Annotated in this window: 47 protein-coding genes and 2 pseudogenes (1 of these 49 running past the window's edge); 25 read left to right on the forward strand and 24 right to left on the reverse strand. The window is 64.6% G+C overall.

From position 1 onward, the window contains the following. Nucleotides 1-189 (reverse strand): annotated as a pseudogene (locus RTQ46_RS08420) (IS1595 family transposase); the annotation flags it as partial. Between the two features lie 93 nt (nucleotides 190-282). Here RTQ46_RS08420 and RTQ46_RS08425 point away from each other — a divergent pair. The 3 genes from RTQ46_RS08425 to RTQ46_RS08435 all read left to right on the forward strand — a co-directional run bounded on the left by RTQ46_RS08425 (nucleotide 283) and on the right by RTQ46_RS08435 (nucleotide 2,093). Then, nucleotides 283-1,140, forward strand: a complete 858-nt coding sequence (locus tag RTQ46_RS08425; RefSeq protein ID WP_312435843.1) for a helix-turn-helix domain-containing protein — start codon at nucleotides 283-285, stop codon at nucleotides 1,138-1,140. 199 nt (nucleotides 1,141-1,339) lie between these two features. Continuing rightward, a complete protein-coding gene (locus tag RTQ46_RS08430; RefSeq protein WP_312435845.1) occupies nucleotides 1,340-1,627 on the forward strand; it encodes a hypothetical protein in 288 nt (95 codons plus the stop codon). Nucleotides 1,628-1,655: 28 nt separating this feature from the next. Next, entirely contained in the window at nucleotides 1,656-2,093 is a 438-nt protein-coding gene (locus tag RTQ46_RS08435) for a MipA/OmpV family protein (RefSeq protein ID WP_312435846.1), read from the forward strand. Nucleotides 2,094-2,104: 11 nt separating this feature from the next. On the opposite strand, the gene RTQ46_RS08440 is transcribed toward RTQ46_RS08435, so the two are convergent. The 3 genes from RTQ46_RS08440 to RTQ46_RS08450 all read right to left on the reverse strand — a co-directional run bounded on the left by RTQ46_RS08440 (nucleotide 2,105) and on the right by RTQ46_RS08450 (nucleotide 4,822). Next, nucleotides 2,105-3,466, reverse strand: a complete 1,362-nt coding sequence (locus RTQ46_RS08440; protein WP_312435848.1) for an ATP-binding protein — start codon at nucleotides 3,464-3,466, stop codon at nucleotides 2,105-2,107. Further along, nucleotides 3,463-4,128 carry a response regulator transcription factor gene (locus RTQ46_RS08445; RefSeq protein WP_312435849.1) on the reverse strand — a complete coding sequence of 222 codons (666 nt, stop codon included), beginning with the start codon at nucleotides 4,126-4,128 and terminating at the stop codon, nucleotides 3,463-3,465. The genes RTQ46_RS08440 and RTQ46_RS08445 overlap by 4 nt, the downstream gene beginning before the upstream one ends. 91 nt (nucleotides 4,129-4,219) lie before the next feature. Beyond that, a complete protein-coding gene (locus RTQ46_RS08450; RefSeq protein ID WP_312435851.1) occupies nucleotides 4,220-4,822 on the reverse strand; it encodes an MSMEG_1061 family FMN-dependent PPOX-type flavoprotein in 603 nt (200 codons plus the stop codon). Between the two features lie 95 nt (nucleotides 4,823-4,917). On the opposite strand from RTQ46_RS08450, the gene RTQ46_RS08455 reads away from it, so the two are divergent. After that, nucleotides 4,918-5,730 carry a helix-turn-helix transcriptional regulator gene (locus RTQ46_RS08455; RefSeq protein WP_312435852.1) on the forward strand — a complete coding sequence of 271 codons (813 nt, stop codon included), beginning with the start codon at nucleotides 4,918-4,920 and terminating at the stop codon, nucleotides 5,728-5,730. Between the two features lie 16 nt (nucleotides 5,731-5,746). Here the strand turns inward: RTQ46_RS08455 and RTQ46_RS08460 are convergent, their stop codons facing one another. Next, nucleotides 5,747-7,432, reverse strand: coding sequence for a methyl-accepting chemotaxis protein (locus RTQ46_RS08460; protein ID WP_312435854.1), 1,686 nt, complete (start codon nucleotides 7,430-7,432; stop codon nucleotides 5,747-5,749). Between the two features lie 226 nt (nucleotides 7,433-7,658). Between RTQ46_RS08460 and RTQ46_RS08465 the strand changes: the two genes are divergently transcribed. From RTQ46_RS08465 to RTQ46_RS08475, 3 genes are all read left to right on the forward strand, one after another. Beyond that, nucleotides 7,659-10,106 carry a DUF3772 domain-containing protein gene (locus tag RTQ46_RS08465; protein WP_409518308.1) on the forward strand — a complete coding sequence of 816 codons (2,448 nt, stop codon included), beginning with the start codon at nucleotides 7,659-7,661 and terminating at the stop codon, nucleotides 10,104-10,106. 147 nt (nucleotides 10,107-10,253) lie between these two features. After that, nucleotides 10,254-11,969: an NAD+ synthase gene (locus RTQ46_RS08470; protein WP_312435857.1), complete on the forward strand. Its 1,716-nt coding sequence runs from the start codon at nucleotides 10,254-10,256 to the stop codon at nucleotides 11,967-11,969. Further along, nucleotides 11,966-13,024, forward strand: coding sequence for a bifunctional nicotinamide-nucleotide adenylyltransferase/Nudix hydroxylase (locus tag RTQ46_RS08475; protein WP_312435858.1), 1,059 nt, complete (start codon nucleotides 11,966-11,968; stop codon nucleotides 13,022-13,024). Before RTQ46_RS08470 ends, RTQ46_RS08475 begins: the two co-directional genes overlap by 4 nt. A 159-nt stretch (nucleotides 13,025-13,183) precedes the next feature. Here RTQ46_RS08475 and RTQ46_RS08480 read toward each other — a convergent pair whose 3' ends face one another. Both RTQ46_RS08480 and RTQ46_RS08485 read right to left on the reverse strand, forming a co-directional pair. After that, nucleotides 13,184-14,191: a hypothetical protein gene (locus RTQ46_RS08480; RefSeq protein WP_312435860.1), complete on the reverse strand. Its 1,008-nt coding sequence runs from the start codon at nucleotides 14,189-14,191 to the stop codon at nucleotides 13,184-13,186. A gap of 148 nt (nucleotides 14,192-14,339) precedes the next feature. Next, nucleotides 14,340-15,251 (reverse strand): LysR family transcriptional regulator, encoded by a 912-nt coding sequence (locus tag RTQ46_RS08485; RefSeq protein ID WP_312435862.1) that lies wholly within the window; start codon nucleotides 15,249-15,251, stop codon nucleotides 14,340-14,342. A 128-nt stretch (nucleotides 15,252-15,379) separates the two neighbouring features. Between RTQ46_RS08485 and RTQ46_RS08490 the strand changes: the two genes are divergently transcribed. The 3 genes from RTQ46_RS08490 to RTQ46_RS08500 all read left to right on the forward strand — a co-directional run bounded on the left by RTQ46_RS08490 (nucleotide 15,380) and on the right by RTQ46_RS08500 (nucleotide 17,468). Beyond that, nucleotides 15,380-16,615, forward strand: a complete 1,236-nt coding sequence (locus RTQ46_RS08490) for an MFS transporter (RefSeq protein ID WP_312435864.1) — start codon at nucleotides 15,380-15,382, stop codon at nucleotides 16,613-16,615. Next, nucleotides 16,612-17,010 carry a DUF4440 domain-containing protein gene (locus tag RTQ46_RS08495; protein WP_312435865.1) on the forward strand — a complete coding sequence of 133 codons (399 nt, stop codon included), beginning with the start codon at nucleotides 16,612-16,614 and terminating at the stop codon, nucleotides 17,008-17,010. Before RTQ46_RS08490 ends, RTQ46_RS08495 begins: the two co-directional genes overlap by 4 nt. Nucleotides 17,011-17,123: 113 nt before the next feature. Then, complete coding sequence (locus RTQ46_RS08500; RefSeq protein WP_312435866.1) at nucleotides 17,124-17,468, forward strand: hypothetical protein; 345 nt, start codon at nucleotides 17,124-17,126, stop codon at nucleotides 17,466-17,468. A gap of 64 nt (nucleotides 17,469-17,532) precedes the next feature. Here RTQ46_RS08500 and RTQ46_RS08505 read toward each other — a convergent pair whose 3' ends face one another. Genes RTQ46_RS08505 through RTQ46_RS08525 form a run of 5 tightly spaced genes read right to left on the reverse strand, consistent with a single transcriptional unit; the run spans nucleotide 17,533 to nucleotide 24,214 of the window. Beyond that, complete coding sequence (locus tag RTQ46_RS08505) at nucleotides 17,533-18,108, reverse strand: DUF1349 domain-containing protein (RefSeq protein ID WP_312435868.1); 576 nt, start codon at nucleotides 18,106-18,108, stop codon at nucleotides 17,533-17,535. 23 nt (nucleotides 18,109-18,131) lie between these two features. After that, nucleotides 18,132-19,526: a TolC family protein gene (locus tag RTQ46_RS08510; protein WP_312435869.1), complete on the reverse strand. Its 1,395-nt coding sequence runs from the start codon at nucleotides 19,524-19,526 to the stop codon at nucleotides 18,132-18,134. After that, entirely contained in the window at nucleotides 19,523-22,618 is a 3,096-nt protein-coding gene (locus RTQ46_RS08515; protein ID WP_312435870.1) for a MexW/MexI family multidrug efflux RND transporter permease subunit, read from the reverse strand. The genes RTQ46_RS08510 and RTQ46_RS08515 overlap by 4 nt, the downstream gene beginning before the upstream one ends. Beyond that, on the reverse strand, nucleotides 22,615-23,694 hold the full coding sequence (locus RTQ46_RS08520) for an efflux RND transporter periplasmic adaptor subunit (RefSeq protein ID WP_312435871.1): 1,080 nt from the start codon (nucleotides 23,692-23,694) through the stop codon (nucleotides 22,615-22,617). Before RTQ46_RS08520 ends, RTQ46_RS08515 begins: the two co-directional genes overlap by 4 nt. A gap of 31 nt (nucleotides 23,695-23,725) precedes the next feature. Then, nucleotides 23,726-24,214, reverse strand: coding sequence for a DUF2165 family protein (locus RTQ46_RS08525; protein ID WP_312435873.1), 489 nt, complete (start codon nucleotides 24,212-24,214; stop codon nucleotides 23,726-23,728). A 120-nt stretch (nucleotides 24,215-24,334) separates the two neighbouring features. On the opposite strand from RTQ46_RS08525, the gene RTQ46_RS08530 reads away from it, so the two are divergent. Continuing rightward, a complete protein-coding gene (locus RTQ46_RS08530; RefSeq protein WP_312435874.1) occupies nucleotides 24,335-25,000 on the forward strand; it encodes a transcriptional regulator in 666 nt (221 codons plus the stop codon). On the opposite strand, the gene RTQ46_RS08535 is transcribed toward RTQ46_RS08530, so the two are convergent. Further along, nucleotides 24,997-26,259: an MFS transporter gene (locus RTQ46_RS08535; RefSeq protein ID WP_312435995.1), complete on the reverse strand. Its 1,263-nt coding sequence runs from the start codon at nucleotides 26,257-26,259 to the stop codon at nucleotides 24,997-24,999. The two genes, RTQ46_RS08530 and RTQ46_RS08535, sit on opposite strands and share 4 nt — an antisense overlap. Before the next feature lie 101 nt (nucleotides 26,260-26,360). Between RTQ46_RS08535 and RTQ46_RS08540 the strand changes: the two genes are divergently transcribed. Together RTQ46_RS08540 and RTQ46_RS08545 are read left to right on the forward strand one after the other, a co-directional pair. Then, a complete protein-coding gene (locus RTQ46_RS08540; protein ID WP_312435875.1) occupies nucleotides 26,361-27,263 on the forward strand; it encodes a LysR substrate-binding domain-containing protein in 903 nt (300 codons plus the stop codon). Nucleotides 27,264-27,463: 200 nt separating this feature from the next. Further along, entirely contained in the window at nucleotides 27,464-30,085 is a 2,622-nt protein-coding gene (locus RTQ46_RS08545; protein WP_312435877.1) for a hypothetical protein, read from the forward strand. An 18-nt stretch (nucleotides 30,086-30,103) separates the two neighbouring features. Here RTQ46_RS08545 and RTQ46_RS08550 read toward each other — a convergent pair whose 3' ends face one another. Next, a complete protein-coding gene (locus RTQ46_RS08550; RefSeq protein WP_312435878.1) occupies nucleotides 30,104-31,150 on the reverse strand; it encodes a class I SAM-dependent methyltransferase in 1,047 nt (348 codons plus the stop codon). A 122-nt stretch (nucleotides 31,151-31,272) separates the two neighbouring features. Here RTQ46_RS08550 and RTQ46_RS08555 point away from each other — a divergent pair, with 122 nt between their 5' ends. Then, on the forward strand, nucleotides 31,273-32,157 hold the full coding sequence (locus RTQ46_RS08555; protein ID WP_312435880.1) for an AraC family transcriptional regulator: 885 nt from the start codon (nucleotides 31,273-31,275) through the stop codon (nucleotides 32,155-32,157). 53 nt (nucleotides 32,158-32,210) lie between these two features. Further along, nucleotides 32,211-32,615 carry a VOC family protein gene (locus RTQ46_RS08560; protein WP_312435881.1) on the forward strand — a complete coding sequence of 135 codons (405 nt, stop codon included), beginning with the start codon at nucleotides 32,211-32,213 and terminating at the stop codon, nucleotides 32,613-32,615. Nucleotides 32,616-32,719: 104 nt separating this feature from the next. On the opposite strand, the gene RTQ46_RS08565 is transcribed toward RTQ46_RS08560, so the two are convergent. Then, nucleotides 32,720-35,611, reverse strand: coding sequence for an insulinase family protein (locus tag RTQ46_RS08565; RefSeq protein ID WP_312435883.1), 2,892 nt, complete (start codon nucleotides 35,609-35,611; stop codon nucleotides 32,720-32,722). 290 nt (nucleotides 35,612-35,901) lie between these two features. Between RTQ46_RS08565 and RTQ46_RS08570 the strand changes: the two genes are divergently transcribed. The 4 genes from RTQ46_RS08570 to RTQ46_RS08585 all read left to right on the forward strand — a co-directional run bounded on the left by RTQ46_RS08570 (nucleotide 35,902) and on the right by RTQ46_RS08585 (nucleotide 39,843). Beyond that, on the forward strand, nucleotides 35,902-37,314 hold the full coding sequence (locus RTQ46_RS08570) for a HAMP domain-containing sensor histidine kinase (protein WP_312435884.1): 1,413 nt from the start codon (nucleotides 35,902-35,904) through the stop codon (nucleotides 37,312-37,314). Next, a complete protein-coding gene (locus tag RTQ46_RS08575; RefSeq protein WP_312435885.1) occupies nucleotides 37,311-37,853 on the forward strand; it encodes a hypothetical protein in 543 nt (180 codons plus the stop codon). Before RTQ46_RS08570 ends, RTQ46_RS08575 begins: the two co-directional genes overlap by 4 nt. Next, complete coding sequence (locus RTQ46_RS08580) at nucleotides 37,850-39,223, forward strand: sigma 54-interacting transcriptional regulator (RefSeq protein WP_312435887.1); 1,374 nt, start codon at nucleotides 37,850-37,852, stop codon at nucleotides 39,221-39,223. The genes RTQ46_RS08575 and RTQ46_RS08580 overlap by 4 nt, the downstream gene beginning before the upstream one ends. A gap of 257 nt (nucleotides 39,224-39,480) precedes the next feature. Next, on the forward strand, nucleotides 39,481-39,843 hold the full coding sequence (locus RTQ46_RS08585; protein ID WP_308923178.1) for a BON domain-containing protein: 363 nt from the start codon (nucleotides 39,481-39,483) through the stop codon (nucleotides 39,841-39,843). Nucleotides 39,844-40,013: 170 nt separating this feature from the next. Here the strand turns inward: RTQ46_RS08585 and RTQ46_RS08590 are convergent, their stop codons facing one another. From RTQ46_RS08590 to RTQ46_RS08620, 7 genes are all read right to left on the reverse strand, one after another. Further along, nucleotides 40,014-41,372, reverse strand: a complete 1,359-nt coding sequence (locus tag RTQ46_RS08590) for an FGGY family carbohydrate kinase (RefSeq protein ID WP_312435888.1) — start codon at nucleotides 41,370-41,372, stop codon at nucleotides 40,014-40,016. An 8-nt stretch (nucleotides 41,373-41,380) separates the two neighbouring features. Further along, nucleotides 41,381-41,695 carry an L-rhamnose mutarotase gene (gene rhaM, locus RTQ46_RS08595; RefSeq protein ID WP_312435889.1) on the reverse strand — a complete coding sequence of 105 codons (315 nt, stop codon included), beginning with the start codon at nucleotides 41,693-41,695 and terminating at the stop codon, nucleotides 41,381-41,383. Between the two features lies 1 nt (nucleotide 41,696). Next, a complete protein-coding gene (locus RTQ46_RS08600; protein ID WP_312435996.1) occupies nucleotides 41,697-42,737 on the reverse strand; it encodes an ABC transporter permease in 1,041 nt (346 codons plus the stop codon). A gap of 5 nt (nucleotides 42,738-42,742) precedes the next feature. Further along, nucleotides 42,743-43,738 (reverse strand): ABC transporter permease, encoded by a 996-nt coding sequence (locus RTQ46_RS08605; protein ID WP_312435890.1) that lies wholly within the window; start codon nucleotides 43,736-43,738, stop codon nucleotides 42,743-42,745. After that, a complete protein-coding gene (locus tag RTQ46_RS08610) occupies nucleotides 43,726-45,276 on the reverse strand; it encodes a sugar ABC transporter ATP-binding protein (RefSeq protein WP_312435891.1) in 1,551 nt (516 codons plus the stop codon). Before RTQ46_RS08610 ends, RTQ46_RS08605 begins: the two co-directional genes overlap by 13 nt. A gap of 134 nt (nucleotides 45,277-45,410) precedes the next feature. Next, complete coding sequence (gene rhaS, locus RTQ46_RS08615; RefSeq protein WP_409518311.1) at nucleotides 45,411-46,409, reverse strand: rhamnose ABC transporter substrate-binding protein; 999 nt, start codon at nucleotides 46,407-46,409, stop codon at nucleotides 45,411-45,413. Nucleotides 46,410-46,482: 73 nt separating this feature from the next. Then, nucleotides 46,483-47,316: a DeoR/GlpR family DNA-binding transcription regulator gene (locus RTQ46_RS08620; protein ID WP_312435892.1), complete on the reverse strand. Its 834-nt coding sequence runs from the start codon at nucleotides 47,314-47,316 to the stop codon at nucleotides 46,483-46,485. 330 nt (nucleotides 47,317-47,646) lie between these two features. Here RTQ46_RS08620 and RTQ46_RS08625 point away from each other — a divergent pair, with 330 nt between their 5' ends. The 4 genes and pseudogenes from RTQ46_RS08625 to RTQ46_RS27115 form a co-directional block, all read left to right on the forward strand. After that, the gene (locus RTQ46_RS08625) at nucleotides 47,647-49,755 is read left to right on the forward strand and encodes a bifunctional rhamnulose-1-phosphate aldolase/short-chain dehydrogenase (RefSeq protein WP_312435894.1); all 2,109 of its coding nucleotides are present in this window, start codon (nucleotides 47,647-47,649) and stop codon (nucleotides 49,753-49,755) included. A 64-nt stretch (nucleotides 49,756-49,819) separates the two neighbouring features. Beyond that, nucleotides 49,820-51,115, forward strand: coding sequence for an L-rhamnose catabolism isomerase (rhaI, locus tag RTQ46_RS08630; RefSeq protein WP_312435896.1), 1,296 nt, complete (start codon nucleotides 49,820-49,822; stop codon nucleotides 51,113-51,115). 97 nt (nucleotides 51,116-51,212) lie between these two features. Then, nucleotides 51,213-52,226 carry a bile acid:sodium symporter family protein gene (locus RTQ46_RS08635; protein WP_312435898.1) on the forward strand — a complete coding sequence of 338 codons (1,014 nt, stop codon included), beginning with the start codon at nucleotides 51,213-51,215 and terminating at the stop codon, nucleotides 52,224-52,226. A gap of 16 nt (nucleotides 52,227-52,242) precedes the next feature. Continuing rightward, nucleotides 52,243-52,320: pseudogene (locus tag RTQ46_RS27115) on the forward strand (pentapeptide repeat-containing protein); the annotation flags it as partial. A 158-nt stretch (nucleotides 52,321-52,478) separates the two neighbouring features. On the opposite strand, the gene RTQ46_RS08640 reads toward RTQ46_RS27115, so the two are convergent. Together RTQ46_RS08640 and RTQ46_RS08645 are read right to left on the reverse strand one after the other, a co-directional pair. Beyond that, on the reverse strand, nucleotides 52,479-53,930 hold the full coding sequence (locus RTQ46_RS08640) for a UdgX family uracil-DNA binding protein (RefSeq protein WP_409518312.1): 1,452 nt from the start codon (nucleotides 53,928-53,930) through the stop codon (nucleotides 52,479-52,481). Next, on the reverse strand, nucleotides 53,927-55,159 hold the full coding sequence (locus RTQ46_RS08645; protein ID WP_312435901.1) for a putative DNA modification/repair radical SAM protein: 1,233 nt from the start codon (nucleotides 55,157-55,159) through the stop codon (nucleotides 53,927-53,929). The genes RTQ46_RS08640 and RTQ46_RS08645 overlap by 4 nt, the downstream gene beginning before the upstream one ends. A gap of 140 nt (nucleotides 55,160-55,299) precedes the next feature. Here RTQ46_RS08645 and modA point away from each other — a divergent pair, with 140 nt between their 5' ends. Continuing rightward, complete coding sequence (gene modA / locus RTQ46_RS08650) at nucleotides 55,300-56,058, forward strand: molybdate ABC transporter substrate-binding protein (RefSeq protein WP_312435903.1); 759 nt, start codon at nucleotides 55,300-55,302, stop codon at nucleotides 56,056-56,058. Nucleotides 56,059-56,072: 14 nt separating this feature from the next. Further along, nucleotides 56,073-56,438, forward strand: the 5' portion of a protein-coding gene (modB, locus tag RTQ46_RS08655; protein WP_312435904.1) for a molybdate ABC transporter permease subunit. 306 nt of this gene lie beyond the right edge of the window; 366 of the gene's 672 nt are visible here — the first part of the coding sequence; it begins with the start codon at nucleotides 56,073-56,075; the stop codon falls past the right edge of the window.

A 56,438-nucleotide genomic window follows, 5' to 3' on the forward strand; every position in this document is an offset into this window, starting at 1 on the left:
ACCGTGCCGGTGGATATGCGTGGCGCCGCAGGAAGGACAATGCAGGCTGGCCTGCATTGTCTGCTCGATCAGGGTGATGGCGGCATCTTGCGCCGCACCGTCCTGCAGCAGGGCGATGCCGGCCAGGCGCTGGCGCTGCGACAACTGCGAGAATTGCGCGATGAAGGTCTGCCACTGGACTGGGTGCATGATCGTCTCCTGAAAGAAGATTTCTGATCAGTTAGACCTCAGCAATGTCAGAATGTTTCAACCTTTTTCGCTGACATAGCCTAGAATTTCCACATGCCCCATCCCGCCGCCACGCGCCTGACGCGTTTGATTGCTCCACCGTATGCGCTGTCGTCCTGCGTGCGCGCGCTGGTCACGCGCAGCACCGTCGAGTCTCCCTTGTGCGATCCGCGCGACCGCTACAATCACTCGCCGGCCACGCCGCTGTGCACGATTGCCTGGTTTGTCGAGGGCGAAGGCGAACTGGTGGTGCCCGGCGGCCAGCCCCCGGCGCCAGCCCCGGTGCGCGCCGTATTTGCCGGCCCGCAGACGCAGCCGACCACCAGCTGGAATCCCGGCCCGGTACGCCTGTTCATGGTGATGTTCTATCCGCAGGCGCTGCAGGCGGTCAGTGGCATCGACATGGCCGCCTGGGTCGACCGCTGGGCGCCGCTGGACGAGGTGCTGGGGCAGCAATGGCAGCCACTGTCCGATGCGATCTTGGGCGCGCCCGATGACGCTGCGCGGCTGGCGCTGCTGGAACAGTTTCTGGCGCCGCGATGGCAGGCGGCACGGCCACGGGGAGCCGGCGCGGCGGCCGGCGATTGGGTGCGCCACCTGGCCTGGCAGGCGGCCGATACGGCAATGGGCCGCAGCGTGCGCAATATCGAGCGGCGCATCAAGGCACGCGCGGGCCAGTCGATGCGCAGCCTGTTGCGGCTGCGGCGCGCCGAGCAGTCGTTTTTCGATGCGCGCGAGCAGGCGCTGGGCGGCGGCGTCAATCTCGCCGATGTGGCCGCGCAGGGCGGCTATGCGGACCAGGCGCATCTGTCGCGCGAGGTACGCGAGATTACCGGGCATAGTCCCGGCAAATTCCTGCGCCTGCTTGATTCCGAGGATGAGAGTTACTGGATTTACCGGATCTGGGTCTAGGCTATCGGCATGGCCAACAATGTTGTCGGATTACGCGCTTGCGCGCTAATCCGACCTACGTCTTGTGAGTCGCGTAGGTCGGGTTAGCCGGCACGGCGTAACCCGACATCACCGTAACCCGACATCACCGCTAACAATTTCTTAATCGCCAACAGGCATGCTGTGTCTCTGTTTCCACCGCCTGAAAGAGACCCACAGCATGACTTATCCGCACACCGTATTTTCCCTGTTGTTCGCATCCAGCCTGTCGCTGGCATGGCCGGCCGCGCAGGCTCAGGTGCCCGCGCCCTCGCAATGGGGACTGGGCCTGGGCGCGGGCCTGGACCGCAAGGCGTATCGCGACTTCGACAACGACGTCCAAGCCTTGCCGCTGCTGCTGTTCGAGAACCGCTATGTCAGCTTTTTCGGCACCACGCTCGACGCAAAGCTGCCATCGAGCGGTCCGCTGTCGTTGCGCCTGCGCGCGCTATGCCAACGATGGCTATGAGGCCAAGGATTCGCCTTTCCTGCGCGGCATGGCCGAGCGCAAGGGGGGCGTGTGGGTTGGTGGCGCGGTGACCTGGCGCGGCAGCGTGATCAATGCCTCGGCCGAAGTGCTGGCCGCCACCGGCGACGCCGAGGGCAAGCGCGTGCGGCTGGAACTGAACCGCCAGTTCCAGGCCGGCGCCGTCACCATCACGCCGCGCGTGGCGGCGCAGTGGCAGGATAAAAAGTTTGTCGATTACTACTATGGCGTGCGGACGTCCGAAGTGCGTGCCGGCCGCGCCGCGTATGCGGGCGATGCGGCCACCAATGTCGAACTGGGACTGCGTTTCGGCTATGCCGTGGCGCCGCGCCACACTGTGTTTGTCGACCTCAGCGCGACGGGCCTGGGCAGCGCCATCAAGGACAGTCCGCTGGTGGACCGTTCGAACCAGGCCGGCATCAAAGCCGGCTATCTGTACAGTTTCTAGCCATGTGGCTATTAAGGCGCAGGAAAGACGACGCGCACGCAAAAGCCGCGTCCATCGAGGCCGGCGCCGGTGACAATGGCCGCGCCGTGCAGGCGGGCGATGCCGGCGACCAGCGACAGGCCGATACCGCTGCCGCGCCCGCGATTGCCCTCGATGCGGTGAAAGCGGTTGAAGATCAGCGCGCGCTCGGCCTCGGGCACGCCGGGGCCGTCGTCGGCGACCTCGAGATATGACTGCCGCGTGGCCATTTCTTCCACTTCCAGCTCGCCACAGGCAATGCGCACGCGCCCGCCGGGCGGCGCGAAGCGCAACGCGTTGTCGATCAGGTTGCGCAGCAGGATGCCGATCTCGTCGATATCGCAGGCGATCTGGCACGGCGCGGCGGCGATGATCAGATTGCGCCCTTGCTGTTCGGCAAACACGTCGAATTCGCGCACCACGTGCACCGCCAGTTCGCTCAGGTCGGCCCGTGCCGCGTGGGCCAGGTGGGTGCCGGCGTCGAGCCGGGCCAGGTCGAGCAATTGCTCCGACAAGCGGGTGCTGCGCTGCGCCACCGCCAGCAGCTTGGTCAGCGCCGCATCCTTCTCGGCCATCGTGCTGGCGCGCAGCGCGACCTGCGCCTGCGCCTGCAGCGCCGACAGCGGCGTGCGCAATTCGTGGGCCGCGTCGTCGATAAAGCGCCGCTCGCCCTGCACTGCCTGGCCCACCTGGTCGAGCAGATGGTTGAACGAATTGACCAGCGGATGCAGCTCGGCCGGCAACTGCTGCAGCGGCAGCGGCGTAAGGTCGAATTTTTCGCGGCGGCGCAGGGCGGCGCCGATGCCGACGACCGGGCGCAGCGCGCGTTGCACGGCCCACGCCATCAGCGCGCCGCCCAGCAGCAGCAACAGCGTGCTGATGCCCAGCACGCTCAGCACCTTGAGCCTGATTTCGGCGTCGATGGTACTACGCAGGTTGCCCACCTGCGCATGGATGGTGCCGCTGCTGTCGGTTACCGAATACACGCGCCATTCCTGGCCATCGATCAGCGTGGTGCTGAAGCCGTCGATGAAGTCCGGCCGCAATGGCGTGAGCGGCGCGTCCGGCGCGCGCACCACCAGGCGCGTGCGTTTGCTCCATACCTGAAAGCTGGTATCGCTGTCGTACGATGGCTTGTCGTCGGGCGGAAACACGGCAGGCTTGACGGCATCGAGCGTGCTGAGGCCAGGTGGCATGGAATGCAGGATCCGGTTGCCGATATTGCGCAGATCATTGTCCCAGGCAAAACCTTCACCGCGCGTGGTATAGGTGACGGCCAGCGCCAGCACCAGCGCCCAGCAGAGGGCGATACAGCTGCCGATGACCAGCAGCATGCGTGCGCGCAGCGACCTCATGAAGCGCTCCCGTCGATCATGTAGCCCTGGCCGTGCACGGTGGTGATCAGGCTGTCGCCGAGCTTGCGCCGCAGCTGGTGGATAAAGACCGCGATGGTATTGCTCTCGATCGCGCTGGCGCCGCCATACACCATTTCGTGCAGGTAATCGCGGGTCACAATATGGCCGGGCCGCTCCAGCAAGGCCAGCAAGGTGCGGTATTCGTGCGCGCTCAGGGCGACGCGCTGGCCGGCGCGCGTGACCACCCGCTTGCCGAGGTCGAGCTGCACCTCGCCGCAGGTCAGTAGCGGCACCACCCTGCCCTGGCTGCGCCGGATCACGGCCCGCATGCGGGCCCACAGTTCATCGAACTGGAACGGCTTGACCAGGTAATCGTCGGCGCCCGCATCGAGCCCGGCGATGCGCTCGCTGAGCTGGCCGCGCGCCGTCAGGATCAGTACCGGCGTCACGTCGTAGCGGGCGCGCATGGTCCGGAGCAGGCTCAGGCCCGATTCGCGCGGCAGGCCCAGGTCGAGCAGCATCACCGCATACTGGCCATCGAGCTGCAGCAGCCGGGCCGAGGCCGCGTCAAAGGCATGATCGATGGTCCAGCCATTCTGGCGCGCGCCGTCGCAGACGGCCTCGGCCAGCATGGCATCGTCTTCCACCAGTAATATGTGCACGGCAAGCTCTCAAAAATCGGGGTCGGGCGGCCATGGTACCGCGCGCCGATTAATGCCCTGTTAATGCTTGGTTAATGCCTGGTTAATGCCGTCAATACAGGTCGCCGCGCACGGCCGTGTAATACCACTCATCGATCGCGCTGGCCGTGCTGATGTCTTCGCCCGTCATGGCCGCCTTGATTTCGCCCAGCGACGGCACATCCTTGCGGTCGAGCATCGATTCCGGCTGCCACAGTTTGGCGCGGTTGATGGCTTTGCCGCAGTGGAACAGCACTTCATCGATCCGTACCACGATGGCGGTCTTCGGCACGCGTTCGCCTTCGGCCAGCGCCAGCAGCAGATCCGGATGGACGGAAATGGCGGCATGCCCATTGATGCGCATAAATACTTCCAGTCCGGGAAAAATGAACAGCATGCCGATGCGGTCATCGCTTTGCAGATTGGTCAGCGAGGCGATGCGGTTGTTGCCGGGCCAGTCGGCAAAGGCGACCGTCTTGTTGTCCAGCGCATGCACGAAACCCGGCGCGCCGCCGCGCGGCGAGGCGTCGAGGCCCTCGGCATTGCCGCTGGCCAGGCAAAAGAAGGTGGCCGCTTTCAGGTAGCTCAGGTGAAACGGCAGCAGATGGTCGAGCACGCCCTTGACGATCATCTCGGAAGGCGGCGCATACAGTTCGGCAAGGTCAACAGTGGTCATGAAATTCTCCTGGAGGTGGCGATTCAACCAGCACCATAGCGCTGAAATCGTGGCGCTGCTAAGCTATGCGTGCCAATCAATAGCTCAATTACGCCATGCCTTCCGCCGCCCCCTTGGAAATCAAACTGCATCATGCCGTCACGATGGCCGATGGCGAGCCGCCCTTGATTGCCGTCATGGGCAAGGAAAGCGTGCCGCGCGAGTCGGCGCCGCACAGCCATCTGCCGGGCCAGTTGCTGGGCCTGTTTTCTGGCCTGCTGACGGTGCGCACCGACGCCGGCGCCTGGACCATTCCCACCACGCACGCCGTCTGGATACCGTCCGCGTGCACGCATGCGGCCAGGTCGCACGGACCGTTCTCGGGCTGGGCCGTGTATGTGGCGCCGGAACGTTGCGCCGAACTGCCGCCGCAGCCTTGCGCGATCGCCGTGTCGGGCTTGCTGCGCGAAGCGGTGCTGCGCGCGGCGCAGTGGGAGGTCGCGCCGCTGGAGCGCGCCCGCGCGCAGGTGGCGCAAGTGCTGCTTGATGAAATCGCGGCGGCGCCTGTCGATCCGCTGGGCCTGCCGCTGCCGCGCGACGCGCGCCTGCTGCGCATCGCCAGCGCCCTGATCGACGACCCGGCCAATGCGCGCACGCTGGATGAATGGGCGCAGTGGGCTAACCTGGCGCCGCGCACGCTGAGCCGCCGCTTTGCCGTGGAGACGGGCATGAGCCTGACGGCGTGGCGCCAGCGCGTGCGGCTGCTGCGTTCGCTGGAACTGCTGGCCGGCGGGCAGTCCGTCACGGCGGTGGCTTTTGATCTGGGCTACGACAACGTGAGCGCCTTTATCGCGCTGTTCCGGCGCACCTTCGGTACCACGCCGGGAAGGTATTTTGCGCCGGGCCTGGCGGCCATCGAAGCGTCCTGAACAGTCAGAGCCGCCATTAAAACTCTTCCCAATCCGACAGCGCCGGCTCGGCCTGCTGCTGCTTCGGCGGAGTCGATGCGTGAGCCGGCGAGGCCGGCGCCGGCTTGGCCACCGGTACGGTGACAGCAGCGGCCGGCCTGGCGGCGGCTGGCTGGTCGCCCAGCCTGAACACGCTGACCACCTGTGCCAGCATGGCTGCCTGTTCGCGCAGGGCGGCGGCTGCTGCGGCAGACTCTTCGACCAGGGCGGCATTTTCCTGGGTGTCGCTATCCATGTCGTTGATGGCGCGGTTGATCAGTTCGATGCCGGCCGTCTGTTCCGCGCTGGCCGAGGTGATCTCTCCCATGATGTCGGTGACGCGGCGCACGCTGTCGACCAGGTCGGTCATCGAGGCGCCGGCCTGGTGCACCAGGGCGCTGCCGCTGGCCACCGAGTCGGTCGAGTCGTCGATCAGGTGCTTGATCTCCTTCGCCGCGGCGGCCGAGCGCTGCGCCAGGTTGCGCACTTCGGTGGCGACCACCGCGAAGCCGCGTCCCTGTTCGCCGGCGCGCGCCGCTTCCACCGCGGCGTTCAGGGCCAGGATATTGGTTTGAAAGGCGATGCCGTCGATCACGCCGATAATGTCGGTGATCTTGCTCGACGACTGGCTGATCTTGTCCATCGTGGCGACCACTTGCGCGATCACGGCGCCGCCGCGCTGGGCCGCATTCGACGCCGTGTCGGCCAGTACATGAGCCTGGCGCGCATTGTCGGCGTTCTGCTTGACGGTCGAGGTGAGTTCCTCCATCGACGAGGCGGTCTCTTCCAGCGAACTGGCTTCGTGTTCCGTGCGCGAGGACAGGTCCTGGCTGCCGGCCGCCACCTGGGCCGAAGCGGCGGCAATGGTGTCGGTACCGGCGCGCACCGTGCCCACCGTACGGGCCAGGCTGTCGTTCATGGTCCTGAGCGCCTGCAGCAGCTGGCCCAGTTCATCGCGCGACTCGACAATGATGGTGCTGCTGAGGTCGCCTGCGGCCACCGTATTGGCCACCTTCAGCGCTTGCGCCACCGGCTTGGTGACCGAATGGGTGATCAGGTACGACAGCAGCGCCGCACACAGCAGGGCCACGGCCGACAGCCCGATCAGGATGGCGCGCGTGGTGACATAGGTGGCGTGGGCGCTGGCGGCGTTGGCATTGGCTTCCTCGCTTTGCAGGGCGATCTGCTGCGCGATCAGCCGTTTGTACCGGTCCAGCATGGCGCGCACCTGGTCATACATATAGGCGCGGGCGGCTTCCAGCGTACTGGTCCTGACCAGTTCCAGCAGCTGGTCCTGGCCTTCGGCGTAACGCACATGCGCCGCGCGCAGTTGCGCCAGCAGCTCGCGTTCGCGCGGCAGCGTGGCGCTGCGCTCCAGCCTGGCCAGGTCGGCGACGGCCGCCTCGCGCGCGGCCAGTACGGCCGTCACCTGCTGTTGCCGGTCGGTCGGATCGGTGGTCAGCATATTGTTGCGCAGGGCAATCGCGATATCGTTGACGTGGTCCGCCAGCGCATTGGCAATCGCAATCTTCGGCATGCTGTCCCTGACGATATGGTCGGTACCCTGGTTGATCTTGCCCAGCATGGCCAGGCCCAGGAAGGAGATGACGATCAGCATGGCGCTGATGGCGCCAAAGCCCAGCGCGAGGCGTTTGCCGATATGGATGTTGGAGATGAACTTCATGGTGGGCTCGATAAGGTCAGGGGAAGGAGCGGCCTTGCATCTGCGACAGATACGTTGCCTCTGGGTACACAATGCTAGTCTTTTTCATATCGCTTATCCATAGGGCAAACGGCGTAGACCAGCGCCGCAATGGCAGGGGAAATCGGGGCTGCAGCCGCAACTGCGCGTTTTAGGGCGGCAATTTCGGCTATATTGTGCCGACCATCTATCCCACTTCCAGGCGCGCATGATTTCTACCCGACCATTCCGATGTTTGTTTCCTCTCCTGCTGGCGCTGTTGCTGGCCTGTTCCCTGGGTGCCAGCCCCGCCTGGGCCCAGGCCGACGTCGACGCGGCCACGGCCGACCAGCGGCTCGACGTGCTGCGCAAGCAGATCACCACCATCCAGAAAACCCTCGACGGCGACGCCGACGTGCCGGACGCTGCGCTGTCGCAGATGAAGGCCGATGCGCTGGCCGCCAGCGCCGAAGCCGACAAGGTGGCGGCCGATATCGAACCGCAGCTGGCCAGCGTGCAGGCGCGCCTGGCCGAGCTCGGTAAACCGGCCGATGGCGCCAAGGACGCGCCCGACGTGGCGGCGCAGCGCAACCAGCTCGACCGCAGCAGCAGCGCGCTCGATGCGCAGGTCAAGCTGGCGCGCCTGCTGTCGGTCGAAGCGACGCAGGCCTCCGAGCAGGCCACCACCGTGCGCCGCTCGCAGCTGCAGGCGCGCCTGGGCGAGCGCACCTCGTCGATCCTGGCCGGCGCCTTCTGGAAGCAGCTGCACGCCGAATGGCCGCAAACGCATTTGCGCCTGCAGAACCTGGGGAATGAACTGGTCAATGCGGCGCGCACCACGCCGGGGTCCGTCTGGGCCATCATCTTTGTCGGCATCGTGCTGGTGCTGGCGGCCAGCATCTGGATCTCGCGCCATCTGCTGATGCTGACCTCCACGCGTGTGCCGCATGGCCGCCTGCGCCGTTCGCTGCATGCGCTGGCCGTGCTGGTGCTGGCAACTGCCACGCCGGGCCTGGTGGCCGAACTGCTGGCCTTTGGCCTGCGCTGGAGCGGAGCACTGTCCGACAAGACGGGCGTCTTTTTGAGCAGCCTGATCGGCATCATCTGTTTCGCCGGCTTTACAGCCGGCCTCGGCCACGCGCTGCTGTCGCCGAACCGCACCTCGTGGCGCCTGCTGCCCTTGTCGGACGCTCTGGCCGCGCGCATGGGCCGCTACCCGACCGTGTTCGCCTTCGTGATGGTGCTGGTATGGGCCGCCGAGCGCGTCTCGATCGTGATCAACACGGGCCTGTCGACGGCGGTGGCGATCAACTGCATCGTCGCGCTGGTGCTGAGCATTACGGTGGCCTATGGCCTGCTGCGCGCCGAGCGCTGCTGGCGCCAGGTGCGCGCCGCCGATCCGGCGTCGCCCACCACGCCGCTGTGGCTGCGCTGCGTGGTGGTCATCATGTGGCTGGCGCTGGCGGCAAGCCTGGTCAGCCTGCTGGTCGGCTATGTGGCCTTCGGCAGTTTCGTGACCAAGCAGATTACCTGGATCATGGTAGTGGTCTGCACCACCTATCTGCTGACAGTGCTGGTCGATGATGTGTGCATGCTGCTGGCGTCGACCCCGCCGCCACCCGATTCGGCCAATCCTGTCCTGGCCACGCCGAAAGCGCGCGACCAGGCAGCCGTGCTGCTGTCGGGCCTGGGCCGCGCGCTGATCGTGCTGCTGATGCTGATGCTGCTGCTCGCACCGTTTGGCGAAGGCCCGGCCGAACTGTTCCAGCGCCTGGGCAAGCTGCAGGACGGCCTGTCGATCGGCGAAGTGGCGATCCGCCCCGGCTCCGTGATCCAGGCGCTGCTGGTGCTGCTGGTGGGTTACATCGGCGTGGGCTTTTTCAAGCGCTGGCTGCAGAACAGCTACCTGCCAACCACCAACCTCGACTCCGGCATGCAGGTGTCGTTCCTGACCCTGTTCGGCTATATCGGCGGCGTCGCCGCCGTGGCGCTGGCGCTGTCGGCGGCCGGCATCGGCCTGGAACGCATCGCATGGGTGGCGTCGGCCTTGTCGGTCGGTATCGGTTTTGGCTTGCAGGCGGTAGTGCAGAACTTCGTGTCGGGCCTGATTCTGCTGGCCGAGCGCCCGGTCAAGGTCGGCGACTGGGTCTCGCTGGGCGGCGTGGAAGGCGATATCCGCCGCATCAATGTGCGCGCCACGGAAATCCAGATGGGCGACCGCTCGACGGTGATCGTGCCGAACTCGGAATTCATTACCAAGACGGTGCGCAACGTGACCCACGCCAGCCCGCTGGGCCTGGTGCAGATCAAGTTGCCGCTGCCGCTGGGCACGGACGCGGAAGCGGCGCGCGCGCTGATCCTGTCGGCCTTTGTCGACAACCACGACGTGCTCGACACGCCGGCGCCGAACGTGCAGCTCGATGGCATCGATAACGGCAACCTGATGTTCAACGCCACCGGCTTCGCCTCGTCGCCGCGCCTGACTTATGGCATCCGCAGCGCGCTGCTGTTCGAGCTGCTCAAGCGCCTGGATGCGGCCGAAATCTCGATCTCCAAGCCGAGTACCATGGTGCTGAGCACGATACCGGCGCAACCCGAGACGCCGGCCATCTCGGCGGCCGTGCCGGGCGCCACGCCGGCGCCACCGCCACCGTCCACTCCACCACTGACGAGTTGATCGTCCCGCTGCCCCTGAAAGGTTTCACGTGAAACATTTTCAGGGGCAGCATTCCCTTGCACGATTGCATCAGTACCATTTGCCGATTTTCAGGCAGGATAGCGTTTTATGTGCTTAATCATGCGCTTCTGACTGAAGGGAAACACCATGCTCTCGCTTGCCATCGCCCAGCTCAACCTGACCATCGGCGACTTCGACGCCAATACCGCCGCCGTCATCGATCATATGGGTCGCGCCAGCGACCAGGGCGCGCAGATGGTGGTGTTTTCCGAGCTGACCCTGAGTGCCTATTACCCGGGCGACCTGTTCGAAGACGCCGCCTTTTTGCGCGACATGGACGCGGCGCTGGACACCGTGCTGCAGGCCTCCACGCGCTGGCCCGGGCTGGTCACGGTGCTGGGCACGGCGCGTCCGAACCACGGCCATGGCAAGCCGCTGCACAACGCGCTGCTGGCGATCCAGAACGGGCAGATCGTCGCCGAATACTACAAGCAGCTGCTGCCCACCTACGGCATCTTCGACGAAGGCCGCCACTTCGAGGCGGGACCGCCCGTCGCCTGCACGCTGGACGTGGCCGGCCACAAGGTCGGCTTCATGATCTGCGAGGATGGCTGGAACGACGAGGGCAAGGCGTATGCCGTCAATCCGTTTGCCTCGCTGCAGGCGGCCAGGCCGGAACTGGTGGTCAGCATCAACGCCAGCCCGTCGGACATCGGCAAGCGCGCGCTGCGCCACGCCGTGTTCGGCGCCGCCTGCCGCCGCCTGGAGCTGCCGCTGCTGTTCGTCAACCAGGTCGGCGGCCACGACCAGCTGGTGTTCGACGGCGCTTCATTCGCCATTTCGCCGCAGGCCGGGCTGCAGTTCGAGGCGCAGCGTTTCGTGGCGGACTTCCAGCTGCTGCGCTTCGAGGCCGGTCGCTTCAGCCGGCCCGATGGCCAGCCGTTCCCGGTGCCGGACGCCGAAGGTATCCCGGCCGTCGAATTTGCGCGCCGCCAGATCGTGCTGGGTCTCGCCGACTATGCGCGCCGCTGCAGTTTCAGGAAAGTGGTGGTGGGCTGCTCGGGCGGCATCGACTCGGCCCTGACGCTGGCGCTGGCGGTCGAGGCGCTCGGTGCCGAGAATGTGATCGGCATTACCATGCCGTCCGTATTTTCCAGCGCCGGCTCCGTCACCGATTCGATCGCCCTGTGCGAGAACCTGGGCATCACGCTGCTGACGCACCCGATCCGCGACATCGTGGCGCAGTATGAAAGCGGTTACGCGCAGGCGTTCGACGGCAAGCTGGCCGGCCTGCCGCTGGAAAACCTGCAGGCGCGCGTGCGCGGCACCATCCTGATGGAATACTCGAACGCGTTTGGCGCGCTGCTGCTCACCACCGGCAACAAGAGCGAAATCTCGGTCGGCTATTGCACCCTGTACGGCGACACCAACGGCGGCCTGGGATTGATTGGCGACCTGTACAAGACCGAAGTGTTCGCCCTGTCGCGCCATGTAAATGCCAGCGCCGGGCGCGAGCTGATTCCGGTCGCCGTGCTCGACAAGCCGCCGTCGGCCGAACTGGCGCCGGGCCAGCGCGACACCGACAGCCTGCCGCCGTACCCTGTGCTCGATGAAATCCTCAAGTGGCATATCGAGGGCAACCGCCTGCCGGCGCCGGAAAGCGCGCAGGCGCTGGCGTTTGTCGAGCAGCTGCGCGAGAGCGAGGACGGCCGCCGGCTGGTCAAGCGCATCCTCGGCATGGTCGCCCGCAACGAATACAAGCGGCGCCAGGCGGCGCCGATCATCCGCGTGCGGTCACGCGCTTTTGGCAGCGGCCGCCAATTGCCGATCGCCGCCCACTACCCTACCGGAGACGCAGCATGAGTACAGCAGCACCCGTTTTTTCCCTGGATTGCGCGGTCCTGATCGGCCGCTTCCAGCCGTTTCACAGCGGCCATGCCGGCCTGCTGCAGGCTGCATTGGCCAGCGCCGCGCAGGTGGTGCTGGTGCTCGGTTCCGCCTTCCATGCGCGCAGCCCGAAAAACCCGTTTACCTGGCAGGAGCGCGCCGCCATGATCGCCGCCAGCCTGCCCGAGGCGCAGCGCGAGCGCGTGCACTATGTGCCGGTGCGCGATTATTACGATGATGGCCTGTGGGCCGACGGCGTGCGCCGCGCGGTGGCCAGTGCCGTTCCCGGCGTCTCGCGCGTGGGCCTGGTGGCCTGCTTCAAGGACGCCACCAGCTATTACCTGCACCACTTCCCGCAATGGCAGATGCTGAACCAGGAGATCGATTCGAACGCGCCGATCGGCGCCACGGCGATCCGCCAGGTGCTGTTCGAGGCGGAAGACGTCGATGTCTCGCTGGCCGCGCTGGCGCAATTGTTGCCGCAAGCCGTGGCGCAGTATCTGAAAGCGTGGACCATGCTGCCGTGGTATGGCCCGCTGGTGCAGGAACACCGCGCCATCGAAGCGTATAAAACGCGCTGGCGCACGGCGCCGTATGCGCCGATCTTCAGCACCGTCGACGCACTGGTGCAGACGGGCGGCCATGTGCTGCTGATCAAACGCGGGGGTTATCCGGGCAAGGACCTGTGGGCGCTGCCGGGCGGCTTCCTGGAGCCGCGCGAACGCCTGCTGCAGGGCGCGATCAGGGAACTGGCGGAAGAGACGCAGCTGGGCGTGCTGGCGCCGACTCTGGAAGAGGCGCTGGTCGGCGTGGCCGTGTTCGACCATCCCGACCGCAGCCAGCGCGGGCGCACCATTACGCACGCCCACCATTTCAATCTGCAGACCAGCCAGCTGCCGGAAGTCTCGGCCGCCGACGATGCGTCACTGGCGCAGTGGCTGCCGCTGGACTCATTGCCGGCGATGGAAGAGCAGTTCTTCGAGGATCATTTTCATATCCTGAATCACTTTTTGAAGCTGACGCGCGAATAGCGTCTGGATGGGCAGCCAACACTGTTGTCGGATTACGCGCGGCGTTGCCGCGCCAATCCGATCTACGGTGCCTTGGCGCCGATGCGGGTTGGGGGCGGGTAGGTCGGGTTAGCGCAAAGCGCGTAACCCGACACCACCACCATCGCCAACCAACACCTGTTACGACGTCAGGCGATTCCAGCCATGGCGCACGGCATCCTTGAAGTTGTCCCAGGCCGACTGCGGATAGGTATGCTCCCAGTTGCTGCGCAGGTCAGGTTCCACGTCATCCCATGCACGGCCGCGATAGGTGTCGCTGCCGGCCATCGAGCGGCCATAGCGGTAGGCCGGATCGTAGTCCTCGAAGCGCCCGCCGGTCGACAGGTACGTGGAATCCCAGTGGCTGCGGTAGTACTGCTCGTCGTCGACGATATCGTTCGACAGCGTATCGACGCGCGGGTAGGTGCGCACGTTGCGCGTGCCGCCCAGGCTGGTTGCGCCGCCCGGCTGGATAAAGTCCGGGGTATCGAGCGATGGATCGCGCGCAAGCTGCTGCGAGCCGCTCAGCGGATTGCCTTGCGACTGGCCCAGGGTGCCGCCGCTGAGGTTACCAACAGGCACGGCCGGATTGATGCCCAGTTCCGCGCCCGCGCCCAGCGGCGTGGTCTGCTGCGACAGGCTGCCCGACTGCGATTGCAGGCTGGCGGCGCTGCTGCCACCGAGGTTGCTGGTGGCGCTGCCGGTGCTGCCCGTGCTGCCGACGTAGCCGGTGCCCGTGGTGCTGTCCTCGCGGCTCCAGCCGCCGGCGCGCCACTGCTCGCTGTGCTCTTCGATGTTCAAGGGGCCAAAGTCTTCCACGATATCGCTGGCGCGGTCGATCTCGGCATCGCTGGCGCTTTCCAGCGTCAGCACCACATGGCCGCGCGACACGGCTTCCGCGTACACATAGCGGTCTTCATGGCTGCCGAACAGGTCGGCAAAGAAATTCTTGATACTGGCGACAAAGCCGTCGTCGTCGCGCCCTGTCGTGTTGGCCACGGTGGAGGTCGCCGATGGGGCGCCGCTGTAGTCGCTGGAGGTATCGTTGAGGCGGATGCGCTCGCTGCCGAAGCCCGAGGCGATCAGTTTTTGCCGGGCGCTTTCAGCCGATGCGCGGTTGTCGAATACTGCTGCCAAAGTTTGTGCCATGATGATCTCCGATCGGTAAGGGATTGAGGTTGGTGCATCATTCGCTGTAGCCGCAGGCTGCCTTTGGTAAAGACAGTGATTGCAGTCATGGCATTAGTCTAGGACGAAAAACGCACGAGGGTCGTTCCTTTGCCGTGCGGAAATGGTTTCACGTGGCAGAGATGGAGACACCCACGAAGTCGCGCAGGAAATCGATAAACGCGCGCACTTTTTCAGCAATATGCTGGGTGTTCGGATACACGGCATACACGCCCTGTTCGGGGAACACCAAGTGCGGCAGCAGATGGCGCAGGCGCCCTGCCCGCACCTCCGACTCCACCTGCCATTGCGGCAGCAGCGCCACGCCGCAGCCGCCCAGCGCAAAACCGAGCAGTGCCGAGGCCGAATCCGATTCGATCATGGCATCCTGTTCAGCCGCAAATGCGATTTCTCCGTCTGGTGTCTGTACCTGCCAGCGCAGCGGCGTGGCCAGCCGGCCGTGCGCCAGCCAGCGCGCGCGTTGCAAGTCCTCCAGCGTGGCGATGCCCTTGGCCGGCAGGCTGGCCAGGTAGGCGGGCGAGGCGACGGGCCAGATCGCATAATGTTCCACCAGCGCCGCGCGGTAGCTCGAATCGTTCAGCTGCCCCATGCGGATCGCCAGATCATAGCGGCCCGAGATCAGGTCTTCGTGCGAGGACGACGACGAATGCTGGATCTGCAGTTGCGGATGCACGCCGGCAAACGCGATCAGCGCCGGAATCACGGTGCGCTGGCCGTATTCGACCGTGGTGGTAATGCGCAAGGTGCCGCGCAGTCCCTGGTGGCCCTGGCGCGCCGTTTCGATCGCGCCGTGGGCCTCGCCCAGCACGCGCTGGCAGTCCTCGTAAAAACGCCGCCCCACGTCCGTCAGCGCCAGGCTGCGGGTGCTGCGCGTGAGCAGCGATACCCCCAGTTCCGCCTCCAGCTGCTTCAGGTTGAAGCTGATGACCGCCTTGCTCTGCCCCAGCACGGCGGCCGCGCCGGTCAGCGAGCCGGCATCGACGATGGCGATAAAAATCCCGAGGCGGTCAAGACTGATCATGGATAAAAGTGTGGAAACATGCGGGTTTCAAAGGAATGTCAAAATATTTTTGACAGTGTAATCGCAGCTGGCTTCTTATGCAAATCGCGCCCAAGCCCCAAGATCGCGCTTTGCCATTCGGGAGCACCATGGACTACCGCAAACAGGTCGCCGCGATTTACCTGCTGGGCTTTTTCATCGACCTGGTCAACATGTTCATCACCAGCGTGGCCTACCCGGACCTCGGCCGCGCACTGCATGCTTCGGTGGCGCAGCTGGGCTGGATCAGCACCGCCTACATCGCCGGCCTGACCATCGTGATCCCCTGCAGCGCCTGGCTTGCTGCTTATTATGGCAGCAAAACCGTCTTTATAGCGTCTTTGCTAACTTTTTTATTTGCAAGTATTGGTGCCGGGCAGACAGATTCTATCGGCGCCCTGATCGCCTGGCGGGCCCTGCAGGGCTTGGGCGGCGGACTGCTGATTCCGCTGGGGCAAAGCATGACCTACCGCCTGTACCGCCCTGCCGAGCGCCCTGGCCTGTCGTCCGTCATCATGCTGGTGGGACTGCTGGCGCCGGCGCTGTCGCCGGCCTTGGGGGGCGTGATCGTCGACAGCCTGTCGTGGCGCTGGATTTTTTACCTGAACGTGCCGCTGGCAGCGCTGGCGCTGCTCTTGGCCGCCTGCTGGCTGCATCCCGATCCGCCGCGTGAACCGCTGCGCCAGTCCCTGCCGCTGCTCAATCTGCGCCTGCTCGCCGAGCCATTGTTGCGCGTGTCGATGCTGGTGTACCTGCTGGTGCCGGGCGTGTTCATGGGTGTCAGCCTGCTGGCCATTCTGTTTCTGCAGGGCGTGCTGGGCATGACGGCATCGGCTAGCGGCGCACTGATGCTGCCGTGGGCGCTGGCCTCGTTTGGCGCGATTGCCCTGACGGGAAAAAGCTACCGCCGCGCGGGGCCGCGGCCGCTGTTTTTCGCCGGCGCGCTGCTGCAGGCAGCCGGCATCCTGACGCTGGCATGGGTCGATGCCGCAGGCCAGATGGTGCTGCTGGCGGCAGCCTACGCCCTGATGGGTTTTGGCGGTGGCTTGTGCAGCAGCACGGCGCAAAGCACGGCCTTTTTGCGCACGCCGGACAGCGATTTGAGCCAGGCCAGCGCCGTCTGGAATATCAACCGGCAGCTCGGTTTCTGCCTCGGCGCCGTGCTGGCCAGCGCGTTGCTCGACATGCTGCTGGCCGCGCACGGCGTCAGCGCGGAAGACGCGCGTGCGATGCCGGCGTTTCACCTGTGTTTTGCGCTGGCGGCAGCGCTGGTGGTGCTGCCGCTGGCGCTGTGCCTGCGCATCGATAACCGCGCTGTTCTACATTTACTGGAGAAGACGAAATGACTGCATCGAATCGCTATTTTGACGACATATTCTCGACCCATGTGCTGATCCGCGATTGGCTTTCCGGGACCGCAAATGGGGCAGAAAAATGTGCCGCGTTGCTGGCGCGTTTTCCCCCCGGTTTTTCAATGATAACGCCGTCCGGAACGCGGCTCGATAGCGCCGGCCTGGCAGCGTTTTTTAGCAGTGCGGCGGGCAGCCGGCCGGGCTTGCAGATGCATATTACCGACCTGATACTGCTGCAGGAAGGCAGCGCTGGCGCGGTGGTGGGCTATCGCGAAATCCATTCGCAGCCGGGCCTGGAAACGACCGAACGCTGGTCGACGGTGGTGTATGAAAATGCGCCCGATGGACGACTGCTGTGGCGCCATCTGCATGAAACCTGGGTGGCGTGAAGCGATGCACGCGCGGTGTTTTCCTACAGCAGCGCAAGACGTGCGCCGGGTACGCTGCAGCGCTCTTCGGCCTAAGATCACCTCTTTTAGCGTCCCTTACCAGGAGATCAGCCATGAGCGAGACCATCAAACCCGAATCGGACCAGGCCCGCAACAGCCGCATGGACAAGACCGACCCCGACAAGGCTGCCGGCGACCCGTATGCGAACCAGGGCGGCGGCAAGATTGCCAGCGGCACGGCCAACAGCGGCCATTGGGCCAATGACGTGATCACGCGCGAAAGCGGACCGACCGCGATCGAGCAGGAAAACATGCACACCCTGGGCCAGCCCGACAGCCACGCCAACGTCAAGGGTTCGGGCCAGCAGCCGCAGAGCGAAGCGGGCAAGCTGTTGGATGACCGGCCAGGTCGCAATGAGTCGAAAGATATTCATCGCTCGTTGAATGTGCATGAGTAGGTCGGCGTAGGTCGGATTAGCGCGGCGCACCCGCGCGTAATCCGACAATATTGTTGGCGTAGTTTCAGCTCAAATCATGCAGGTCCTTGACGACGGCTGGCCCCACCGTCAACTGCGAAAACGCCACTTCCAGCCCACCGCGTTCCGGCGTGCAGCACATCGGCCCGACCAGATAGCGCGCAGCCACCGGAAACGGCGCCAGCCGCAGCAACGGCCACACTTTGCCATCGACCGAATACTGCACCCGGATCACGCCCTCGCTGACCGTCACGCGCAGCCAGAAGCCTTGCGGCATGGCCGGCGCGCTGCTGACGGCCCAGTCGGAATGGTCCACGGTCAGCACGGTGCTCAGCCACAGCTGGCCGTCGGAAAATTCGACGCCGCATTTGATCCAGTTTTCCTCGTCGATGCGCACCATGATGCCTGCCTGGTCGTACAGCGCCGTGAAGCTGCCGGCGACGTGGATTTGCGCCGTAAAATCGCCATCAACCGGCACGCCAAGCAAGTGGCCGCTGTCGCGGATAAAACCATAGCGCGTCTTGCGCCAGAAGTCCGTTCCCGCATCGCTGGTAACGCGCAGTGTTTCATCGTGAATCTCGAATTTTTCCGGCTGGTTCAACCAGCTCGCCTGTGCCAACATCGTGTCTCCTCCTTCTTGATAAATCATTGCATGGAGACGCCCCATCCCAGCGCCTTGTACAGCGCGATCGCATCGAGATAGGACGCCGTTTCCGACTGCAGCGCCTCGCGCCGGATGTCATGCAGCGCGCGCTGGTTTTCCAGCACCGCCTGGTAGCTGCCGGCGCCCGCCTGGAAGCGCGTGGTGGCGATAGCAAGTGCCGCGCTGCCGTGGCGTGCCGATTGTAGCAAGGACGCCAGCCGCGCTTGATTTTCCGCCAGCTGCGTGACGGCGTTTTCCACCTCTTCCTGCGCCAGCAACAGCGCCTGTTCGTAGCCGGCCAGCGCGCCTTGCGCGGCCGCCTGCGTGCCGCGCACGCGGGCCCTGGCGCTGCCGAGCCGGAAGGCCGGATGGCTGATGGTAGGCGCCACCTCGAAGGCGCGGGCGCCGCCGTCCAACACGCTGCTGCCGCGCAGCGCAACAAAGCCGATAAAGCCGCCGAGACTGACCCTCGGATACAGCTCGGCGGTGGCGGCGCCCACGTCTTCGCTGGAGGCCGCCAGCAGGCGCTCGGCGCGCACCACGTCGGGCCGCTGTTTGATCAGCTGATTGACGTCGCCCAGCGGCAGCTGGCCGGCCAGCGGCGCCGCAGCGGGTAGCGTCGTCGCCAGCGCCATCGCGCCCGGCGCTTGCCCAGTCAGTACATCAAGCCGGTACTGCGCCTGGCGCAGATTCGCCTGCAGCGGCGGCAGCGCCGCCTCGCTGCGCGCGAGGTTGGCCAGCGCATTCTGCCGCTCTTCCGGCAGGCCGCTGCCGGCTGCCACGCGCGCGTCGGTCAATGCCACCGTATCGCGCCAGCTTTGTACCTGCGCCTGCGTCAACAGCAGGTTTTGCTGATGGCCCAGCGCTTCGTAATAATTGCGCGCCACCTCGGCGGCGATGATCAGGCGCGCCTGCTGCAGCTCCGCCTGCGCGGCGTCGGCACGGGCCTGCGCCGAGCGGCTCAGATGGGCCAGCCGTCCGAACAGGTCGAGTTCCCATTGCGCATCGAAACCGATGCGCGTGCTGGCAGTCGTACTGCGCGTACCGGGCGTCGTTTGCTGCACGCTGCGCTGCCAGCCGGCCTGGCCGGTGACGGCGGGAAGCTGGTCGATTCTGCGTTCGTCGAACACGGCGCGCGCGGCCAGCAGACTGGCCTGCGCCTGCGCGATATCGAGGTTGTGCGCCAGCGCGCTGGCAATCAATTGCGACAGGCGCGCATCGTCGAAAAAGGTCCACCACTGCGCAGGCATGGCGGTGGCGTCTTTGGGCGAAAATTGCGCCTGCTGCGGGCTGGCCAGGACGATGTCGGGTGTCTGTGGCGTGACGTAGGCGGGACTGACGGCGCAGCCGGCTAGCAGCAACGCAAGCATCGAAAAAACGTGGCGAGTCGGCTTCATGGTTGTCCTTGTCGGGTAGTGGCCAGCGCCAGCGCCTGCGCGCGTGGCGAGGCATGGCTGGCGGCGTGGTTGCGCGCTAAAAACGAGTAGACGGTGGGCAGCACGAACAGGGTAAACAAGGTGCCGATCAGCATGCCCGAAACGATCACCACGCCCAGGCCAAAACGGCTGTTGGCGCCCGCGCCGGAAGCGAACAGCAGCGGTACCAGTCCCACCACCATGGCGGCTGTTGTCATCAGGATCGGACGCAGACGGATCTGCGCCGCTTTGGCAATTGCGGACACGCGATCGAGCTGCTGGTGCGCCTGCAATTCATTGGCAAACTCCACCATCAGAATGCCATGCTTGCTGATCAAGCCGATCAGGGTCACCAGGCCGATCTGCGTGTAGATATTGATGGTGGCCCAGCCCAGCGCCAGCGGAACCAGCGCGCCGCAGATCGACAGCGGCACGGTGATCAGGATGATCAGCGGGTCCTTCAGGCTTTCGTACTGGGCGGCCAGCACCAGGTAGATCACGATCACGGCCGCCAGGAACGCCATCAGCAGCGCATTGCCTTCGCTGGCGAACTGGCGCGCGTCGGATTGCCAGTCGTAGCTGAAGCCCGGCGGCAGCGATCTGGCCACGCCATCCAGAAAAGCCACCGCATCGCCAAGCGTCACGCCCGGCGCCGGCACGCCCTGGAAAGTGGCGGCATTCTGCTGGTTGAACTGCGTCAGTTTATTCGGTTCGATCTGCTCCGACACCGTCACCACGCTCGACAGCGGCAGCAGGGTGCCGTCGTCGGCGCGCACGTACTGCCGCGTCAGCGCCTGCGCCGTCAGGCGCTGCTCGCGCGGGCTTTGCGCGATCACGTCGTAGGCGCGGCCATCCATGCTGAAGCGGTTCAGGTAATTCTCGCCCACCAGCACCGCCAGCGACTCGCCGATATCCTGCATGGCGATGCCCAGGCTGTTGGCCTTGGAACGGTCCACGCGCACTTTCACCACCGGGTTGTTGTAATCGAGATCGCTGTCGACCACGGCAAACAGGCCGCTGTCACGGGCGCGCTGCTTGATGTCTTCCATGGTGCGAAACAAGGTGGCGTAATCCTGCGCGCTGCGCAGCACCAGCTGCACCGGCAGGCCGCCGCTGGAGCCCGGCAACGGCGCCATCTGGAACGCAAAGATGCTGGTGCCTTCGACGTCGCCGACGGCCTGCTGCAGTTCGGCCTGGATCACGGCCGCATTGCGCGCGCGCTCGCCCCAGGGCGTGAGGTTGATGCCGCCGATGCTCGACGCCGGGCCGTCGCTGCCGTTGATGATCCAGGTCGATGCCGTCTCCGGCGTGCGGCGGTAAATGTCTTCGAGTTTATCGGCGAAGCGCTCGACATAATCGAGGTTGGCATGCTGCGGCGCCTTGATGGCGGTCAACACGCTGGCTTGGTCTTCCGACGGCGCCAGTTCGCGCTGCGGCAGCAGGTACAGAAACGGCAGGCTGATCATCACTGCCAGCGCAAAGCCGCCACTGAGCCAGCGGCGCCGCAGCGACCACGCCAGCAGGCGTGCGTAGCGGCTGGTGAGGCCGCCAAAAAAATGTTCGGCGGCGCGCGCCATGCGCCCTTCCGACGTTTTTGGCTGCAGCAGGAAGGAACTCATCACGGGCGACAGGGTCAATGCCACCACGCCCGACACCACTACCGCGCCGGCCAGCGTCAGCGCGAACTCCTTGAACAGCGCACCGGTCAGGCCGCCCATCATGCCGATCGGCGCATACACGGCCGCCAGCGTGATCGTCATCGCGATCACGGGGCCGGCCACCTCGCGCGCGCCGACCAGCGCTGCCGCCACCGGCGACTTGCCTTCCTCGATATGGCGGTGCACGTTTTCCACCACCACGATGGCGTCATCGACCACCAGTCCCACGGCCAGCACCATTGCCAGTAAAGTCAGCAGATTGATGCTGAAGCCGAACGCCAGCATCAGCGCGGCTGCGCCCAGCATCGACAGCGGAATCGTCACCACCGGGATCAGCACCGAGCGCAGGGAACCCATGCACAGATAAATCACCAGCACCACGATCAGCAGGGCTTCGAACAGTGTGTGCGCCACTTCAGCGATCGAGGCCTCGATAAAGCGCGCCGTCTCGAACGCCAGCTCCACTTTGACGCCCGGCGGCAGGGTTTTCTGTATCGCGGGCAGCAGTTGTTTGATGCCCGCGACGATCACCAGCGGATTGCCGCCCGGCGTCGGGAACAGCCCCAGGTGCACGGCCGGCACGCCGTCCATGCTGGCGCTGGTCTCGCTGGCGGCCGCGCCCAGTTCCACCGTGCCGACGTCCTTCAGGCGTATCAGCGCGCCATCGTCCTTGCCATTGGCAATCACCATCTCGCGAAACTGCGCCACGCTGGTCAGATCGGTATTGACGCTGATGTTCGAGACGACAAATTGTCCCTTCACTTTGCCGGGCGCCGCCTGGTAATTATTGCGCCGCACGGCGCTCGCCACGTCGGACGCCGTCAGGCCGCGCGCCGCCAGTTTCGCCGGATCGATCCACAGCCGCATCGCCAGCTGCTGGCCGCCGAAGGTCTCGACCTTGGCCACGCCGTCGATGGTGGCAAACATCGGCTGCACCACGCGCGCCAGGTAGTCGGTCAGCTGCGCGGCCGATACCGTGTCGCTGGCAAAGCCGACATAGGCGACGGCCGTGGAGTCGCCGGCCGAGCGCTCGATCACCGGGTCGAACGCGCCTTCGGGCAGCTTGTAGCGCACCTGGTTGACCTTGGCCATGACCTCGGTCAGCGCCTGGGTCGAATCGCGATTGAGTTCCATGCGCACGGTGACCAGGCTGCTGCCCTGCACCGACGACGAGGTGAGATAGTCGATGCCTTCCACCGACGACACGGCCTGCGCGATCGGCTGCGTGACGAAGCCCTGCATCAGGTCGGCCGAGGCGCCCGGATAGGTGGTGGCGATGGTGATGGTCGAGGTTTCCAGCATCGGATACTGGCGGATCGGCAGCTGCTTGATGGCCAGCACGCCCAGCATCACCAGCAGGCTGCTGATTACCAGCGCCAGCACGGGGCGGCGCACGAACAGGTCGGTAAAGTTCATCGCGCGCTCTCCTGTTCCAGCGTATTGGCGACCGCCTGCACCGCCATGCCGTCGGCCAGTTTCAGCTGGCCCGAGGCGACCACCTGCTGGCCGGCGGACAGGCCCTTGACGATTTCCACGCGCCCGCCGGCCCGCTCGCCCAGCGTGACGGCCACGCGTCTGACGGTCAACGGTTTGCCCTGCTGCGCGACGAAGACCGTGTCGCCATAGCTGTTGTAGGTCACCGCCGTTTCCGGCACCGTCAGTTGCTGTTGGCTGCTCTCGCGCGCCACGCGCACATTGGCGTACATGCCAGGTTTCAGCGTGCCATCGCGGTTGGCCAGCGTGGCCTGCACCTGCACCATGCGCGCGCGTGAAATCAGCGGGTCGATGGCGTTGATGGTGGCCTTGAATGGCTGGTCCGGATACGCATCGACCAGCACCGTCACCGCCTGCCCCGGCGCCAGCCTGGCGCTGCTCTGTTCATCGAGCGCAAAGTTCACCAGCAGGGACTTCGTGTCGACCAGGCTGGCCACCGTATCGGCGGCATTCAGGTATTGGCCCGCATGCACGCGGCGGATGCCGAGCTGGCCGGAGAACGGCGCGCGGATGGTTTTTTGCGCGATCAGCGCTTCGGTCTGGCGCACTTCGCCAAGGGCCGCATCGCGCGCGGCCACTGCGGCATCAAGCTGCTCCTGCGTGGCCGCTTTTTCAACTATCAGCTGGCGCGTGCGCTGGTAGCTGGTCTCGGCGTTTCTCAGCTGGGCGCGCAGGCGCAGCAGGCTGGCCTGTTCCGGCGCGTCGTTGAGCTGCACCAGTACCTCGCCCGCTTTCACCTGCTGGCCCGAGGCAAAACGGATCTGCGTGACGCGCCCGCCCGTCTCGGCCGCCACCTGCACCTGGCGCGCCGCTTCGAGTTCGCCCACGCCGGTGAAAAATCGCTGCGGGGTACCTGCCAGCACCGGCACCAGCGCCACCTTGGCCGGTGGGTAGGGCGCCGTTTCGGCCGCATGGGAATCGAGGCGCGGGTACGTGAAGATGCCCGCCACCGCGAGCGTAATGGCCAGCGCACCAGCGCCGGCAAGCTTGATTTTCATGATGAAGTCTTTCGATGGAGACGCGGCGGCGTTACAGCCAGCGCGCGTTGAAAAGGAAGAACAGGGCGAGCGTCCACAGCAGCAGCACCAGGTGCGTGGTCTGCAGGCCTTCCTGGGCGATCCAGTAGCCGAACCACAGGCCGCCCAGATGCATCAGCAGCAGGAAGGCGGCCATCGCGCACAGGGCCAGGTTCAGCCACGGCAGCGCGTCGCCGATTGCACCGCCGCCGACGACGAACAGGGCCACGCCGGACCAGGCGGCAATGGCGCCACCGAGCTGTAGCACCAGCACCACCACCAGCGCCAGCCGGTGCACGGCCAGCGATGTCAGCGCGCGGCGCAGCAGGGGCGTCTCGATGGTCGGATCCTGGCGCAGCGGGTCCATGCGCATGGTGTTGCCGATGGCCCAGACCGAACCGTGAAAGGCCTGCAGGTTGTTGATGGCGGCGATGCTCAGCCAGGAAGCCAGGCCGGTGGCCAGGATCAGTTGAAACAGCCAGATGGCGTGATGGAGCTGCATGGTAAGTCCGTCCAAGGTGTCTTGCCGGCATGCAGGCGTGGAAGTTCTCGACAGCGCCGCGCTATCGGCCTATTATGCAAGCAATCGGTTGTATAACTGGCCCCATCATAGTTGAGCAAAATGAATTACACAAGTAAACGTTTGGATAATGGCGACGGCGCCGCCCCGCAAACGACGGAGCGCATCCTCTATTTCATCAAGACCAAGGGTCCGGTTTCCACGGCATCGCTGGCCAAAACGCTGGCAATGACGGGTGAAGCGGCGCGCCAGCAGGTGCAAAAGCTGGTGACGGCGGGCCTGATCGAAGGACGGATGGAGGCGCAAAGCGGGGCCGGGCGGCCGCGCCAGAACTGGGTGCTGACGGAGGCGGGCCACGCGCGCTTTCCCGACACGCACGCGCAGCTGACCATCAAGCTGATCGGCTCGGTGCGCCAGCTGTTTGGCGAGGAGGGACTGGATAAACTGATCGCGCAGCGCGAGGAAGAAAGCCGCAGTGCCTATGCGCTGGCCTGCCCGGCGCCGGACCTGCCGACGCGGCTGGCGCAGCTGGCGGCGATCCGCGATGAAGAGGGCTATATGGCCAGGGTCGAGGCTGACGGCGAAGACTGGCTGCTGATCGAAGACCACTGCCCGATCTGCGCTGCGGCGCGCACCTGCCAGGGCTTTTGCCGCTCCGAGCTGCAGCTGTTCCAGGAAGTGGTGGGCCCCACGGCCAGCGTCGTGCGCGAGCAGCATCTGCTGAGCAATGCGATGCGCTGCGTGTACCGCATCACCCCGCTTCCTTAAGTCCGGGACGGCCCGGGAAACAGCGGCCAGGCCGCCAGCGCCACCAGCCCCGCCACCGCCCACACCCAGGCCCAGCTGCTGGCCGCCAGCAAGTGCGGCAGCAGCACCGGCGTGGCAAACAATCCCGCATACACGGCCGTGTTGGCCATGCCCAGCGCCGTGCCCGCGCTGGCGGCGCCGGCCAGCGTGGCCAGTTCCGTATAGGCCACGCCGTGCCAGGCCGAGACGCAGATGCCGGCGGCAATCACGGCGGCCATCAGCAGCCAGCCCGGTGCCGCGCATCCCGCCACGCACGCAAGCAGCAGGAACGAGGCCAGCGCCACCAGCACCGAGCCGCGCAGGTAGGCGGGACGGTTGGCGTGGCGGTCCGTATGGCGCCCGCTCCAGATGCGCATCACCATCGCCCCCAGCTGCAGCACCACCATCACCGAGGTGATCTGCGCCAGGCCCAATTGTCCGTGGTCATGCAGGAACACGGTGGCGTAGCTGAGGATGGCAAACTGCGGCACGCACAGCACGCCGATGCCGGCCACCATGCGCCACACCTGGCGATTGCGCAGTGGCGAAGCCGCCTTGCTGTCAGACACCCCCGTGGACGCGTTGTGCGGCCCCCTGGCGGCCTCGCCAGTGAAAACCGGTTCATGCATCCAGCGCCACGTAAAAAACGCCGCCACGGCGCAGAAAAAGCCCAGCACGCCAAACACGGGCACGAAGCCGTAACGGGCGGCCAGTGTCGGCAGCAGTAGCGCACCGAGTCCGCCGCCCAGCGGCACGGCCGTCTGGCGGATGCTCATGGCAAAGCCCCGCTCGCCGGGACCGAACCAGCGCATCACGGCGCGGCCGCTGGCGCCGTTCACGCTGCCGCCCAATACGCCCACCAGCGCCAGTCCTGCCGCCAATGAAAACAGCGACGGCACGGCCCCGCCCTGCGGCGTAATCCACAGCATCAGGGTAAGCAGCGCCAGCAGGGTGCCCAGCAAGCCGGTCAGCAGCACGGGCCGGTCGCCCCAGCGGTCGGTCGCCATGCCCCATGGCAGTTCAGATAACGCCACGCCCAGGCCCATGGCGCCCAGCGCCACCCCCAGTTCGGTATTGCTCAGCTGATAGCCGCTCCTGAGCCAGATGGCGGTGGTCGGCATGCCGTTGGCGCAGGCAGAAAAAGTGGCGTTGGCGGCCACGCCGACGGCCAGTACCTTCCAGCGATGGGCGGGGGACAAGGACGGGACGGCGGTGGCAATGGCAGGACTGGTAGCGTTCATGATCGAGTAAAAGCTGTGGTTGACCATGCCAGTGTTGCGCAGTACGATGGTTCTGAATATCAGATAATTTTCATCTTATTGTTTTATAAAACCGGACGGTCATGAACAGGCTTAATTTTGACATCGCCTTTTTGCGCAGTTATGTGGCCGGCATCGAGCTGGGCAGCTTTGCGCGCGCGGCCGATAAAGTCGGCCGTTCCACCTCGGCCGTCAGCGCGCAGCTGAAAAAACTCGAAGAGCAGGCCGGCATGCCGCTGTTTCGCAAGTCGGGCCGCGGGCTGGCGCTGACGGACGCGGGCGACGTGCTGCTGGCCTATGCGCGCCGCATGGTCGAGCTGAACGACGAGGCCGCTGTGGCCCTGCGCGGGGTGGAGCTGGAGGGCTGGATCAAACTGGGTCTGCAGGAGGATTTTGGCGAAGTGCTGCTGCCGGCCGTGCTGGGGCGCTTTTCGCGCGCCCATCCCAAGGTGCGCATCGAGGCGCATGTGGCGCACAATTCGGAACTGATGGAACGCCTGGCGATGGAGCAGATGGACCTGGCGTTGCTGTGGGGTTGCAGTGGCATGCAGGACCTGGTCACCTGGCCCGCGCAGCGGCGTACCCTGATCGCCCAGCCGACCATGCGCTGGATCGCTTCGGCCAGCGTGCCATGGCAGCCGCAGGCGGGCGAGCCGCTGCCGCTGATCGCGTTCGATCGCCCATGTTTGTTCCAGCGCTGCGCCACCGACGCGCTCGACCGCGCCGGCATCGCCTGGCGCATCGCATTTACCAGTCCCAGCCTGGGTGGCCTGTGGGCGGCAGCTGCGGCTGGCCTGGGCGTGACCGTGCGCACCGGCTACGGCTTGCCGGCTTCCGTCTGCGCGCTCGATGCCGAGGAGTCGGGCCTGCCCGCGCTGCCGTCGCTGTCGCTGGAATTGCTGCGCGGCGCGCAGACGCCGAGGCCGCCGGTCGAGCGGCTGGCGCTGCTGCTGATCGAGTCGTTGCAAGGGCCTGCGGACAGTTAGCCTGTCTGTCCCGTGTACGGAGGCCTCATCTGACAGGCCCATGATTTTTTCTGTGTTGTCACAGGCGCAGGAGCGCAGGTGGCCGGGAGAGGGAGCATGGATTGGTCCAATAACAAAAAATCAATATGCTAAGATTTTTTGGTGTTTAGCCATCTGGCAACGGCCTTTCTTGCCCTCACTCTTACCTGGAGTTTCTGCTGATGAACAACCTTTCTCAAGTGACCAATCATTACCGCCTTGCCGGCGGCCCGCAGGTGCTGCAGTCGGTTGCGGGCGCGGCCGCAACGCTGACGCTGCAGATGCCCGATAACGGCGTGAACGCGGGTAGCGTGAAAGTGCATAACGGCGATGGCTTGAGCAATACCGCAGTACATGTCGCCTTGCTGCCGCAGACCCTGCGCTTCCTGGCGGCGAGTTCGTCTGTTACCTTGCCTGCCATTGATCTGATGGGTCCGGCCTGGACCTTGGGCGTGCTGGTGAAGATACTCGATGAAGCACCGGGAACGAAGCCGCCATTGCGCCTGCTCGCTGTGGCGAACGCGGCGGGCAAGCCATTGTGGCTGGGGTATGAAGGCCCGTCGTTTGCCAATCCCGGCTGTATCCGCCTGGTCATGCCCAAGCCTGCGGTGGCGGGACAGGATGCCGGCGTGATCGCTGCGCGCCAGGGCGCGACATCACCCTACTCCGCTTTCGCCAGTACGGGACGCTGGGTCTGGGTCTTCTTGCGCAAGAATCCTGCCGCCGGCAGCGAGCAAATTCTTTCTGTCAGCAATGGCCAGGAAACCAGCGCGCAGTTGCAGGCGGACTCGATCTCGATACTGTGGGCGCCACTGGTTGACACCCCTCCTGCGCACCGCTTGCCGACCGTGTATGGCGGCAGTATCCCGGCGATGGCGAGCGGCGCGTATGCGGGCATGAATGGCAGCATCCTGATCGGGCCGGATGCCGACAACGCGGGCGGCTTTGATATCGCAAAAGTCTTTTTCACCAGCAAAGCGCTTGATCCGCGCCAGTTGGCCTTCATGGCGGCGGGGCAGTATTTCAGCAGCGCCGGCGCGGTAGCCGACGCCAGCCAAGACCTGTACTACCATCTCAATGGGAATGCGGCGCAATCGCTGCGCGACCTGGTGCGCGATGCGCCCGCGCTGGCGACGACAGCGGCCGGCCTGACACCTGCAGCCGAGCTGAGCCCGATGAACTGCTATGTGGGCGAGACGGGCGCGAACGGCATCGGCATCACGTATGACAGCGCGCGCGCTGTCAACGTCACACTGCTGCCGCAGGCGCAAGTCGTGCGCACGATCCCGGCCCCTTCCGCGATTGCCGTCAGCCGTCCATTGAGCAAGGATAATTTCGGCATTCACTATATCCGCTGGCCTTACGATCCGTCGGTCAACCCTGCCAAGCCTGGTTATTTCAATTCCCCCAATCCATCGCGCTGGCATGCGGAATACGATGGCCGCATGGGCTGGGTGCGTGCTTTCGATCCGAATCCGCATGGCCGCATCTTCGATGGCGACTTCATGGCGGCCGGCGTCACGGCCAGTGCAGGCAGCCGCCCGGCCAGCCAGTATGGCCGCATCACGAACCAGAATTTTTATACAGGGATGCTGCGGCCCGATGGCACGCATGATTTTTCCAAGCTGCACCTGCTGTTCGACAGCGCACGCGCCAAAGGCGTGCGCGTGCTGCTCAACATGAGCCTGAACAGCATGACTTACGTCGAATCGAAAGAGGGCCAGGCGGGCCGGTTCGTGGAACAGGGTTTGTCCACGGGTGAATTTCTGTCGACAAATTCCACCGCCTATTACACGCGTATCAAGACATTGCTGAGCGGTGTGCTCGATATCGCCGCCATGTATGGCAATACACTGGGCGCGCTGGAAATGGCCAATGAAGCGAGTCCTGATTATTTTGCTTCCACTAATATTCCGAACAGCTATTTCGCGGCCCAGGATTACTATGCCTCGCCCGCTGCCACCTATGCCGGCGGCTTTCTGAGCAACCTGGCAGTCCTGTGTCGCCTGGCCAGGGACCTGACTGCGGAGAAGGGCTTGAATGTGCTCGTGTGCAGTCCACCGTTTCAAGGAGGCGAGTCGGCGCTGGCCGCCGCCTTCCTGGGGGCCAGTGCCAGCCATCCTGTGACGGTCGGCAACCGTGGCGATGGTGCTGGCAAGACGGGCAAGGATTACATTGATGTGCTGGCGCATCACAACTACGGCTCGTTTTCCCGCCGTGGCGGCCCGGGAGCCCCACCCGACAACAAGACGATCAATATGACACTGCTGGATCAGGCTGGCTATGGCAATCCCGGCTCCGATGTGGCCTATCCGAACAACACCATCTTTGGCGACCTGAGCCTGACTGGCAGCCGCGTCAAGCTGGCCGCAGCCAAAGCGGGCTGGTCAGGTCCTGTCTGGAATACCGAGTTCAACATGACGGGCAGCACCGACAGTAGCAGTTGGGGACCTGCGAACATGACGGCGGCCGGCACCGAGCGCTGCTACCGGCAGATGCTGGTCGCCTCGCTGGCGGCGGGCTACGACAAGTGTTTTATCTATGCTGCCGATCACGCTTCGCTGGGCACGTATGCCCATGCAGGCCAGATTCCTGCAGGAGAATATCCTGATGCCTGGTTCAAGGATCTGCAGCAGCCAGCACCCAACAGCGCCGTGATCGCTTCGGTGATCGATGAACTGACCGGTGGCGACACATGCGTGGTGGGACTGACGGGTATCCATGGCCATCCGTTTTACTGCGCAGGCGATGCCGGGCTGAAAATCGCCTCGCCTGAAAGCGACGGCATCTTCGTCGGGCAGTAGGCGCCAGGCTGCGCCAGTTCAGCCTGCCTTGCGCGCGATCAGCACCTGTACCGGCGCCATTGGAAAATCGCTGGCCTGGTACTGCTCGATCTGGACCAAGCCGGCGCTGCGCAGCTGGCCCGCCAGTTCGCCCTGGCGCGTAACCAGGCGCCCCAGCATGCGCATCGGCAAGTAATAGGGCAGCACGCGCGAGGCGTCGTCGGGCGTGGGCGCAATCTCCGCCTGCACGCAGACCAGCACGCCACCGGGCCTCAGTGCCGCGTGCATCTTGCGCAGCACCGCTGGCAGGTCGGCAACGAAGTGCAGCACGGACGAGCACCAGACCAGATCGTACTCGCCGCCGAGTTCGTCGCTGTCGAGGTCGCCACCCAGGGTGCCAAGCCGGCCGGACAGGCCTGCGTGGGCAATATTGGCGCTGGCGACGGCCACCGTTTCGGGCCAGTCGAATACGGTGCCTTGCAGCCCCGCATGCGCTTGCGCCAGCGCGATCGCCACCCAGCCGGGGCCGCCACCGAGATCGAGCAGGCGCAGCCTGGCATCGGGCGAGCTGAACGGGGCAATGCGCTGCATGACCGACAGCGCTGCGCGCATGGTAACGGCGCGCTGTTCCTGGCCGATCTGCTGCCGGGCCGCCAACGCCCAGTTGACGCCGCTTGCGGTCTGGTACGGCGTGGGGTGGCCACCGTCGTGCATCAGGGTGTTCAATTGCGTGCCAAAATCGCGCAGTGCATGCAGCCGGTACAGCCAGGCGTCGCCGCAAAAACTGGACGAACTGCGGCAAAAATAGTGCAGGGCCGTGGCGCTGCAGCGCCAGGCGCTGACGGCATCACCGGCCTCGGTACGGTCCAGCAGCCGCATGCTCCACAGCAGTTCCAGCAACAGCGCCGTATGCGGTACGTCCAGCTCCAGCGCGCCCGCCAGTTGGGCGGCCGTCTGCGGCGTTTCCAGCGCGTCGAATAGTCCCAGTTCCAGCATGGCAGCCAGGGCGTCGCCCTGCACTGGCGCGATGGCCAGATCCCAATATGGTTGCAGCGCATGCTCGTCATGAAAGGCATGGAAGTTCATGGTGATTTCCTGTCAAGTAGTGGTGTCATGAACGCCATTTTATGCAACAATGAGAATAATTATCATTTGCATTTGTATGCAATCCGGCGCATTTCATCTGCATTGCGTTGAAAGGAGCAGGCATGCCGTTACAGGAACGCGAAACACCCGAATGGATGCGCCGCCAGCGCGATGCCGGTGGCGGCGCGGGCCGTTTTGAGCAGACCACGCTGGACCAGGGTTTGCTGCTGGTGCATTCCGATTTTCACCCGCGCCAGGCGCTGGTCGAGCAGGTAGTGCGCAGCGGCGAAGCCGGTGGGCTGGTGATTACCATGGGACTGCAGGGCAGATCGGGCTATGTCGGGCAGGACGGCGCGCAGTTGCGCTTCGAGCCGGGCCATACGACCGTATCGGCGTTTCGCCAGGGCAGCGGCGAGCGCCGTTTCGAGGCGGGCCAGCGCGTGGCGCAATTGCGCGTGCTGATCGATGAACACGCGCTGGCGCGCTATGGCCACGCCGATGTGCTGCCGGCGCATGGCGTGCGGCCGCTGGCGTTTGCCTCGACCACGCGCGCCGGTACGCAACTGGCCCAGTCGCTGTGGAAACAGAACGATGCGCTGGCCCTGCATATCGGGGTGTTGAGCCTGCTGGCGGAACAGCTGCGGGCCTTGCAGCCGGCACCGGTCATGGCAATGCGCTGGCGCGACACGGATATCGCGAAAATCGAGCGTGCGCATGCGCTGATGGAGGAGCAACTCGGGCAGGAACTGACGCTGGCTTACCTGTGCGCTCAGGTGGGCCTGAGCCTGTTCAAGTTCAAGCAGGGCTGGCGCCGCCGCTATGACGACAGTCCGTACCGCACGCTGCTGGCGCTGCGCATGCAGCGCGCGAAACTGTTGCTGGAGTCCGGCTGTCAGGTGGCGCAGGCGGGCTGGCAGGTGGGCTATCGCCACCCGGCCAATTTCAGCGCTGCCTTCAGCCGCTATTTTGGCCATGCGCCGAAGACCGTGGGGCGCGCCGGCGTTTGACGGCGGCGGGTAAAATCGGCCGGCACCTTTCCGACTCACTTCAAGGAGATACGATGGCCCGCAATCTGTTTGTCAACCTGCCCGTCAGGGACCTGGACCGTTCCGTGACATTTTTCACGGCCCTGGGCTTCAGTTTCAATGCCCATTTCACCGATGCCACCGCGACCTGCATGATCGTCAGCGAAACCAGTTTCGTGATGCTGTTGACGGAAGAAAAATTCCGCCAGTTCACGCCCAAGCAGCTGTGCGATACGTCGCAGGCGACGGAAGTGCTGGTGTGTATTTCGGCGGAGAGCCGGGCGGAAGTCGACCAGCTGGTGGCGAAAGCGGTAGCCGCCGGCGGCAGCATCTACAAGGATCCGCTCGATTTCGGCTTCATGTACGGCCACAGCTTCCAGGACCCCGATGGGCATCAGTGGGAAGTGATGTTTATGGAACCGGCGGCAATCCCATCATGATGCAGCGCACGTAGGGCCGGTAGGTCGGGTAGGTCGGGTAGGTCGGATTAGCGCGCAAGCGCGTAATCCGACATCATTGTTGGCTCTACCCGACATCATTTGGCTCAGCTCGCCAGCGCCAACAAATCCACCACCTCCAGCCCCGCCAGGTCCTGCGTGGTATTGCCCGCAAACGCGGCGCGGCTCGGCTGGCCGTCTTTCAGCCAGGTGCGCGTGACCGCCTTGATCTGCTCCAGCGTGCAGGTCAGCACGCCGGTGCGGAACTGCTGGCGCACCGCTTCGGTGGTGCCGCGCTGCTGCATGTTCCACGCGGTCAGCGCTTCCGCATACGGCGAGTGCGGCTTGTCCAGGCCTTTGATCACGCAGATGATCGCTTCTTCGACCTGCTCCTGCGAGAATTCGCCGTCGAGGATCTGCGTCAGGGTCACGTCGAAGTCGGCATAGGTGCCGGCCAGGCGCGGATCGCGGTACGAGCTCAGCGTGAACGTGCCGGCGCCGGCCGCATAGCTGGCGCTGCCGCCATAGGCGCCGCCTTTTTCGCGCAGGGCCGTATGCAGCACCTGGTTGGTCATCAGCTCGGCGGCCACGGCCAGCGCCGCCGCATCCGGGCTGTGCACGCCAGGCACGGGCCAGGACACGAAGCAGTGGTTGATCTGGCTGGTCGCATGCAGCGCCGTATTGGCCAGCGCCAGCGGCACCACCGGCGGCGCGTTCACCGCACCCTCTTCGATCGCTTCTTCGGCGGCCGCTACCGCGTCGACGCTTGGCAGGTCCAGCAGGCCGGCCAGTTCCAGGCCGTCCTGCTCCAGGCCGGCGCACAGCACGATCGGCGGCTGCGCGATGATGTGCGCATGCAGGGCGTCGAGCTCGCGTGCGATTTCCTGCAGGCCCTCGGAAGTCTTGCTCAGCTGCTGCAGGCGGCGGTAGAACGGCAGCGCGGCCGGGCCGCCAACGATATCGTCGAAGCGGCGCATCGGCGACAGCGGCGCGGTCGAGGCCAGCATGGCGTAGCGGTTGCCCGATTCGGCCAGGCTGGAGAGTTTGTCCTGCACCAGGCTCTCGATCAGGAAGGCCAGGCGCTCTTCTTCATCGAAGCGCGGCTTGGCGATCCAGGCCGACAGCACGGCCGCGATCGCCTCGTGCTCTTCGCGCAGGCCGCTGGCCGAGAACGACAGTTCCACGCGCATGGTCTGCTGCGGACGGGGAATCGCTTCGAGGCCGATATGGAACGACGGCACCATGCTCTGGCGCCAGGCGCTGGCGTCGTCGAACGACATGTCGCCCACGCCCAATTCCGGCGCCAGGTCCGTGTACAGCCGCAGCCATGGCCACGACGCTTCCGGCAGGTGCGACACGTCGTACAGCACGTTGGCGTAGCTGATGCCGTTCGAGGCGATCGAAAACGCCACCGCGCCGTTGACGGCTTCGGGAATCGCCAGCGCCGGACGCGGATGCGCGCTGACGTCGCTTGGACGGATGCGCGGCAGCACTTCCGAGTTCGACGGCAATTGCTGGTGCGCGTCCAGCGCGGCGGACTCGGCCACGATATGGGCGCGCTGCTCGTCGCTCAGGCTGGCCTGCAGCGCCGCCAGTTTGGCGTCTTCCTGCGCGGCGCGTTCCGTAAAGAAGGCGCTGTCCGGCACCACGCGGGTGGTCAAACGGGTCGGGTTGGCGATCAGGTCGCGCACCAGCTGCTTGAAAAATTCCGGGTCGTCGATCTGCTGTTCCAGCGTTTCCAGGATGGCCGCATTGTCGAACGCATCCATCACGTCGCCGCCATACATGGCCAGCGGCAAGGCGTGCAGCAAGCGGCCCAGGCCGTACGGCATGCGGCCACTGCTGATCTCGCGCTGGCTGTACTTGATGTCGCGCAGCGCCGCATGCAGCACGGTGGCCGGAATGCCCTCTTCCGCGGTTTCTTCCAGCGCAGCCCAGATGCGCGCATGCGCGTCGGCGATCTGTTCTTCCGTCAGGCCTTCCATGCCGATATGGAACACCATCTGGCGCGTGCCGGCGTCGCGGCCGTTCATGTCGGACGGACGGCCGTAACCGGCCGACTCCATCGCGCGCATCACGGGCGCCGACGATTCGCCCAGCAGGCCGGCCGACAGCAGGTGCGCATGATAGAACGCCAGCGGATCGGACGATTCGCCCAGCAGCCAGGCAAACTGCAAGCCGAACTCGTCGTCGCGCGCTTCCTGCGACGGAATTTTCACCACGTTTTCCTGCGGCGCGGTCCAGGCGGGGGCCAGCTGCGGCAGGCGGCGCGGACTAAAGCCGCTCAGTTTCGACAAGACACGCTCGGCCACCTGCTGCTGCACCGCCGACGCTTCGATATTGCCGGCGGTCATGATGACGGCTTGCGACGGATGGTAGTGGCTGGCGTGGAATTCTTTCAGCATTTCGTGCGTCAGGTCGGGAATATCGAGCGGATCGCCGCCCGACTCCACCTGGTACGTGGTGCCTTTCAACAAGGTGCTGGCAATGCCGCTGTCGAGCGCGCGCATCGGGCTGTTGAAGGCGCCCTTCATTTCATTGAAGACGATGCCCTGGTAGACCAGCTTGTCGCCTTCGAACGCGTGGCGCCAGCCTTCCTGGCGGAAGTTCAGGTAATCGAGGTTCGGGAAGAACGCCGCGTCCAGGTACACATCGAGCAGATTGAAGAAATCCTTGCGGTCGGTGCTGGCGAACGGGTACACGGTGCGGTCCGGATAGGTCATCGCATTCATGAAGGTGGCCGTCGAGCGGCGCAGCATCGAGAAGAACGGGTCGCGTACCGGATAGCGGGCCGAGCCGCACAGGGCCAGGTGTTCCAGGATGTGCGCGCGCCCGTCGCTTACTTCAGGCACGGTGGGAAAGGCCACCAGGAACACCATTTCAGCCTGCTCGGTATGCATATGGATATGGCGCATGCCCGATGCGGGCTCGACGTATTGCTCGATGGTGGCCTGCAAGACTGGAATGAAGTTGCTGCTGACTTTTTCAAATGTGCTCATGCGGTATGGGGTCTCTGCTGTGGGTTTGTTGGAACGGCGACGATTCGGTAGGGCTTGCATCATATCTGGGGGCAACACGGCGAAAAGCCAGAGCTGGCCGCCAGCGCGATGGCTGGATCAAGAGTTTTCCTATTGTACTAGGACTATTCGCCGTGCGCCGCCGGCATCCTGGACTGCAGGCAAACCGGCAATCTTGTAATATCGGCCATTTGCCGGAAGACGGCGTCATGCTGCGCCTGCTTGGCGTACCATGCGCCTTTTCCCACGCTCACCGAGCCGAAGGCCGCCCCTTGTTCAGACTTTCCTTTCGCCAGCTGCTGTTTGCCGCTTTTATCCTGACCGCCGGCATCATGGCCGCCACTTCCGTGCAAGCGCTGCTGACGCTGGAACACCTGGCCCAGCTGGGGCGCGACACGGCGGCGCAGGCCATTACCCTGACGGAACAGTCGCAGCGCCTGGCCGAACGCACGCTGGCCATGGAGCGCAGCGCACGCCAGTTCATGGTGCTCGACGACCCCGTGTTTCGCGAGCGCTATGCGGCTGCGCGCGAAGAGGCGGCCGCGGCCTTGACCATGCTGAACCGCGCCACGCCGCATTTTGCGCCGCAGCTGGCCGACGAGTGGACGGCGCAGGCCGAGGCTGCCTGGCAGGTCTTGCAGGCTGGCAAACGCCGCAAGCGCGATGGCCATGCGGTGGTGTCGCGCGCGTTCGTGCGCATGGCGCAGATCAACGACACGGTGGCGCGCGACAGCAAGACGGAAATCGGCAGCCGCAACGACGATTTATTGGTTGAACTGGAACGCCAGCGCCAGCTGCTGGGGCTGCTGGTAATCGGCGCCGTGCTGCTGGCGGCCGTGCTGGCGATCTGTTTCGGCTTTATTTTGTCGCGCCCGCTGCGCCGCATCGAACGCGCCATCGAACGCCTGGGCGACAAGCGCTACGACCAAGCCATCGTGGTCGGCGGCCCGGCCGATACGCGCCGCGTGGGCCAGCAGCTGGACTGGCTGCGCCAGCGCCTGGCGAGCCTGGACGCGGACAAGGAACGTTTTTTGCGCCATATCTCGCACGAGCTGAAAACCCCGCTGGCGGCGCTGCGCGAAGGCGTGGCGCTGCTGGAAGACGAGGTGGCCGGCAAACTGAGCGATGGCCAGCGCGAAATTGCCGGCATCCTGCAGCAGAACACGGCGTCGCTGCAGACCCAGATCGAAGACTTGCTGCGCTACAATACCGCCGCCTTTGACGCCCAGCACCTGGCGCTCGGCAAGGTCGACTTGCTGGACCTGCTGCAGGAGGTGGTGGCGGCGCAGCAGCTGCAATGGCAGGCGCGCCGCCTGAGCATCGATGTGCGCGGCGACTCGCTGGTGCTGCAGGCCGACCGGGACAAGCTGGCCACCGTGCTGGCCAACCTGCTGTCGAACGCCGTGCGTTTCAGCCCGGAAGGCGGCAGCGTGCGCTTCGAACTGTCGGGCGACCAGGGTTGCGCCCGCATCGACTGCATCGACCAGGGCGCCGGCGTTGCGCCCGAAGACTTTGAACGCATTTTTGAACCGTTTTACCAGGGCGTGCGCCAGATGGCCGGCGCGCGCAACGGCAACGGCATCGGCCTGTCCATCGTGCGCGAATATATTGCCGCCCACGAGGGCCGCGTCCTTCTTTTACCGCGCCCGGCCGGCGCTCACTTTCGGATAGAACTGCCTTTATGATGACGAAACTTCCTGCGGCCCTGCTTGCCGCCTGCGCCCTGCTGCTGGCCGGCTGCGCCGCCCAGCCCGTGAAACAGACTGCCGTGCTGGTGCAGACGCCGCCGCGCATCGTGGTCGTGGCCGATCCCACCCTCACCGAGCTGCTGGCCTACCAGGCCAGCGTGCGCGCGATGTCGTCGTCCGAACTGGTGAAAGCCCAGCTGGAGCTGTCGCGCGCCGACCATGCGCCACAAAACACGATCCGCCGCGCCATGCTGCAGGCCACCCTGCGCACGCCGGGGGATCTCACGCGCGCGCAGACGCTGCTCGATTCGATCACGCAGGCGAGCAGCGACGAAGCGAAACTGCTGGCGCCGCTGGCGCAGTTCCTGTCCGGCCAGTATGCGGACTTGCGGCGCCAGGACGAGACGGTGGAACGGCTCAACGGCCAGGTGCGCGACGCGCAGCGCCGCAATGATCAACTCAATGAAAAACTCGAAGCGCTGAAGAACATCGAGCGCAGCCTGTCGGTGCGGCCAGCCGCGGGAGCGCCGAAATGAGCGAACAGAATCAAGCCCATGTCTTGCTGGTCGATGACGACCCGGACCTGCTGCGCCTGCTGACCATCCGCCTGCAGGCGGGCAACTATCGCGTGACGGCGGTTGCCAGCGCGGAAGCGGCGCTGGCGCGCCTGGCGGTCGAACTGCCGGCGCTGGTCATTACCGACGTGCAATTGCCGGGCCGCGACGGCCTGGCCCTGTTCGACGATATACGCCGCCAGCATTCGGCGCTGCCGGTGATTTTGCTCACCGCCCATGGCACCATTCCCGACGCCGTCGATGCCACCGCGCGCGGCGCGTTTGCGTATCTGACTAAACCGTTCGACGGCAAGGCGCTGATGGAAAAAGTGGCGTATGCCGTCAACCTGTCGACCGTGATGCCGGCCGCTGCGTCCAGCGACGAGAGCTGGCGCGCCGAGCTGATCAGCCGCAGCTCGCAGATGGCCGAGCTGCTGGCCGAAGCAAAACTGGTGGCCGGGTCCGACGCCAGCATATTGATTCGCGGCCCCAGCGGCACCGGCAAGGAATTGCTGGCGCGCGCGCTGCACAATGCCAGCCGCCGCGCCAAGGCGCCGTTTATTGCCGTCAACTGCGGCGCGATCCCCGAGCAGCTGCTCGAATCCGAACTGTTCGGCCACGTGAAGGGCTCGTTTACAGGCGCGGTCGGCAACCGCGAAGGCCTGTTCCAGGCGGCCGATGGCGGCACCCTGTTCCTGGACGAGATCGGCGACATGCCGCTGCCGCTGCAGGTCAAACTGCTGCGCGTGCTGCAGGAGCGGGCCGTGCGTCCGGTCGGCTCCGACCAGACGCGGCCCATCGACGTGCGCCTGCTGTCGGCCACGCACCGCGACCTCGACGTGGCGATGGCCGAAGGCCAGTTCCGCGAAGACCTGTATTACCGCCTCAATGTCGTCACTTTGACCCTGCCGCCGCTGGCCGAGCGCCGCGAAGACATCGCGCTGCTGGCGAACCACTTCCTGCACAAGCTGGCCGACAAGTATCAAAAACCGCTGAACGGCTTTGCACCCGACGCCTTGACGGCCCTGGTCGGCGCGCCCTGGCCCGGCAATGTGCGCCAGCTGGTCAATGTGGTCGAGCAGGTCTGCGCGCTGGCCACCGCGCCGCTGATCCCGTTGACGCTGGTGCAGCGCGCGCTGCGCGTGCCATCGCTCGAAGCGCTCAGCTATAACGAAGCGAAGCAGCGCTTCGAACGCGACTACCTGATTCAATTGCTGCGCCTGACCGACGGCAATGTGGCCGACGCGGCGCGCCTGGCCGACCGCAACCGCACCGAGTTCTACCGCTTATTGCAGAAATACGAGCTGACGCCGGCCCTGTTCCGCGGTGAAAACGACCCTGTCGCCGAATAGCGACAAAAATAAACCGTTTGAAATCAAAGGGTTAACAGGGCGGCTTGATATTGTGCTCACATCGTGTCGCTGTCAGGCGACAAAAAGCGCGGTTTTTCCGGCCGTGCCAGCACGGAAAAACGCGGTTTGAATATAAGTGATTGATTTGAAAGGGATATTAAAAGCTGGCACGGTGTTTGCTGTATGGTCCTATGTAACGCTCCAAAGTGTTGCTTTAACTAAGTAAGAAGCTTTTAACTTTATTGAGAGGAACTACCATGCAAACATCGAAACTGTTCAATACCCTGGTTGCCGCTATCGTTCTGTCGGGCGCCTCGATCACCGCTTCGCATGCCGCTGACTCCGCACCAAAAGCACAAGCTCCTGCTGACACCGTCGTAGCCGCCAACGCTGCTGCCGCAGTCCCTGATGAAACCATCACCTCCTCGGCCAAGGCCGCCCTGGGCGCCGATGCCCAAGCCGCTACCCTGCCAGTCAATGTAGCAACGCAACAAGGCGTCGTGGTCCTGTCGGGCGACGTGCCGAGTGCTGAAGCCGGCGACCGCATCGTGCAGATCGTCGCTTCCGTGAGCGGCGTGAAAGAAATCAAGAACGAACTGAAAGTCAAAGCCGCGGGTTAATCGCTCTCGCGCTGTACTTTACTCCGGGTTGCCCTGTCTGCGGACAGGGCATTTTTTTGCCCGGTCATTGCGCTGAATATGATCCGTAGGTCGGATTAGGCCGCAGGCCGTAATCCGACAACATTGTTGGCCAAGGCCGGTGGTGTTGTCGGATTACGGTCCTTTGGATCTCATCCGACCTGCAATAACGCTCTCCATCGTGCACGGTACGCCGTCAGATCATCCACGTCCATCATTGGCGCTACCGTCGCCTCCATCACCGGCACTGCGCCCCAGCGATGCAGCATCCAGCCGCCGCACGTGGTGCCGCTGGCGTCCTTCGACACGGCCACGTCCTGTCGTGGCCGCAACGCCGCCAGCACGGATGCAAAATGCGGATTGTCGGTAAAGCTGCCTTCCACGGTGAGCGTGCCCTGCGCATCCAGGGCATCGAGGCAATAGTCGCTCATCAGCGCGCAATACAAGGTGGCCAGCGCATAGTGCTCCTGCGCCGTCTGCGGTGCCGGCCCGACGATGCGGCCAGCCTGGCCGACAAACGGTCCGCCCGACTCGGCAAAACACGGCAGCGCCAAGGTGCCTTGTTCAACCAGCCGCGCGATATCGGCCACCTCGCATACTTGCGGTGAAGTCCCCGCCAGCACGGAAAACTCGCGCCCGCCCATAAAGCGCATGCAGGCCACGGGCTGCCCCAGCGCATTGACATTGGCCAGCATATCGGCCGTTTCATCGAGCCGGCTCAAGGAAGCGCCGAACGCGGCGGCAATTGCCCAGGTGCCGGTCGACAGCACCGTGCGCGGCAGCGCGTGCGCATCGGTATCGAGATAGCGCAGCAGCGAGGCATTGCTGTCGTGGATGCCGCACAGCACCTGGCAGTCCGGCAAGGCGTCATGCGACAGCAGCGGCCCCAGCGCAGCCCATGCCGGTTGCAGCGGCGGGAATAACTGCGCCCACTCCATCCGGTGCACCAGCGAGGAAAACGTGCCCTGCTGCGGCTGCCACAAGTCCGTATGGCAACCCAGCGAGGTCACTTCGCTGGCGGCCACGCCCGACAGGCGCCAGGCCCAGTATTGCGGGTACGTCAATATATGGCGCGCGCGGGCAAACTCGGCCGGATAGGTCGTCGCCAGCCAGTACAGCTGCAGGCCCAGGTTCAGGCCGCACGGCAGTTGCGGCGACAGGCTGTCGGCAAAGGCGGGACGCAGAGTTTCATACTCTGCCGCCAGCGTTTGCGGCAAGGCCGATTCATAGTCCAGGATGGGCAGCACCAGCCCCTTGTCATCCACCAGCGCGGCCGTGGCGCCGTGCGTGACGGGCACGATGGCGGTGATATGGGCCAGGCGCGAGAATGTCGCCAGCGTGCTCTGCAGCCACTCCCACAAGCGCTCCGTATCGTGGTGCGGATACGGCCCGGTGTTGAGGATCAGGTTCGGGCGGCGCCGCTCGGTCAGGATGGCGCCGGCCGCATCGAGCAGGGTCAGCTTGGCGTTGGTCTTGCCAATATCGAGTACAACGGTGGCGTCGATGATCATGGCCGACCTCATGCCAGATAAAACACGGGCGCCAGCGGCACGGCCACCGGCGCGGCATCAGGCTGTGTTTCCATCAGGTCGGCCATATGCTGCCACCAGCGGCGCATCACCGGATGCTGCGGCAGCGTGTCCATCGTATGGCCATCCGCGCGGCGCAGCACGGCAAACAGCGCGCCCGTGGCTTCGTCCAGAAAGATGCTGTAGTCGCGCACGCCGGACTCGTGCAGCAGGCTGGCCAGCTCGGGCCAGATGGCGTCGTGGCGCCGTTTGTATTCGGCGGCATTGCCGGGTTTGAGCTGCATTCTGAAAGCGAGTTGTTCCATATTATTTTTTCGTCGGTTTGCGGTTCAACAGGCGCGGCAGGGCGATCGTGATCAACAGCAAAATGCCGACCACGATGGTCATGATCACGCCGGGAATATTGAGCAGCGCCAGGCCATAGGTCACCATGCCCAGCAGCAGCACGGCCAGCATTACGCCGCCGATGCTGCCCTTGCCGCCGGCGATGCTGACGCCGCCCAGGATCACCATGGTGATCACTTCCAGTTCCCAGCCCATGGCGATATTTGGCCGCGTGCTGCCGATGCGTCCCGTCAGCAACCAGGCGGCCAGGCCGGCCATGGCGCCGGTGGCCACGAACAGCGCAAAGCGGTAGCGGTCCACCGCCACGCCCGAGAAACGCGCCGCCATCGGATTGCAGCCGATGGCAAAGATGCGCCGCCCCCAGCTGGTGGCATGCAGCAGCACCGCAAACAGCACGGCAAACGCCAGCAAAATCACGAACGGGCGCGGGATAATGTCGAAGAAATAGCCCTGGCCCCAGTCGATCAGCAGCTGCGGATAGCCGGTATACGCCTGGTCGCCCAGCATCACGCTGGCCAGGCCGCGAAACAGCGCCACGGTGCCGATCGTCACCACGATCGACGGCAGGGCAAAGCGCGTGACCAGCACGCCGTTCAGGCAGCCGCAGACGGCGCCCATGCCCAGCGCCACGAACAGCAGGCCTGCCGGCGGCACGCCATGGTGATGCGCAAAGCCCATCGCCACCGAGGACAGCGCCAGGGTGCCGGAAACGGAAATATCGATTTCGCGGCAGATGATCAGCAAGGCCATCGGCAGTGCGATCAGCGCCTTTTCGCTGAAGTTGAAAGTGCTGTCGGCCAGGTTGTAGGCGTCGAAAAAATTCGGCAAAAAGATGCTGTTGCCAATGAAGACCACCACCAGCAGCAGCGCCAGCAGCGCCTCCCAGTGCGCCAGGTAATGCGACAGCTTGTGCGCCTTGCGGTCGAGAATGGTATAGCGCGAGCCGGGCCCTTTTTCCGGTGGCGTATGGGCCGCGTCAGGCTGGTGCAGGGAAGTCGAGATCGCGTTCACGCGGTGCTCCTTGAAGAGGGTTGCAGCATGGCCAGCGGCAGGATCTGGCGGCCGGCCTTTTTGTTGCCGCGTGCATTGATCAACACGGCTGTCAGAATCACGATGCCGGTCAGCGCGCTTTGCCAGAACGGCGAGACCTTGATGATCGGCAAGGCGTTATTGATCACGGCCAGGAACATGGCGCCCAGCACGGCACCGGCGACGGTCCCTGCGCCGCCGGCAATGCTGATGCCGCCGATCACGCAGGCGGCGATCACGGTAAATTCAAAGCCGTAGGCAATTTCCGAATACGCGACCGCATAGCGCGCCACCCACAGGTAGCCGCACAGGCCGGCCATCATGCCCGACAGGCCATAGGTCCAGAACAGCCGGCGCGCCGTCGAGATGCCGACATAGCGCGCCGCCAGCGGCTGGTTGCCGATCGCATACAGGTCGCGTCCGAAGCGCGTATAGCGCGCCAGCAGCCAGGTGGCGATAATGGCGACCGCCGCGATCCATACCAGGTGCGTCACGCCAAACAACTGGCCGAGCGGAAAGGCAATGAAGTTGGCCGGCATCTGGTGCGACGAGACCCAGGCGCCGCCGGACAGCACGAACACCAGGCCCCGGTACACGCTCATGGTGCCCAGGGTCACGACGATGGGCGGCAGGTCCAGGTAGCCGATCAGGTAGCCGTTGACCAGGCCCAGCAGCAGGCCGATCAGCACCGCCACCAGCATCACCAGCCCCAACGGCAGGTGCGGATAATTGACCGCCAGCAGCGCCGCCATCATGCCCGACAAGGCCAGGTTCGACGCCACGGACAGATCGATGCCGCGCGTGACGATCACGAACATCTGCGTCAGCGCCAGCATGATCAACAGCGTGCTGTCGGTCAGCAGGTTGGCCAGGCTGCCGAAGGTCAGGAAGACGGGGGCGCGCAGGCCCACCGCGCCGGCCAGCAGCACGATCAGCAGCGCCAGCTGGACTTCGCGTTGTTTCAGGTAGTGCATGTGAGTTCCTCGTTGAGATGCGCGCTGCCGGACGCGGCGGCGACCACTTTTTCCGGCGTCGCCTGGGCGCGCGACAGCACGCAATTGATATGGCCCTGGTGCATCACCACCACGCGGTCGGCCATGCCTAGCACCTCCGGCAATTCGGACGACACCAGGATCACCGACAGGCCTTGCGTCACCAGCTCGCTGATAAAGCGGTGCACGGCCGCCTTGGAGCCGATATCGATGCCCTTGGTCGGCTCGTCGAGAATGATGACTTTCGGTTTCGTCGCCAGCCACTTGGCCAGCACCACTTTCTGCTGGTTGCCGCCGGACAGTTCCGACACCATCTGCGTGAAGTGGTGCGCCTTCAGTTCCAGCTGTTCGCTGAACTGGCGCGAGACGGCCGTTTCGTGTTTCCGCTTGCTGCGCAGGAAAAAACCGATGCCGTCCAGGATCGGCAAGGTGATGTTCTGCACGATCGACAGCGACAGGTGCGCGCCCTGGTGCTGGCGGTCTTCCGGCACATAGGCGATGCCATGACGGATGGCGTCGCTGGCGCTGCGGATCGCCACCTCCTGGCCGGCGATTTTTACCTGGCCGGTGACGCCCGGCGTCAGGCCGAACAGCGCCTGCATCACCTCGGAGCGGCCGGCGCCCACCAGGCCATAGAAGCCGACGATTTCGCCTTGTTGCACCGAAAAATGAATATCGCGAAATTCGGTCGGATGACAGAACTGCGATACTTCCAGCAGGGTCGCGCCCAGCGGCACCGTGACTTTGGGAAACACCTGGTGGATCGCGCGCCCCACCATCAGCGACACCAGCTGCGGTTCGGTGATCTCGGCCAGCAAACCAGCGGCCACGAAATGGCCGTCGCGCAGCACCGTGTAGCTGTCGGCGACGGCAAAGATTTCATCGAATTTGTGCGAGATGAAAATGACGGCGGTGCCGGCCGCGCGCAGCTGGCCGATGATGCGGTACAGCTCGTGGATTTCGCGCTGCGACAGCGAGGCTGTCGGCTCGTCCATGATCACCACGCGCGCATCCTGCGACAGCGCGCGGGCGATCTCCACGAAGTGGCGCTGCGCCACGCTCAGGTCCTTGACCTTGGCCAATACCGGCAGCTGCACTTCCAGCCGCGCGAAGATCGCTTCGGCCTGCTTTGCCATCAGCGCCCAGTCGATGCGGGCCGGATAGCCGGTCTGCGGCTGGCGCCCGATATAGATGTTTTCGGCCACCGTCAGTTCGTCGAACATCACGGTTTCCTGGTGCACGGCGGTAATGCCCGCATCCATCGCGTCTTGCGGGCTGGCAAACAGCATGCGCTTGCCGGCCACTTCGATATGGCCGGCGTCCGGCTGATAGATGCCGGTCAGCGTCTTGACCAGGGTCGACTTGCCGGCGCCGTTTTCGCCGATCAGCGCCATCACCTCGCCGGCGCGCACCGTCAGCGCCACGTCTTGGAGCGCAGTGACGCCGTGGAAATGCTTGCAGATGCCGTGCAGGCGCAATACCGGCGCCGCGGACTGCGAAATAGGGGGATTCTGTGACATGATCCGTTCACACAAGTAAAGATTTCGTAGGTCGGGTTAGCGCGCAAGCGCGTAACCCGACATGAGCCGCCAGCAATGTCGGATTACGCTACGCTAATCCGACCTACAGTTGACGTCATTGCATACAACGCCCATCAAAAAATCTTCGAGAACTTGTCGACGTTATCCTTGTCGTACGTGAACGGTGGCGCCAGCGCCGCTTCGCCTGCCGCATCGACGGTCAGCTTGCCCATGCGCCCGACCGCAATCGATTCGCCCGCCTTGCCCGTGGCCTTGCCGGTCACGAACTGGTGCGCCGCATAGGTGGCGGCATAGCCCAGGTCGATCGGATTCCAGATCGCGAAACTCTTTACGGCGCCGCTTTTCACATGGCCGGCCATTTCCGAGGGCAGGCCCAGGCCCGTCACATACACCTTGCCCACCAGTTTCTCGTCGACCACGGCCTTGCCGGCCGCATTGATGCCGACCGTGGTTGGCGCGATGATGGCTTTCAGGTTCGGATTGCTGCGCAGCAGGCCAATCGCTTCGCGGTAGCTCTTGTCAGACTGGTCGTCGCCGTACACGGTCGAGACCAGCTTGATTTTCGCGTACGCGGGCTGGGCCAGCGTCTTTTTCATTTCGCCGATCCAGATATTCTGGTTGGTCGCTTGCGCCGTGGCCGACAGGATGGCGATCTCGCCCGTGCCGCCGATGGCGTCAGCGGCCATCTCGATCTGTTTCTGGCCGATCAGGGCCGGGCTGGACGGATTCAATTGCAGCAGGCGGCCATCCTTGGCGATGCCGCTGTCGAAGGAGATGACCTTGATGCCGCGCTGCATGGCTTTCTTGGTGATCGGCACCAGCGCATTGGCGTCGTTGGCGGAAATGACGATGGCCTTGACCTTCTGGCTGATCAGCGAGCTGATGATTTCGATCTGGCCTTCGGCGGTCGCCGTGGTCGGGCCCGTGTAGATGATGTCCACGTCGCCCAGCTGCTTGGCCGCTTCGTTCGCGCCTTCGTGGGCGGCGTCGAAAAAGCCGTTGCCCAGATTTTTCACCACCATCGCGATCTTGATTTTTTCCGCCGCCTGCGCGCCGGTGGCCAGGCAGGCCATCATGCAGGTACCGAGCACCGCCACCATCATTTTGCTCATCTTCATGCCACGTCTCCTTTTATTATTAATGTGGCGGTAGGCACCATGCCCCCGGCCATCTTTTTATTATTTTTTAGTGGACCTGCCATTCCCGCTCGGCGTTCAGCAAGGTCGATTCCGGCATCACCTCGGGCGCCACCGCGAGCACTTTCACGCCCGACTGCTCCAGCATCTGCACCGCCGCATCGGACGCGCCCGTATCGGTAATCACGCAGGACACGCGGTTCAGGCCGCACAAAATCAGGCCGGCCTTGCGCGCGAACTTGCTGCTGTCGGCCAGCACGATCAGTTCCTCGGCCTGGCTGATCAGGCGCTTCTCGGCCTGGATCAGCATCGGGTCCGCTTCCATCAGGCCCAGCATCGACAGGCCGTACACGCCCATGAACATTTTTCCGGCGTAATGGTGCTGGCTGATGTCGTTGTCGAACGGACTCAAAATGACGTTCTGCTCGCGGTAGACTTTGCCGCCCGGCAGGATGATTTCGTTCTCGCTGGTCATCAGGAGGCGCTCGGCCATCATGAAGGAATTGGTGAGGATTTTCAGGCGCTTGTCGACCAAGAATTCCACCATGCGATAGGTGGTGGTGCCGCCGTTGATGATGATGGTGTCGCCGTCCGCGCACAGGCCGCAGGCATGGCGGGCAATCGCGCGTTTCTGCGCGGCGCAGCGGTCGATATTGTTCTGGAATGTTTCGCCCGACAGCGCAAACGTACGCTGTTTTTTTTGCGGCAGGCTTTCCGCACCGCCACGCGTGCGCACCAGCAGGTTGCGCTCGGCCAGCCAGGCGATATCGCGCCGCACGGTGGCCGGCGACGAATTGAGCCAGCCGACCAATTGGTCGACGCTCGCCGCGGTGTGCTCGGCGAGTAACTTCAACAGCCCCTTGCGGCGTTTGTGATTGATCACGTTGTCTCCTCTTGAGCCATCTCCTTGGCGGCTGCGGCGCGGTGCGCACAGGGCCAGGGACGACTTCTTTATCGGTGAGCCAGCCTAAGCAGTTGAGCAGTCCATGTCAACAATCAATCAATCAACATCGTGATTATTTGCTGATCGCGCAAATGGCTGAGCGGGCTTCCAATCAACATGATGATTATTTGCGTTTCTCTCACGGTTTTGATCGCTGCTTGATTGACACGGCTTGGCCGCTGATTTCTACTGAGCGCTGCTGCCGCCAGCTGCTCCGCACACAGATGCGGTCATGGCACCCGCACACATAACCAATAATGGAGACACTGTATGACCGCCACGATGGACACCCAATCGCCCGCGCCCATGGCTTCGCTGTGGGATGACGCGCACGCCGCCACCCTGAGCGAGCCGGAGCTGCTGCTGTACCGCTCGAACCTGCTCGGCTCCGACATGCGCATCACCAATTTTGGCGGCGGCAATACCTCTGCCAAGATCATGATGACCGATCCGCTGACGGGCGAGCAGGCCGAAGTGCTGTGGGTGAAAGGCTCGGGCGGCGACCTGGGCAGCATCAAGCTCGACGGTTTTTCCACCTTGTACATGGACAAGCTGAACGCGTTGAAAGGCCGCTATCGCGGCCTGGCGCTGGAAGACGAGATGGTGGCCTACCTGCCCCACTGCACCTTCAACCTGAACCCGCGCGCGGCCAGTATCGACACCCCATTGCACGCGTATATCGCGCGCAAGCATGTCGACCATATGCACCCGGATGCGGTGATCGCGATTGCCGCCTGCGCCAACAGCCGCGCGCTCACGCAAAAGATTTTTGAAGGCGAACTGGGCTGGCTGCCATGGCAGCGCCCCGGCTACGACCTGGGCCTGAAGCTGGAAGCCGTGTCGCAGGCGCAGCCGAACCTGAAGGGCATTATCCTGGAAGGCCACGGCCTGTTTACCTGGGGCGATACGGCCAAGTCCTGCTATGAAGTCACGCTGGCCATCATCAAGCGCGCCGAAGACTGGCTGGCCGCCAACACGAAGCAGCCGGCGTTTGGCGGCGCCAGGGTCGCGCCGCTGCCGGCCGAGGAACGCGCGGCGCTGGCACAGCGCCTGATGCCTCTGCTGCGCGGCAAGATCAGCCAGGACGAATACAAACTGGGCCACTTCGACGACAGCGCCAATGTGCTCGATTTTGTGTGCAGCAATGACCTGCTGCCGCTGGCCGCGCTCGGCACTTCCTGCCCCGATCACTTCCTGCGCACCAAGATCCGTCCGTTCGTGATCGATTTTGATCCCGCCAGCCCCGATTTTGATCGGCTGGTGGCGGGCCTCGACGAGGCGCTGGCCGCCTACCGCGCCGACTACCTCGCCTACTACACGCGCTGCAAGCACGACAATAGCCCGGCCGTGCGCGACGCCAATCCGATCATCTATCTGATCCCCGGCGTCGGCATGCTGTCGTTCGCCAAGGACAAGGCCACCGCGCGCATCGCCGGCGAGTTCTATGTCAACGCGATCAACGTGATGCGCGGCGCCAATGGCGTCGATACCTATGTGGGCCTGCCGGAACAGGAAGCGTTCGATATCGAATACTGGCTGCTTGAAGAAGCCAAGCTGCAGCGCATGCCGAAACCGAAAAGCCTGGCTGGCCGCATCGCGCTGGTGACGGGCGGCGCCGGCGGCATCGGCCAGGCCGTGGCGCGCCAGCTGCTGCAGGAAGGCGCCTGCGTGATGCTGACCGATATCGACGGCGGCGCGCTGGAAGAGGCCGAGCAGAATCTGCTGAAGGTGGCGGGCCGCGACAATATCGCCACGGTGCGCGCCAATATCACGGCCGAGCATGAAGTCGAGTCCATCCTGAACGCGGCCGCGCTGCGCTTCGGCGGCGTCGACCTGCTGGTGTCGAACGCGGGCATCGCCTCGTCCGCGCCAGTGGAAGACACCACGCTGGAAATGTGGGAACGCAACCAGTCGATCCTGGTCACCGGCTATTTCCTGGTCAGCCGCGCCGCCTTCCGCATCATGAAGCAGCAGCAGTTGGGTGGCAGCATGGTATATGTGGCCAGCAAGAACGGCCTGGTGGCGTCCGGTGGCGCCTCGGCCTACTGCACCGCCAAGGCGGCCGAGATTCACCTGGCGCGCTGCCTGGCGCTGGAAGGCGCGCCGCACGGCATCCGTGTCAATGTGGTCAACCCCGACGCCGTGATCCGCGGCTCGCGCATCTGGGACGGCAAGTGGAAGGAAGAGCGGGCCGCCTCGAACAAGATCGATTCGGACGATATCGAGGAATTCTACCGCCAGCGCAGCATGTTGAAACGCAGCGTGCTGCCGGAAGACATCGCCGAAGCCGTGTATTTCCTGTCCAGCGAAAAAGCCGCCAAGAGCACCGGCAATATCATCAATGTCGACGCCGGCAATGCGGCCGCATTTACACGATAATCAACACTCATAAAAACATGACGCAGCCGGCCAACGCGCCGTGCTGCGCACAAGGAGACAAACCATGAACACCATGATCGATACCGGCCTGGTGGCCGAGCACAATGCCAGGCTGCAATCCAACCTCGACGCCGACTATGCGGCGCTGGCCGGCGTGCTGGAGCGGCGCGGCCAGGACATTGAAAAACTGACGGCGCTGGCGCAGACCTTTGCCGTGGCCGTGCCCACCTGGGGCGCCGGCACCGGCGGCACCCGCTTTGCCCGCTTTCCAGGCGTGGGCGAGCCGCGCAACATCTTTGAAAAGCTGGAAGACTGCGCCGTCATCCATCAGCTGACGCAGGCTACGCCAGCCGTCTCGCCGCATTTTCCATGGGACAAGGTCAGCGACACGGCCGCCCTGCGCGAAGTCGCCGAAGGCTACGGCCTGGGCTTTGACGCCGTCAACTCCAACACGTTTCAAGACCAGCTGGGCCAGGCGCACACCTACAAGCACGGCAGCCTGACCTCGCAAAGTGCGGCGGTGCGCGCGCAGGCAGTCGAGCACAATATCGAGTGCATCGAACTGGGCCGCGCGCTGGGCTCGAAAGCGCTGACGGTATGGGTTGGCGACGGCGCCAACTTCCCGGGCCAGCACAATCTGCGCGGCGCGCTCGAGCGCTACCTGGACAGCATGCGCGACATCTACGGCGCCCTGCCCGCCGACTGGAATATTTTCATCGAACATAAACTGTTCGAGCCGGCGTTTTACGCCACCACCATCGCCGACTGGGGCACCAGCTTTGCCTGCGCCACCACCTTGGGGCCGAAAGCCAAATGCCTGGTCGACCTGGGCCACCATGCGCCGAACACAAATATCGAGATGATCGTTGCACGCCTGGCGCAGTTCGGCAAACTGGGCGGCTTCCACTTCAACGACAGCAAATACGGCGACGACGATCTTGATTCGGGCAGCATCAATCCGTTCCAGCTGTTCCTGGTCTTCAACGAACTGGCCGATGCGGCCGAGCGCGAAGGCCGCACCTTCAACCCCGCCTACATGCTGGACCAGTCGCACAATGTGACCGACCCGATCGAAAGCCTGATGAGCAGCGCCGTCGAGGTGCAGCGTGCGTTTATCCAGTCGGCGCTGGTCGACCGCGCCGGCCTGCGCCAGCTGCAGGAAAGCAATGACGTACATGCCTCGGCGCAGGCGCTGAAACAGGCGTTCCGCACCGATGTCAGCGCCATCCTCGCCATGGCGCGCCTGCGTTCGGGCGCGGCCATCGACCCGGTCGCCTGCTATCGCAGCAGCGGCTACCGCGAAGCGCGCGGCGTGGCGCGTCCACCGAAGGCAGGCGCGAGCAGCAGCGGCATCGTGTAAGTGGCCAGGGCGGCATGTCGCTTCCGGGCATGCCGCCAGGCAAGCAGGTAGAATACCTGGCACTGGCGCTATCGTTGCGCCGCAACCAGGTCCACGCATGTCTTCTCTCTCTCCCGGCGCCCTGCTGCGCAATCTGAAACCCGATAATTTTACGATCGCCCTGCTGGTCACCGTGGCGCTGGCCAGCCTGCTGCCGTGCAGCGGCACCACCGCCGTGGTATTCGGCCATGTCACCACCGCTGCCATCGGGCTGCTGTTTTTCCTGCATGGCGCCAAGCTGTCGCGCGAAGCCGTGGTGGCCGGCGCCCTGCACTGGCGCCTGCACCTGCTGGTGCTGGCCAGCACCTTTATTTTGTTTCCGATCCTGGGCCTGGCGCTGCGTCCGCTGGCCCTGACCTTTCTGTCGCCCGACCTGTATATGGGCATCCTGTTCCTGTGCGCCCTGCCATCGACCGTGCAGTCGTCGATCGCCATGACGGCCATGGCGCGCGGCAATGTGCCGGCCGCCATCTGCAGCGCCTCGGCCTCGAACTTTATCGGCATCTTCCTCGCCCCGATCCTGGTCGGTTTGCTGGTGGCGAAAGGCGCGGAAAGCAAGTCGTCGGTGGATGCCGTACTGTCGATCGTGATGCAGCTGCTGCTGCCGTTTTTGGCCGGCCAGTTCCTGCGCCGCTGGATCGGCCGCTGGGTCGACCGCCATAAAGCCACCTTGAAATACGTCGACCAGTGCTCGATTTTGCTGGTGGTGTACACGGCCTTCAGCGAGGCGGTCAACGAAGGCATCTGGCATACCTTGTCGGTCGAGACGCTGGTCGCGCTGGGCCTGATCAGCGTGCTGCTGCTGGCGCTGGTGCTGGGCATCTCCACCTTTGTCAGCCGCCGCCTGGGTTTTTCCAAGGAAGACGAAATCGCCATCGTGTTTTGCGGCTCCAAGAAAAGCCTGGCCAGCGGCGTGCCGATGGCCAAGGTGTTGTTCTCGACCCGCTCGCTGGGCATGGTGATTTTGCCGCTGATGCTGTTTCACCAGATTCAATTGATGGTGTGCGCGGTGATTGCGCAGCGGTATGCCAGACGCGACGAGCAGAAAGAACTACCGGCCACAATACCGTAAAGGTTATTCAGGGGAAATGGATGGCATACGCGGCATCCACATCGTGACGGCGGATTTGTCTGGTGCGGATCTGAGAGGGGCAAATCTGAGCCAGGACAAGCTTGGTGGCGCCACGCAATTGCAGGGTACCAACCTGGCGCTCGCGCTGGTCGATGGCGCCGATTTTACCGGCGCCATATATGATTCCGCCACGCGCTTTCCTGCATGGTTAGACGCGATAGCGATGGGCATGCCCATCGTGGAAGACCAGATTCAGGTAGCAGCCACGTTACCGGCAAATGATCCGCCATTTATCAATTGCAAAGCCTGCCGCAATCCATCGACGATCACCCGGTACGCCTGCCGCTTGTTCTCTTCATCGGGCGCGCGCAGCACATACGAGGGGTGATACACGGTCACTACCCAGCGCCCGTCGTGTTGCACCGGCGTGCCGATCAGCGGCGTCATGGTGGCCGCGCCATCCTGCAGGACCGACTTCAAGGCCGTGCTGCCCAGCGCGACGATCACCTGCGGTTTGACGCTGGCCAGTTCCTGTTCCAGCCAGTCGTGGCAGGCGGCGATTTCGCGCTGGGCAGGCGTCTTGTGCAGGCGGCGTTTGCCGCGCGGTTCCCACTTGAAATGCTTGACGGCGTTGGTCAGATAAATGTTGTCGCGCGCCACGCCCGCTTCCAGCATGGCCCGTTCCAGCACCGCGCCGGCCGGTCCCACAAACGGCAAGCCGGCCAGGTCTTCCTGGTCGCCCGGCTGTTCGCCGACCAGCATGATTTTTGCCTGCTGTGGACCCACGCCAGGCACGGCCTGGGTGGCGCTTTTCCACAGGTCGCAGCGGCGGCACTGGTCCAGCGTGGTGGCAACCTCGCGCACGGGCTGGGCCCGTTCGGCGGAGATCGGGATGATCGCTGCGCCGCTGCGCTGGCCGACGGTGGCGGTCTGGCCCGTGCGGCGTTCGCCGTTGGCGGCGCTGCTGACCATGGCCGGCACGATGGCGCCTTCCGGCAGGTTTTTCCAGAAGCGCGACGGGATATGGCTGCGCAGCAGGTCGGCGTTCAGGCGCGCCGGGTTGAAGATGCTGCGGTAGTAGGTCAGCCACAGCGCTTCGCCGGCGTCGTCGATATCGGCCGCGCCGCGCATCAGGGCCGGACCGGCGTGCAGCGTCTCGCCGTCCCACATCATGGTGGCGCCCGGCGTGGCGATCATCCAGCTGATGGGGCCCATGCGGCGCGCGAAGTGGCGCGCCACTTGCGGCAGCACGTCGTGCACCGGTTCGAACCAGGCCACGAAGCGCGGCGCGCCCTGCGCTTCCTCGCGCTCCCGAAAACGCACATAGGCGTGCATGTCGTGCTCTTCGCGGCGCACCGCCTTGGCCATGCCGTGCAGGCGTGAGCCGTCGGCATCGGCGGGCGAGATCACATCGTGCTGGCCCTGCTGCCAGCGCCACAATACCTGGTATAAAAATGCCCAGCGATCGATCACATTGAAGCAGGCGGCACTTTCCAGCAACTCCACCAGGGAGCGCGGCAGGCGCAGCATGGGGGCGTTGCCTGGTGCCGGATCGGGCGCAGCGGGCGCGATGGAAAACAGGTCGCCGTCGCCCGCTGTCGATTGCCATTGCACCGAGGCGGGCGGCACGCCACGCGCGATCAGGTCGCGCGCGGCCGCGCGCCACTCGCCGAACGACTGCACCAGGCGCACCACCTCGTTCATGCCGCCTGCAGCTCCGGCCACAGGTTCATCTGCTGCGGCGCTTCCGTCATGGCGCGGCGCAGGTTTTCGGAGGTGGTGGTGTCGCGCGCGGGAAAGTAGTCGGCCGTGATGATAAAGGGCGAAATCTTTTTCATGCTGCAGCGCAGGCGCGACAGGTCGGCGTAGCGCACCTGGCGCAGGCGGCGCAGGTCGACGATGCGCTGCGCGTTGCGCAGGCCGATGCCAGGCACGCGCGCGATCATGTGCAGCGCGGCGCGGTTCAGGTCCATCGGAAAATGCTCGCGGTGCGCCAGCGCCCAGGCCAGCTTCGGGTCGATATCGAGCGCCAGGTTGCCGCCGCTGGCCGGCAGCAGTTCGCTGGCCTGGAAGCCGTAGCTGCGCAGCAAAAAGTCGGCCTGGTACAAGCGGTGTTCGCGCAGCATCGGCGGCGGCGCCAGCGGCACGCTTTTCGGGCTGTCGGGGATCGGGCTGAAGGCGGAGTAATACACGCGCTTGAGCTTGTAACTGCCGTACAGGGTCTCGGCCGTATTGAGGATCTGCTGGTCGTCGCTGGCGTCGGCGCCGACGATCATCTGCGTGCTCTGGCCGGCCGGCGCGAAACGGGGCGACTTGGGCTCTTCCGCCTTTTCATCGAGCTTGCGGCGGATCGAGCCCATCGCCAGCTTGATGGTGTGCACGCTTTTTTCGGGCGCCAGCTTTTGCACGCTGTCCTGCGTCGGCAGTTCGATATTGACGCTGAGGCGGTCGGCATAGCGGCCGGCGGCGGCAATCAGGGCCGGGTCGGCATCGGGAATGGTTTTCAGGTGGATATAGCCGCGGAACTGGTGCACCTCGCGCAGTTCGCGCGCCACCTGCACCAGCTGCTCCATCGTGTAATCGGCCGACTGGATGATGCCGGAACTGAGGAACAGGCCGTCGATATAGTTGCGCAGGTAAAAGTCGGCCGTGAGCTTGACCACTTCGGCTACCGTGAAGCGGGCGCGCGGCACGTTCGAGGTGCGGCGGTTGACGCAGTACTGGCAGTCGTACAGGCAATAATTGGTCAGCAGGATTTTCAGCAGCGAGACGCAGCGTCCGTCCGGCGTATAGCTGTGGCAGATGCCCATGCCCGAGGTGGCGCCAAAGCCGTCCTTGCCGATCGAGTGGCGCTTGGGCGCACCGCTGCTGGCGCAGGACGCGTCGTACTTGGCCGCATCGGCCAGGATTTCCAGCTTGTCCGTCAGTTCCATGGTGCGCTCCGCTATACTGTGTATATATACAGTATATCAGGGAAGGCTGGTGGCTGCCTGCTTGATCCGTGCCGTGGCACAACGTTATATATCCGTGTATATTACGCTTCTGTTGATTGCTCAATGTTAAGGATATGACGATGCGCCTGACCTCTCTTGCCCGCCTGCTGGGCACCGCTCTGCTTGCGACCGCCGCCAGCTCCGCCATGGCTGGCGAAGTGGTGGTGTCGGCCGCCGCCAGCCTGACCAATGCCTTCAAGGATGCGGTGCAAGGCTATGAGGCGCAGTATCCGGGCAGCAAGGTCTCGCTCAACTTTGCCGCCTCGGGCGTGCTGCTGCAGCAGATCGTCAAGGGTGCGCCAGTCGACGTGTTTGCCTCGGCCGATCAGGAAACCATGGACACGGCGCAAAAGGAAGGCCTGGTGCTGCCAGCCGACCGCCAGAATTTCGTCAGCAACAGCCTGGTGCTGATCGTGCCGTCCGACAGCAAGCTGGCCATCAAAAACCTCAATGATCTGACGCAGAAAAGCGTGACGCGCGTGGCGATCGCCAACCCGGCCAGCGTGCCGGTGGGCCGCTATTCGGAAGGCGCGCTGAAAAAGGCGAATCTGTGGGACGGCGTGCAGGCCAAGGCCATCAGCACGCAGAACGTGCGCCAGTCGCTCGATTACGTGGCGCGTGGCGAAGTCGATGCGGGCTTTGTCTATGCTACCGACGCGGCCATCATGAAGGACAAGGTGAAAGTGGTGTACGAGGTACCGCTGGAAGCGCCGGTGCTGTACCCGATCGCCACCATCAAGGGCAGCGCCAACGCGGCCGAAGCCAAGCGTTTTGTCAGCTACCTGCAAACGGCGCCGGCGCAGGCCATCCTCGCCAAATACGGTTTCAAGAAGCCATAAGCTGATTGCCCTGGATGGATATTGCCTGGACCGCGCTGGCCCTGTCGCTGAAAGTGGCGGCATGGGCCACGGCGCTCAATTTGTTGCTGGGCATCGGTACCGGCTATCTGCTGGCGCGCACGCGCTTTCGCGGGCGCGACCTGCTCGACGCCATATTGACGTTGCCGATGGTGATGCCGCCCACGGTGCTGGGCTATTACCTGCTGGTGCTGCTGGGCCGGCGCGGCACGCTCGGCATCTGGCTGCAGGAACACTTCGGCATCAACCTGATCTTCACGTGGCAGGGCGCCGTGATCGCCGCCACCATCGTTGCCTTTCCGCTGGTATTCAAGCCGGCGCGCGCCGCCTTCGAGGCGGTCGATGGCCAGCTGGAACAGGCG

The sequence above is a fragment of the Janthinobacterium sp. genome (assembly GCF_031995485.1).
Lineage (GTDB): Bacteria > Pseudomonadota > Gammaproteobacteria > Burkholderiales > Burkholderiaceae_D > Janthinobacterium.

Excerpts from the sequence above, each read along its gene's own strand:
- RTQ46_RS08425 (WP_312435843.1), top strand. The coding sequence starts at position 283 with ATGCCCCATCCCGCCGCCACGCGCCTGACGCGTTTGATTGCTCCACCG.
- RTQ46_RS08430 (WP_312435845.1), top strand. The coding sequence starts at position 1,340 with ATGACTTATCCGCACACCGTATTTTCCCTGTTGTTCGCATCCAGCCTG.
- RTQ46_RS08435 (WP_312435846.1), top strand. The coding sequence starts at position 1,656 with ATGGCCGAGCGCAAGGGGGGCGTGTGGGTTGGTGGCGCGGTGACCTGG.
- RTQ46_RS08440 (WP_312435848.1), bottom strand. The coding sequence starts at position 3,466 with ATGAGGTCGCTGCGCGCACGCATGCTGCTGGTCATCGGCAGCTGTATC.
- RTQ46_RS08450 (WP_312435851.1), bottom strand. The coding sequence starts at position 4,822 with ATGACCACTGTTGACCTTGCCGAACTGTATGCGCCGCCTTCCGAGATG.
- RTQ46_RS08455 (WP_312435852.1), top strand. The coding sequence starts at position 4,918 with ATGCCTTCCGCCGCCCCCTTGGAAATCAAACTGCATCATGCCGTCACG.
- RTQ46_RS08460 (WP_312435854.1), bottom strand. The coding sequence starts at position 7,432 with ATGAAGTTCATCTCCAACATCCATATCGGCAAACGCCTCGCGCTGGGC.
- RTQ46_RS08465 (WP_409518308.1), top strand. The coding sequence starts at position 7,659 with ATGATTTCTACCCGACCATTCCGATGTTTGTTTCCTCTCCTGCTGGCG.
- RTQ46_RS08470 (WP_312435857.1), top strand. The coding sequence starts at position 10,254 with ATGCTCTCGCTTGCCATCGCCCAGCTCAACCTGACCATCGGCGACTTC.
- RTQ46_RS08475 (WP_312435858.1), top strand. The coding sequence starts at position 11,966 with ATGAGTACAGCAGCACCCGTTTTTTCCCTGGATTGCGCGGTCCTGATC.
- RTQ46_RS08480 (WP_312435860.1), bottom strand. The coding sequence starts at position 14,191 with ATGGCACAAACTTTGGCAGCAGTATTCGACAACCGCGCATCGGCTGAA.
- RTQ46_RS08485 (WP_312435862.1), bottom strand. The coding sequence starts at position 15,251 with ATGATCAGTCTTGACCGCCTCGGGATTTTTATCGCCATCGTCGATGCC.
- RTQ46_RS08490 (WP_312435864.1), top strand. The coding sequence starts at position 15,380 with ATGGACTACCGCAAACAGGTCGCCGCGATTTACCTGCTGGGCTTTTTC.
- RTQ46_RS08495 (WP_312435865.1), top strand. The coding sequence starts at position 16,612 with ATGACTGCATCGAATCGCTATTTTGACGACATATTCTCGACCCATGTG.
- RTQ46_RS08500 (WP_312435866.1), top strand. The coding sequence starts at position 17,124 with ATGAGCGAGACCATCAAACCCGAATCGGACCAGGCCCGCAACAGCCGC.
- RTQ46_RS08505 (WP_312435868.1), bottom strand. The coding sequence starts at position 18,108 with ATGTTGGCACAGGCGAGCTGGTTGAACCAGCCGGAAAAATTCGAGATT.
- RTQ46_RS08510 (WP_312435869.1), bottom strand. The coding sequence starts at position 19,526 with ATGAAGCCGACTCGCCACGTTTTTTCGATGCTTGCGTTGCTGCTAGCC.
- RTQ46_RS08515 (WP_312435870.1), bottom strand. The coding sequence starts at position 22,618 with ATGAACTTTACCGACCTGTTCGTGCGCCGCCCCGTGCTGGCGCTGGTA.
- RTQ46_RS08520 (WP_312435871.1), bottom strand. The coding sequence starts at position 23,694 with ATGAAAATCAAGCTTGCCGGCGCTGGTGCGCTGGCCATTACGCTCGCG.
- RTQ46_RS08525 (WP_312435873.1), bottom strand. The coding sequence starts at position 24,214 with ATGCAGCTCCATCACGCCATCTGGCTGTTTCAACTGATCCTGGCCACC.
- RTQ46_RS08530 (WP_312435874.1), top strand. The coding sequence starts at position 24,335 with ATGAATTACACAAGTAAACGTTTGGATAATGGCGACGGCGCCGCCCCG.
- RTQ46_RS08535 (WP_312435995.1), bottom strand. The coding sequence starts at position 26,259 with ATGAACGCTACCAGTCCTGCCATTGCCACCGCCGTCCCGTCCTTGTCC.
- RTQ46_RS08540 (WP_312435875.1), top strand. The coding sequence starts at position 26,361 with ATGAACAGGCTTAATTTTGACATCGCCTTTTTGCGCAGTTATGTGGCC.
- RTQ46_RS08545 (WP_312435877.1), top strand. The coding sequence starts at position 27,464 with ATGAACAACCTTTCTCAAGTGACCAATCATTACCGCCTTGCCGGCGGC.
- RTQ46_RS08550 (WP_312435878.1), bottom strand. The coding sequence starts at position 31,150 with ATGAACTTCCATGCCTTTCATGACGAGCATGCGCTGCAACCATATTGG.
- RTQ46_RS08555 (WP_312435880.1), top strand. The coding sequence starts at position 31,273 with ATGCCGTTACAGGAACGCGAAACACCCGAATGGATGCGCCGCCAGCGC.
- RTQ46_RS08560 (WP_312435881.1), top strand. The coding sequence starts at position 32,211 with ATGGCCCGCAATCTGTTTGTCAACCTGCCCGTCAGGGACCTGGACCGT.
- RTQ46_RS08565 (WP_312435883.1), bottom strand. The coding sequence starts at position 35,611 with ATGAGCACATTTGAAAAAGTCAGCAGCAACTTCATTCCAGTCTTGCAG.
- RTQ46_RS08575 (WP_312435885.1), top strand. The coding sequence starts at position 37,311 with ATGATGACGAAACTTCCTGCGGCCCTGCTTGCCGCCTGCGCCCTGCTG.
- RTQ46_RS08580 (WP_312435887.1), top strand. The coding sequence starts at position 37,850 with ATGAGCGAACAGAATCAAGCCCATGTCTTGCTGGTCGATGACGACCCG.
- RTQ46_RS08585 (WP_308923178.1), top strand. The coding sequence starts at position 39,481 with ATGCAAACATCGAAACTGTTCAATACCCTGGTTGCCGCTATCGTTCTG.
- RTQ46_RS08590 (WP_312435888.1), bottom strand. The coding sequence starts at position 41,372 with ATGATCATCGACGCCACCGTTGTACTCGATATTGGCAAGACCAACGCC.
- rhaM (WP_312435889.1), bottom strand. The coding sequence starts at position 41,695 with ATGGAACAACTCGCTTTCAGAATGCAGCTCAAACCCGGCAATGCCGCC.
- RTQ46_RS08605 (WP_312435890.1), bottom strand. The coding sequence starts at position 43,738 with ATGCACTACCTGAAACAACGCGAAGTCCAGCTGGCGCTGCTGATCGTG.
- RTQ46_RS08610 (WP_312435891.1), bottom strand. The coding sequence starts at position 45,276 with ATGTCACAGAATCCCCCTATTTCGCAGTCCGCGGCGCCGGTATTGCGC.
- rhaS (WP_409518311.1), bottom strand. The coding sequence starts at position 46,409 with ATGAGCAAAATGATGGTGGCGGTGCTCGGTACCTGCATGATGGCCTGC.
- RTQ46_RS08625 (WP_312435894.1), top strand. The coding sequence starts at position 47,647 with ATGACCGCCACGATGGACACCCAATCGCCCGCGCCCATGGCTTCGCTG.
- rhaI (WP_312435896.1), top strand. The coding sequence starts at position 49,820 with ATGAACACCATGATCGATACCGGCCTGGTGGCCGAGCACAATGCCAGG.
- RTQ46_RS08635 (WP_312435898.1), top strand. The coding sequence starts at position 51,213 with ATGTCTTCTCTCTCTCCCGGCGCCCTGCTGCGCAATCTGAAACCCGAT.
- RTQ46_RS08640 (WP_409518312.1), bottom strand. The coding sequence starts at position 53,930 with ATGAACGAGGTGGTGCGCCTGGTGCAGTCGTTCGGCGAGTGGCGCGCG.
- RTQ46_RS08645 (WP_312435901.1), bottom strand. The coding sequence starts at position 55,159 with ATGGAACTGACGGACAAGCTGGAAATCCTGGCCGATGCGGCCAAGTAC.
- modA (WP_312435903.1), top strand. The coding sequence starts at position 55,300 with ATGCGCCTGACCTCTCTTGCCCGCCTGCTGGGCACCGCTCTGCTTGCG.